General features: G+C 62.5%; 59 protein-coding genes (2 of these 59 only partly in view). 26 read left to right on the top strand and 33 right to left on the bottom strand.

The window, feature by feature from the left end; translation table 11 throughout:
* The 4 genes from NKJ11_RS07490 to carB form a co-directional block, all read left to right on the top strand.
* Window positions 1-315 carry the 3' portion of an ArsR/SmtB family transcription factor gene (locus NKJ11_RS07490; RefSeq protein ID WP_128305503.1) on the top strand. It extends 42 nt beyond the left edge of the window, so 315 of the gene's 357 nt are visible here — the last part of the coding sequence; its start codon lies off the left edge, out of view; its stop codon occupies window positions 313-315.
* 271 nt (window positions 316-586) lie between these two features.
* Complete coding sequence (locus NKJ11_RS07485) at window positions 587-1351, top strand: metallophosphoesterase family protein (RefSeq protein ID WP_352792998.1); 765 nt, start codon at window positions 587-589, stop codon at window positions 1349-1351.
* 178 nt (window positions 1352-1529) lie between these two features.
* A complete protein-coding gene (locus NKJ11_RS07480; RefSeq protein ID WP_352792997.1) occupies window positions 1530-2429 on the top strand; it encodes an SH3 domain-containing protein in 900 nt (299 codons plus the stop codon).
* Window positions 2430-2709: 280 nt separating this feature from the next.
* On the top strand, window positions 2710-6213 hold the full coding sequence (gene carB, locus NKJ11_RS07475) for a carbamoyl-phosphate synthase large subunit (protein WP_352792996.1): 3504 nt from the start codon (window positions 2710-2712) through the stop codon (window positions 6211-6213).
* A gap of 20 nt (window positions 6214-6233) precedes the next feature.
* On the opposite strand, the gene NKJ11_RS07470 is transcribed toward carB, so the two are convergent.
* The 4 genes from NKJ11_RS07470 to NKJ11_RS07455 form a co-directional block, all read right to left on the bottom strand.
* Window positions 6234-8075 carry an ATP-dependent nuclease gene (locus tag NKJ11_RS07470; RefSeq protein WP_352792994.1) on the bottom strand — a complete coding sequence of 614 codons (1842 nt, stop codon included), beginning with the start codon at window positions 8073-8075 and terminating at the stop codon, window positions 6234-6236.
* Window positions 8076-8253: 178 nt separating this feature from the next.
* Window positions 8254-8646, bottom strand: coding sequence for a Rid family hydrolase (locus NKJ11_RS07465; protein ID WP_352792993.1), 393 nt, complete (start codon window positions 8644-8646; stop codon window positions 8254-8256).
* A 350-nt stretch (window positions 8647-8996) separates the two neighbouring features.
* Window positions 8997-9458, bottom strand: coding sequence for a DUF6644 family protein (locus tag NKJ11_RS07460; protein ID WP_352792991.1), 462 nt, complete (start codon window positions 9456-9458; stop codon window positions 8997-8999).
* Window positions 9459-9842 (bottom strand): DUF6152 family protein, encoded by a 384-nt coding sequence (locus NKJ11_RS07455; RefSeq protein ID WP_023809710.1) that lies wholly within the window; start codon window positions 9840-9842, stop codon window positions 9459-9461.
* A gap of 211 nt (window positions 9843-10053) precedes the next feature.
* Here NKJ11_RS07455 and NKJ11_RS07450 point away from each other — a divergent pair, with 211 nt between their 5' ends.
* Window positions 10054-10374, top strand: a complete 321-nt coding sequence (locus NKJ11_RS07450) for a DUF1476 domain-containing protein (RefSeq protein ID WP_292679787.1) — start codon at window positions 10054-10056, stop codon at window positions 10372-10374.
* 168 nt (window positions 10375-10542) lie between these two features.
* On the opposite strand, the gene NKJ11_RS07445 is transcribed toward NKJ11_RS07450, so the two are convergent.
* Entirely contained in the window at window positions 10543-11097 is a 555-nt protein-coding gene (locus NKJ11_RS07445; RefSeq protein WP_352440425.1) for a DUF4142 domain-containing protein, read from the bottom strand.
* A gap of 209 nt (window positions 11098-11306) precedes the next feature.
* A complete protein-coding gene (locus tag NKJ11_RS07440) occupies window positions 11307-12050 on the bottom strand; it encodes a DUF899 family protein (protein WP_352792990.1) in 744 nt (247 codons plus the stop codon).
* A 145-nt stretch (window positions 12051-12195) separates the two neighbouring features.
* Here NKJ11_RS07440 and NKJ11_RS07435 point away from each other — a divergent pair, with 145 nt between their 5' ends.
* Complete coding sequence (locus NKJ11_RS07435) at window positions 12196-12531, top strand: hypothetical protein (RefSeq protein ID WP_352759609.1); 336 nt, start codon at window positions 12196-12198, stop codon at window positions 12529-12531.
* 13 nt (window positions 12532-12544) lie between these two features.
* Here the strand turns inward: NKJ11_RS07435 and NKJ11_RS07430 are convergent, their stop codons facing one another.
* The 5 genes from NKJ11_RS07430 to NKJ11_RS07410 form a co-directional block, all read right to left on the bottom strand.
* Window positions 12545-13369 (bottom strand): carbohydrate ABC transporter permease, encoded by an 825-nt coding sequence (locus tag NKJ11_RS07430; RefSeq protein WP_352792989.1) that lies wholly within the window; start codon window positions 13367-13369, stop codon window positions 12545-12547.
* A 1-nt stretch (window position 13370) separates the two neighbouring features.
* Window positions 13371-14333, bottom strand: coding sequence for a carbohydrate ABC transporter permease (locus NKJ11_RS07425; protein ID WP_352792988.1), 963 nt, complete (start codon window positions 14331-14333; stop codon window positions 13371-13373).
* A gap of 46 nt (window positions 14334-14379) precedes the next feature.
* Window positions 14380-15648 carry an ABC transporter substrate-binding protein gene (locus tag NKJ11_RS07420; protein WP_352792987.1) on the bottom strand — a complete coding sequence of 423 codons (1269 nt, stop codon included), beginning with the start codon at window positions 15646-15648 and terminating at the stop codon, window positions 14380-14382.
* Between the two features lie 160 nt (window positions 15649-15808).
* Complete coding sequence (locus NKJ11_RS07415) at window positions 15809-16297, bottom strand: GNAT family N-acetyltransferase (RefSeq protein WP_352792986.1); 489 nt, start codon at window positions 16295-16297, stop codon at window positions 15809-15811.
* Window positions 16298-16302: 5 nt separating this feature from the next.
* A complete protein-coding gene (locus tag NKJ11_RS07410; RefSeq protein ID WP_352792985.1) occupies window positions 16303-17205 on the bottom strand; it encodes a transglycosylase SLT domain-containing protein in 903 nt (300 codons plus the stop codon).
* Between the two features lie 181 nt (window positions 17206-17386).
* Between NKJ11_RS07410 and NKJ11_RS07405 the strand changes: the two genes are divergently transcribed.
* Entirely contained in the window at window positions 17387-17956 is a 570-nt protein-coding gene (locus tag NKJ11_RS07405; protein ID WP_352793020.1) for a methylated-DNA--[protein]-cysteine S-methyltransferase, read from the top strand.
* 10 nt (window positions 17957-17966) lie between these two features.
* Entirely contained in the window at window positions 17967-18239 is a 273-nt protein-coding gene (locus tag NKJ11_RS07400) for a hypothetical protein (RefSeq protein ID WP_352759600.1), read from the top strand.
* 35 nt (window positions 18240-18274) lie between these two features.
* Here the strand turns inward: NKJ11_RS07400 and NKJ11_RS07395 are convergent, their stop codons facing one another.
* Both NKJ11_RS07395 and NKJ11_RS07390 read right to left on the bottom strand, forming a co-directional pair.
* Entirely contained in the window at window positions 18275-18664 is a 390-nt protein-coding gene (locus tag NKJ11_RS07395; RefSeq protein WP_128303820.1) for a nuclear transport factor 2 family protein, read from the bottom strand.
* A 1-nt stretch (window position 18665) separates the two neighbouring features.
* On the bottom strand, window positions 18666-19568 hold the full coding sequence (locus tag NKJ11_RS07390) for an MBL fold metallo-hydrolase (protein ID WP_352792984.1): 903 nt from the start codon (window positions 19566-19568) through the stop codon (window positions 18666-18668).
* A 156-nt stretch (window positions 19569-19724) separates the two neighbouring features.
* Here NKJ11_RS07390 and NKJ11_RS07385 point away from each other — a divergent pair, with 156 nt between their 5' ends.
* Window positions 19725-20615, top strand: coding sequence for a LysR family transcriptional regulator (locus tag NKJ11_RS07385; protein WP_164892914.1), 891 nt, complete (start codon window positions 19725-19727; stop codon window positions 20613-20615).
* 26 nt (window positions 20616-20641) lie between these two features.
* Here the strand turns inward: NKJ11_RS07385 and NKJ11_RS07380 are convergent, their stop codons facing one another.
* Window positions 20642-20971 (bottom strand): hypothetical protein, encoded by a 330-nt coding sequence (locus NKJ11_RS07380; RefSeq protein WP_023809723.1) that lies wholly within the window; start codon window positions 20969-20971, stop codon window positions 20642-20644.
* Window positions 20972-21247: 276 nt separating this feature from the next.
* Here NKJ11_RS07380 and NKJ11_RS07375 point away from each other — a divergent pair, with 276 nt between their 5' ends.
* The gene (locus tag NKJ11_RS07375) at window positions 21248-21460 is read left to right on the top strand and encodes a cold-shock protein (protein WP_010910991.1); all 213 of its coding nucleotides are present in this window, start codon (window positions 21248-21250) and stop codon (window positions 21458-21460) included.
* Between the two features lie 236 nt (window positions 21461-21696).
* On the opposite strand, the gene NKJ11_RS07370 is transcribed toward NKJ11_RS07375, so the two are convergent.
* From NKJ11_RS07370 to NKJ11_RS07360, 3 genes are all read right to left on the bottom strand, one after another.
* Complete coding sequence (locus tag NKJ11_RS07370) at window positions 21697-22305, bottom strand: glutathione S-transferase family protein (RefSeq protein ID WP_128303818.1); 609 nt, start codon at window positions 22303-22305, stop codon at window positions 21697-21699.
* Window positions 22306-22443: 138 nt separating this feature from the next.
* Complete coding sequence (locus tag NKJ11_RS07365) at window positions 22444-23292, bottom strand: EAL domain-containing protein (protein WP_128303817.1); 849 nt, start codon at window positions 23290-23292, stop codon at window positions 22444-22446.
* On the bottom strand, window positions 23289-24179 hold the full coding sequence (locus tag NKJ11_RS07360) for an EAL domain-containing protein (protein ID WP_352440418.1): 891 nt from the start codon (window positions 24177-24179) through the stop codon (window positions 23289-23291). The genes NKJ11_RS07365 and NKJ11_RS07360 overlap by 4 nt, the downstream gene beginning before the upstream one ends.
* Before the next feature lie 206 nt (window positions 24180-24385).
* Between NKJ11_RS07360 and NKJ11_RS07355 the strand changes: the two genes are divergently transcribed.
* The gene (locus NKJ11_RS07355) at window positions 24386-25588 is read left to right on the top strand and encodes a pyridoxal phosphate-dependent aminotransferase (RefSeq protein WP_128303815.1); all 1203 of its coding nucleotides are present in this window, start codon (window positions 24386-24388) and stop codon (window positions 25586-25588) included.
* Window positions 25589-25678: 90 nt separating this feature from the next.
* On the opposite strand, the gene NKJ11_RS07350 is transcribed toward NKJ11_RS07355, so the two are convergent.
* Together NKJ11_RS07350 and NKJ11_RS07345 are read right to left on the bottom strand one after the other, a co-directional pair.
* Window positions 25679-27196: an MFS transporter gene (locus tag NKJ11_RS07350; RefSeq protein WP_128303814.1), complete on the bottom strand. Its 1518-nt coding sequence runs from the start codon at window positions 27194-27196 to the stop codon at window positions 25679-25681.
* 181 nt (window positions 27197-27377) lie between these two features.
* Entirely contained in the window at window positions 27378-27773 is a 396-nt protein-coding gene (locus NKJ11_RS07345; RefSeq protein ID WP_128303813.1) for a (R)-mandelonitrile lyase, read from the bottom strand.
* 309 nt (window positions 27774-28082) lie between these two features.
* On the opposite strand from NKJ11_RS07345, the gene NKJ11_RS07340 reads away from it, so the two are divergent.
* Window positions 28083-30134: an elongation factor G gene (locus NKJ11_RS07340; protein ID WP_023809731.1), complete on the top strand. Its 2052-nt coding sequence runs from the start codon at window positions 28083-28085 to the stop codon at window positions 30132-30134.
* Window positions 30135-30853: 719 nt separating this feature from the next.
* A complete protein-coding gene (locus NKJ11_RS07335; RefSeq protein ID WP_023809732.1) occupies window positions 30854-31351 on the top strand; it encodes a methyltransferase family protein in 498 nt (165 codons plus the stop codon).
* A gap of 177 nt (window positions 31352-31528) precedes the next feature.
* On the opposite strand, the gene NKJ11_RS07330 is transcribed toward NKJ11_RS07335, so the two are convergent.
* Both NKJ11_RS07330 and trxB read right to left on the bottom strand, forming a co-directional pair.
* Window positions 31529-32425, bottom strand: coding sequence for a LysR family transcriptional regulator (locus NKJ11_RS07330; protein WP_023809733.1), 897 nt, complete (start codon window positions 32423-32425; stop codon window positions 31529-31531).
* A gap of 79 nt (window positions 32426-32504) precedes the next feature.
* The gene (gene trxB, locus NKJ11_RS07325; protein WP_352792983.1) at window positions 32505-33479 is read right to left on the bottom strand and encodes a thioredoxin-disulfide reductase; all 975 of its coding nucleotides are present in this window, start codon (window positions 33477-33479) and stop codon (window positions 32505-32507) included.
* Window positions 33480-33726: 247 nt separating this feature from the next.
* On the opposite strand from trxB, the gene NKJ11_RS07320 reads away from it, so the two are divergent.
* Window positions 33727-34206 carry an Lrp/AsnC family transcriptional regulator gene (locus tag NKJ11_RS07320; RefSeq protein ID WP_023809735.1) on the top strand — a complete coding sequence of 160 codons (480 nt, stop codon included), beginning with the start codon at window positions 33727-33729 and terminating at the stop codon, window positions 34204-34206.
* Between the two features lie 251 nt (window positions 34207-34457).
* On the top strand, window positions 34458-35252 hold the full coding sequence (locus tag NKJ11_RS07315) for a glycosyltransferase family 2 protein (protein WP_128303810.1): 795 nt from the start codon (window positions 34458-34460) through the stop codon (window positions 35250-35252).
* Window positions 35253-35256: 4 nt separating this feature from the next.
* On the opposite strand, the gene NKJ11_RS07310 is transcribed toward NKJ11_RS07315, so the two are convergent.
* From NKJ11_RS07310 to NKJ11_RS07285, 6 genes are all read right to left on the bottom strand, one after another.
* The gene (locus NKJ11_RS07310; protein WP_352610424.1) at window positions 35257-35916 is read right to left on the bottom strand and encodes an HAD family hydrolase; all 660 of its coding nucleotides are present in this window, start codon (window positions 35914-35916) and stop codon (window positions 35257-35259) included.
* The gene (locus NKJ11_RS07305) at window positions 35909-36481 is read right to left on the bottom strand and encodes a D-sedoheptulose-7-phosphate isomerase (RefSeq protein WP_128303808.1); all 573 of its coding nucleotides are present in this window, start codon (window positions 36479-36481) and stop codon (window positions 35909-35911) included. Before NKJ11_RS07305 ends, NKJ11_RS07310 begins: the two co-directional genes overlap by 8 nt.
* Before the next feature lie 7 nt (window positions 36482-36488).
* Window positions 36489-37982: a D-glycero-beta-D-manno-heptose-7-phosphate kinase gene (rfaE1, locus tag NKJ11_RS07300; RefSeq protein WP_023809739.1), complete on the bottom strand. Its 1494-nt coding sequence runs from the start codon at window positions 37980-37982 to the stop codon at window positions 36489-36491.
* A gap of 142 nt (window positions 37983-38124) precedes the next feature.
* Complete coding sequence (locus NKJ11_RS07295; RefSeq protein ID WP_352440412.1) at window positions 38125-38757, bottom strand: LysE family translocator; 633 nt, start codon at window positions 38755-38757, stop codon at window positions 38125-38127.
* 36 nt (window positions 38758-38793) lie between these two features.
* Window positions 38794-39207 carry a hypothetical protein gene (locus tag NKJ11_RS07290; RefSeq protein ID WP_352440411.1) on the bottom strand — a complete coding sequence of 138 codons (414 nt, stop codon included), beginning with the start codon at window positions 39205-39207 and terminating at the stop codon, window positions 38794-38796.
* Window positions 39200-39436, bottom strand: coding sequence for a type II toxin-antitoxin system Phd/YefM family antitoxin (locus NKJ11_RS07285; RefSeq protein WP_023809741.1), 237 nt, complete (start codon window positions 39434-39436; stop codon window positions 39200-39202). Before NKJ11_RS07285 ends, NKJ11_RS07290 begins: the two co-directional genes overlap by 8 nt.
* A gap of 147 nt (window positions 39437-39583) precedes the next feature.
* Between NKJ11_RS07285 and rfaD the strand changes: the two genes are divergently transcribed.
* From rfaD to waaC, 3 genes are read left to right on the top strand one after another with little or no spacing between them, the layout of a single operon-like run.
* Window positions 39584-40552, top strand: a complete 969-nt coding sequence (gene rfaD, locus NKJ11_RS07280; RefSeq protein WP_352440410.1) for an ADP-glyceromanno-heptose 6-epimerase — start codon at window positions 39584-39586, stop codon at window positions 40550-40552.
* On the top strand, window positions 40525-41532 hold the full coding sequence (gene waaF / locus NKJ11_RS07275) for a lipopolysaccharide heptosyltransferase II (RefSeq protein WP_352440409.1): 1008 nt from the start codon (window positions 40525-40527) through the stop codon (window positions 41530-41532). The genes rfaD and waaF overlap by 28 nt, the downstream gene beginning before the upstream one ends.
* A complete protein-coding gene (waaC, locus tag NKJ11_RS07270; RefSeq protein WP_352440408.1) occupies window positions 41529-42506 on the top strand; it encodes a lipopolysaccharide heptosyltransferase I in 978 nt (325 codons plus the stop codon). The genes waaF and waaC overlap by 4 nt, the downstream gene beginning before the upstream one ends.
* Before the next feature lie 55 nt (window positions 42507-42561).
* Here waaC and greA read toward each other — a convergent pair whose 3' ends face one another.
* Complete coding sequence (greA, locus tag NKJ11_RS07265; protein WP_027039333.1) at window positions 42562-43035, bottom strand: transcription elongation factor GreA; 474 nt, start codon at window positions 43033-43035, stop codon at window positions 42562-42564.
* Between the two features lie 273 nt (window positions 43036-43308).
* Window positions 43309-43848, bottom strand: a complete 540-nt coding sequence (locus tag NKJ11_RS07260; protein WP_352792982.1) for a tetratricopeptide repeat protein — start codon at window positions 43846-43848, stop codon at window positions 43309-43311.
* Between the two features lie 143 nt (window positions 43849-43991).
* On the opposite strand from NKJ11_RS07260, the gene NKJ11_RS07255 reads away from it, so the two are divergent.
* The 3 genes from NKJ11_RS07255 (at window position 43992) to NKJ11_RS07245 (ending at window position 46603) form a co-directional block, all read left to right on the top strand.
* Window positions 43992-44417 carry a DUF3775 domain-containing protein gene (locus NKJ11_RS07255; protein WP_352610431.1) on the top strand — a complete coding sequence of 142 codons (426 nt, stop codon included), beginning with the start codon at window positions 43992-43994 and terminating at the stop codon, window positions 44415-44417.
* Between the two features lie 186 nt (window positions 44418-44603).
* Complete coding sequence (locus NKJ11_RS07250; RefSeq protein ID WP_352610539.1) at window positions 44604-45683, top strand: extensin-like domain-containing protein; 1080 nt, start codon at window positions 44604-44606, stop codon at window positions 45681-45683.
* 116 nt (window positions 45684-45799) lie between these two features.
* On the top strand, window positions 45800-46603 hold the full coding sequence (locus NKJ11_RS07245; RefSeq protein WP_352610433.1) for an extensin-like domain-containing protein: 804 nt from the start codon (window positions 45800-45802) through the stop codon (window positions 46601-46603).
* 12 nt (window positions 46604-46615) lie between these two features.
* On the opposite strand, the gene NKJ11_RS07240 is transcribed toward NKJ11_RS07245, so the two are convergent.
* The gene (locus NKJ11_RS07240) at window positions 46616-47329 is read right to left on the bottom strand and encodes a gamma-glutamylcyclotransferase (RefSeq protein WP_352610435.1); all 714 of its coding nucleotides are present in this window, start codon (window positions 47327-47329) and stop codon (window positions 46616-46618) included.
* 110 nt (window positions 47330-47439) lie between these two features.
* On the opposite strand from NKJ11_RS07240, the gene NKJ11_RS07235 reads away from it, so the two are divergent.
* The 3 genes from NKJ11_RS07235 (at window position 47440) to NKJ11_RS07225 (ending at window position 50001) form a co-directional block, all read left to right on the top strand.
* Complete coding sequence (locus tag NKJ11_RS07235; protein ID WP_352610436.1) at window positions 47440-48141, top strand: LssY C-terminal domain-containing protein; 702 nt, start codon at window positions 47440-47442, stop codon at window positions 48139-48141.
* Between the two features lie 12 nt (window positions 48142-48153).
* Entirely contained in the window at window positions 48154-48585 is a 432-nt protein-coding gene (locus NKJ11_RS07230) for a hypothetical protein (protein WP_352610438.1), read from the top strand.
* Between the two features lie 105 nt (window positions 48586-48690).
* A complete protein-coding gene (locus tag NKJ11_RS07225) occupies window positions 48691-50001 on the top strand; it encodes a hemolysin family protein (RefSeq protein WP_352555047.1) in 1311 nt (436 codons plus the stop codon).
* A gap of 27 nt (window positions 50002-50028) precedes the next feature.
* On the opposite strand, the gene NKJ11_RS07220 is transcribed toward NKJ11_RS07225, so the two are convergent.
* Window positions 50029-50421 carry a hypothetical protein gene (locus NKJ11_RS07220; RefSeq protein ID WP_352610440.1) on the bottom strand — a complete coding sequence of 131 codons (393 nt, stop codon included), beginning with the start codon at window positions 50419-50421 and terminating at the stop codon, window positions 50029-50031.
* A gap of 1 nt (window position 50422) precedes the next feature.
* Window positions 50423-51307, bottom strand: coding sequence for an NAD(P)-dependent oxidoreductase (locus NKJ11_RS07215; RefSeq protein WP_352610442.1), 885 nt, complete (start codon window positions 51305-51307; stop codon window positions 50423-50425).
* A gap of 129 nt (window positions 51308-51436) precedes the next feature.
* Between NKJ11_RS07215 and NKJ11_RS07210 the strand changes: the two genes are divergently transcribed.
* A complete protein-coding gene (locus NKJ11_RS07210; RefSeq protein WP_128303797.1) occupies window positions 51437-51790 on the top strand; it encodes a winged helix-turn-helix transcriptional regulator in 354 nt (117 codons plus the stop codon).
* A gap of 381 nt (window positions 51791-52171) precedes the next feature.
* Here the strand turns inward: NKJ11_RS07210 and NKJ11_RS07205 are convergent, their stop codons facing one another.
* On the bottom strand, window positions 52172-52426 hold the full coding sequence (locus NKJ11_RS07205; protein ID WP_023809755.1) for a DUF1127 domain-containing protein: 255 nt from the start codon (window positions 52424-52426) through the stop codon (window positions 52172-52174).
* Window positions 52427-52657: 231 nt separating this feature from the next.
* On the opposite strand from NKJ11_RS07205, the gene NKJ11_RS07200 reads away from it, so the two are divergent.
* Window positions 52658-53754: the 5' portion of a winged helix-turn-helix domain-containing tetratricopeptide repeat protein gene (locus tag NKJ11_RS07200; RefSeq protein ID WP_128303796.1), read on the top strand. 409 nt of this gene lie beyond the right edge of the window; only the first 1097 of its 1506 coding nucleotides appear in the window; the start codon lies at window positions 52658-52660; its stop codon lies beyond the right edge, outside the window.

Raw genomic sequence — 53754 nt, 5'->3', positions numbered from 1 at the left:
ATCGTGCTTGGCGTGCTCGGCGATCCGACCCGGCTCGCCATCGTGCGCTATCTCGCCAGCAAGCAAGGCGTGCCGCTGAACTGCAGCCAGTTCCTGGATTTCGGCTCGAAGACCAATCTGAGCTACCACCTCGCCAAACTGCGCGAGGCCGGCGTCACCCGTGCCGAGGTGGTCGGCACCAACCGCATGATCACACTGCGCCGCGCCGATCTCGACGCCCGCTTCCCCGGCCTGCTCGACAGCGTCATCGCCGCCGCCGGCGACGATCCGGCAGTGCCGGCGGTCGGCGGCCACGACATCGAAGTGCACGCGTAGGCTGTTTCCTCGCACGATGAAACGCAGAGCTCGCATATGAATTCTTACGAAGATGGCCCCCACTCCGTCGAGCTTCTATCGTCGACGGAGGAGAGGGAAGGCGCGACTTCGCCAACCTTGGCTCCCTTCCTCTCCCTCCGGAGGGGGGAGAGCGACGGGGGAGAGGAAAGGCGCGAGTCAGGTGGGGTACATCGTAGAGCAGAAGCCTCGGCTTCCCATATGCGATAGCCCTGCCGTAAAACGGGGCCGCCAACCCACGGAGCCTCCCCCTATGCGCATTGCCGTACTGGCCGATATCCACGGCAACGTCCTGGCACTCGACGCTGTGCTCGATGATCTGCGCCGGCGCGGCGGCGCCGACCTGACCGTCAACCTGGGTGACAGCGTTTCCGGCCCGCTCTGGCCGCGCGAGACGTTTGCGCGGTTGGAGGCGCTGAACCTGCCGACAGTGCGCGGCAACCACGACCGCCGTGTCGCCGCCGACCCCGCTGATGACACCATGTGGCCCTCCGACGCCTATGCGCAGGAGCGGCTGACCGAGACGCAGCGCCAGATGCTTTTCGCCCAGCCGCTGACGCTGGAGATCGCACCCGGAATCATCGCTTTCCACGCCCGTCCCGACCATGACGAGAAATATCTCGCCGATACCATCGTCAATGGCCAGCTGGTGCGTGCGCCGCTGACGGCGATCCGGCGGCGGCTGAAGGCGCTCGACCCGGCTTGCCGCATCGCGCTGTGCGGCCACAGCCACCGCGCGGAACTGATCCGCGTCCCCGATGGTCCCGTCATTTTCAACCCGGGCAGCATCGGCTGCCCCGCCTATGACGATTCCACACCGCCGGCGCATGTCTCCGAGCAGGGCTCGCCGCATGCGCGCTACGGCATCGTCACCTTGGGCAGCAACGGCCAGTCCGACCGCTTCGAGGCCATCGCCGTCGACTACGACCACGAGGCGGCCGCCAGGCAAGCCGAACAGGCGGCCCGGCCGGAATGGGCTCACGCGCTCAGAACAGGGTTCATGCCCCTGCCCGGCTGAACGCTCTTGCGTTCATGCCCGGCTGAGTAGGCTCACGGCCTGGCGGGCCGGGTTGGGACCGGCGGAACGGCGAGCCGAATTTTCGGGCTTACATGGCGCCGCGGCGTCCCTTATAAAACCGGCCGGGCTTGCGGCGGGCTCGATCCGCCGCGGCATGATGTCAGCGCACGGCCAAACGATGAGGCGCACAGTCACGCTCCGAACAACCCTGCATGCGCTGATTGCTGCTCCGCTGTTGATGACGGCGTGGCCGGTGATTGCCCCCGCTATGGCTGAAGAGATGGCCCAAGAGGCGCCGGACCTCGTCATCTCCGTCGTCACCGGCCTGGCGCCGGACGACCTTCTCAAGGTCCGCACCACCGCATCGCCGGTCGCCACGGTCGAGGCGCGGCTGAGCAGCGGCGACATGGTCACCAATCTCGGCTGCAACGACATCAACGGCTACAAATGGTGCAAGATCGAGAGCACGGGCAAGGAGAAGCTGAGCGGCTGGGCGCCGGCGCGCTATCTCATTCCCCTCAATCCGGCCCCTTATGTCGAAGGCGAGACAAGACCGGCCGATGCGCCGGTGGTTGCCTCCACCGGCAGCGCCAATGAGGCCGGGCAGGCCTCGGCGCCGGATCAATCGCAGGCCACCAATAGCGCGCCGGTCGCACCGCCCGACCTGACAGCGCGGCTTGGCGGCGCCGGTCCGGCTGCCGAAAGCACGCCGAAATCGGCCGCGGAAATCGGCCGCGCCGCGATGCAGGATGCGTATGTACTGGCGCTGGCGGCGCCTGACGTCCCGCTTGATTCCGTTCCGACGCCGGCTTCTGGCCCCGAGATTCCCTGCGCCCGCTATGTCGGCCAACCAATGGAGCGCTGCAAGGTCAGCGTGGTGCACACCGCCGACAAGGCGAACATCACTGTGACCTGGCCCGATGGCGGCACGCGCATCATCTCCTTCCGTGCCGGCCAGCCGGCCGGTTCCGACGCGGACGGCAATTTCCGCTTCACTCGGGAGGGCAGCCTCAACATGATACGCATCGGCGAGGCCGAGCGGTTTGAGATTACGGATCAGCTGGCGCTGGGGAATTAGAATTTAGGGGAGTAGGGGAATAAGGGAGTATGTTTGGAATTCCCTCGAACCCACACCCTATTCCCCTATTCCCCTATTCCCCTATTCCCCTATTCCCCTATTCCCCTATTCCCCTATTCCCCTATTCCCCTACTCCCCTACCTCGCATTTTCGGGGTTACATCAGTCAAAACTCTTCCCTATAAGGCCCTCCTAGCCTGATACCAGAATCGCGAGCACAACCGGCCGGGTCTTCCCGTCCCGGTTTTTTGTGCAAGCCGCCCGCCGAACGGACCTTTGACATGCCAAGACGCACTGACATCAAGTCGATCCTGATCATCGGGGCCGGCCCCATCGTCATCGGCCAGGCCTGCGAGTTCGACTATTCCGGCACCCAGGCGTGCAAGGCGCTGAAGGAGGAAGGCTTCCGCGTCATCCTGGTCAATTCCAACCCGGCCACCATCATGACCGATCCGGAACTGGCCGACGCCACCTATATCGAGCCGATCACGCCTGAAGTGGTCGCCAAGATCATCGCCAAGGAGCGGCCCGACGCGCTGCTACCGACCATGGGTGGCCAGACCGCGCTCAACACCGCTTTGTCGCTGCGCCGCATGGGTGTGCTCGAGCGCTACAATGTCGAGATGATCGGCGCCGACGCCACGGCCATCGACAAGGCCGAGGACCGCGCTCTGTTTCGCGAGGCGATGAAGAAGATCGGGCTGGAAACGCCGAAGTCGATGCTGGCCAACGCCACCGACGTCAAGAACACCGACCGCAAGACGCATGAAGCCGAGCGCGCCGCCGTCAAGGCCGAGGCCCCGGCCGATCTCGACGCCGCGCTCGACGCGCTGGAAACCCGCTGGAACCTCGGCGAAGGCGACCGCAAGCAGCGCTACATCAGCCATGGCATGGCGATCGCCGCGCAGGCGCTCGACCATGTCGGCCTGCCCGCCATCATCCGCCCGTCCTTCACCATGGGCGGCACCGGCGGCGGCATCGCCTACAACCGCGCCGAATTCTACGAGATCGTCCAGTCCGGCCTCGACGCCTCGCCGACCACCGAAGTGCTGATCGAGGAGAGTGTGCTCGGCTGGAAGGAGTATGAGATGGAGGTCGTCCGCGACAAGGCGGACAATTGCATCATCGTCTGCTCGATCGAGAACATCGACCCGATGGGGGTGCACACGGGCGACTCGATCACCGTCGCTCCGGCCCTGACCTTGACCGACAAGGAATACCAGATGATGCGCAACGCCTCGATCGCGGTGCTGCGCGAGATCGGCGTCGAGACCGGCGGCTCCAACGTGCAGTTCGCCGTCAACCCGGCCGACGGCCGCCTGGTGGTCATCGAGATGAACCCGCGCGTCTCGCGCTCGTCCGCCCTTGCCTCCAAGGCGACCGGTTTCCCGATCGCCAAGATCGCCGCAAAACTCGCTGTCGGCTACACGCTGGACGAGCTGGAGAACGACATCACTGGCGGCGCCACGCCGGCCTCGTTCGAGCCGTCGATCGATTACGTTGTCACCAAGATCCCGCGCTTTGCCTTCGAGAAATTCCCCGGCGCCGAGCCGGTGCTGACCACCGCCATGAAGTCGGTCGGCGAAGTCATGGCCATCGGCCGCACTTTTCAGGAATCGCTGCAGAAAGCCTTGCGCGGACTGGAAACCGGCCTGACAGGTCTCGACGAGATCGAGATCCCCGGCCTCGGCTATGGTGCCGCGACGGCCAACCATGCCGACGACCGCAACGCCATCCGCGCCGCGCTCGGCACGCCGACGCCCGACCGGCTGCGCATGGTGGCGCAGGCGATCCGCATGGGCACGTCGCTGGAAGACGTGCACGCCATGTGCAAGATCGACCCGTGGTTCCTTGAACAGATCGCAGGCATCGTCGCCATGGAAGCCCGCATCCGCGAGCACGGCATTCCCGAGGATGCCGTCAACCTGCGCATGCTGAAGGCCATGGGTTTCTCCGATGCCCGCCTCGCGTCGCTGACGAAGACCGACGCCGAAGTGATTCAGAAAGCTCGCGAAAAGCTCGACGTTCATCCTGTTTACAAGCGCATCGACACATGTGCGGCCGAGTTCGCCTCGCCGACCGCCTACATGTACTCGACCTATGAAGTGCCGTTTGCCGGCGCGCTGGCCAACGAGGCGCAGGTCTCGTCGCGCAAGAAGGTCGTCATCCTCGGCGGCGGCCCGAACCGCATCGGCCAGGGCATCGAGTTCGACTATTGCTGCTGCCACGCGGCCTTTGCGTTGCGCGACGCCGGCTACGAGGCGATCATGATCAACTGCAACCCGGAGACCGTGTCGACCGACTACGACACTTCCGACCGGCTCTATTTCGAGCCGCTGACGGCGGAAGACGTGCTGGAGATTCTGCGCGTCGAACAGTCGTCGGGCGAACTGGTCGGCGTCATCGTCCAGTTCGGCGGCCAGACGCCGCTGAAGCTCGCCGATGCGCTGGAGAAGGCCGGCATCCCCATCCTCGGCACCTCGCCCGATATGATCGATCTCGCCGAAGACCGCGACCGCTTCCAGAAGCTCTTACACAAGCTCGGCCTCAGCCAGCCGAAGAACGGCATCGCCTATTCGGTCGAGCAGGCCCGCCTTGTCGCCGGCGAGCTCGGCTTCCCGCTGGTGGTGCGCCCGTCCTATGTGCTGGGCGGCCGCGCCATGCAGATCATCCATGACGAGGGCATGCTGCAGACCTATCTGCTCGACACGGTGCCCGGCCTGGTGCCGGAGGACATCAAGCAGAAATACCCCAACGACAAGACCGGCCAGATCAACACGCTGCTGGGCAAGAACCCGCTGCTGTTCGACACCTATCTCAGTGGCGCCATCGAGGTCGATGTCGACTGCCTCTGCGACGGCAAGTCGACCTTCGTCTCCGGCATATTGGAGCACATTGAGGAGGCCGGCATCCATTCGGGCGACAGCGCCTGCTCGTTGCCGGTGCACTCGCTGCCTTCCGAACTGGTCGACGAGTTGGAGCGCCAGACGGCGGCGCTTGCCCGCGCGCTCAATGTCGGCGGGCTGATGAACGTGCAGTATGCGATCAAGGACGGCACGGTCTATGTGCTGGAGGTCAACCCGCGTGCATCGCGCACCGTGCCCTTCGTCGCCAAGACCATCGGCCGTCCGATCGCCAAGATCGCCGCCCGCATCATGGCCGGCGAAAAACTGGAAGACGCCTTCGCCCATTACGGCGCCATGCCCGACCCCAGGAACCCCGGCCACATCGCGGTGAAGGAAGCGGTGTTCCCCTTCGCCCGCTTCCCCGGCGTCGACATCCTGCTCGGCCCGGAAATGCGCTCGACCGGCGAGGTCATGGGCCTCGACCGCGATTTTGCGCTGGCCTTCGCCAAGAGCCAGTTAGGGGCCGGCGTCGACCTGCCCCGCTCCGGCACACTGTTCGTCTCCGTGCGCGACGAGGACAAGAAAGGCATCTTGCCAGCGGTCAAGCGCCTCGCCGGCCTCGGCTTCAAGGTGCTGGCCACCTCAGGCACCGCCCGCTTCCTCGCCGAAAACGGCGTCGTCGCCGAGAAGATCAACAAGGTCCTGGAAGGCCGCCCCCACATCGAAGACGCCATCCGCAACCGCCAGGTCCAGATCGTCTTCAACACGACTGACGGCCAGAAGGCGGTGTCGGACTCAAAATCGCTGCGCCGCGCGACGCTGATGCAGAAGGTGCCGTATTACACGACGCTGTCGGGCGCGGCGGCAGTGGCCGAGGCGATCGCGGCGCTGAAGGCGGGGAGCCTCGAGGTGAGGCCGCTGCAGGAGTATTTTGCGTGAGGTCCTGTAGGGCTATCCGCTCAACCAGCCACATCCCTGATACTTCTGCGCATCCGCATCTGCGGCTGTGCCGCTGACGATGAACTTTCGGTAGCTGAAATAACGGCCTCGACGGCTTTGAACACCGCATCGAACGCAGAAAAAGCTTCATCCGGCAGCTGAGGTACAACGGCCTTCGCAAAGGCCATTTTGGAACTCTCATCAATTGCCTGCACTTCTGTTCCTCCCGCCAGCGGCACCCGGAACACTTCATTTCCCAACTTTCTGTTGGCTGTTAAAGGAGTAAGTACTAATCGACGACCATCGACCACAACTGATAAGTATTGATCGGGAAACAAGAATTCAATCGGGAGATTTTCATTCGTCGCGCATAAAGCTCTAAAATCTGGAACAGGCATAAGAATTCCGAATGAGCGTCCGTTCTTCGAAGATTTTACATCCGAAAAAAGATCGTTTGCGACAAAATTATTATCTAATCTCCACTCTTTCACCCCGCTCTCATCGCGATCAAATAAGCCGATGACAACATGCGGATTGTCAGCGGCGACTGCCTTCAGACACAACGACAGCTTAGATGAACCAGCAGCACCTCCGCCACTACCATCGCTTGTATCACAGCTCTTAATACGAAATATTTGTTTCGATTTTCTTAGGCGCTTCCAAGCCTCACAAAGAATTAACTCGTCGGTTTTGCCTTCTGTTAAAAGTATCGGAGACTTTATCTCAAATAATTCATCTCTAATACTTCCTATTTCCTCCTTGAACTTATTTATTTCTAGCTGCTGTATGGAATAAGATTCGAGAGCTTTAGCCACAGCCGGCAGATAAAAACCTTCTCCAATTGCAGTCACAGCATCAAATCGTTCGAGATTCTTGCCCTGAACGATAGTTGCATCGCCACCCTCTCCGTCTCTGGTGACGTAGAATCTAGTTATCTTGTCAGAGGTTAGGTTATAGAAAGATGGGCTATGTGTGGTGGTAAATATCTGGACTCCATCGCCGGCTGAAATCTTCAAGAGCCGAACAGCTTCTGCCTCAGCAGCTACGAAATCCAACGAATTTTCGGGCTCCTCGAACCCCCATATATGAAACTGGAATCGATCTCTCTTTGATATAAAGTTGAGCAGTTCGGGAATATGTCGAGCCTTGATGCCATCGCCCCTTTGCGTCGTGAGCGATTTTGAAATGCCCCCCGCATTACTGATTGTCTCGAAATCTAAGGTTTGGAAAAGCTCATCCATTTTACTGGGGGAAGATATTTTGGTTTCATGAGCTATCTCTTTTGGAAGATCCGAAAAAAGACTGCTCGTTAGGCCCTGAACTCTACTTGCAAAATCACCAACTGTCGATAAAAACTCGTCCGACTCAGACAATGTCTCATATATATTAAAAAGAAGACTTCGGAATATCGTGGGATCTTTTATCGCTGGGATATAAATAAATCTAAATAAGTTTATAAACCTCGTAACGATATGTCTTTGATTCTCCCGAATATGCGACGAAACCTCTTCGTGGTAATCATCCCCACGAGATACTGTCCACTGCCTCTTCACATAAAATCGCTCGCCGAGAGACCTTTGATAATTCTTCGGAGTTGCAAACGTAATTTTAACATATATAAACTTCCTAACATCGTCCGAATTCTGAGATTCAGTTAAGCGCTTATCCGAGAAATCAATGCCAAAATCGTAGTCATTAATATGATCTGTTTTGTTGTTAAAAAAGAGGTTCAAAGCGCGAACTATATTCGACTTGCCAACGTCGTTCTTCCCAAATATTATATTCAAATGATTGCATCTATACAACGTAACTTTATAAAAGCTACGAAAATACGCGATTTCAATTTCTTGAATAAGGTTCACAGCCATCCCCCAGGTAGACGGAGGAAGCTACTACACATTTTAGCCGTCAAACAGTGCGTAGGGGCGAGGTATTGGGCGGCACCACATCATTTGCCCAGGTTTATTCAAGAATACTCGTATGGCTGCGATCCCAGGCATCGACTTTGGCTTCTAGAGCTATCAGCTTAAGGGTTGCCCCTCACGCCACCGCCACGCACTCGATCTCGATATCAAACTCCATCGGCCATGACGCCACCGGCACAAAGCTCCGCGCCGGCGGGTTCACGCTGAAATACCGCGCATAAACCCCGTTGATGGCGTTGTAGAAGCCGGAATTGACGGCGTAGATGCGCACCATCACCACATTGTCCAGCGAGGTGCCCGCCGCTTCCAGGCAATGTTTCAGCGCCTTCAGCGACGCCTCGGTCTGCGTTTCGATGTCGCCGCGCACCATCTCGCCGGTCACCATGTCCACCGGCGGCGTCGCCGAGATGAACACGAAGCCGTTGGCCCTCACCGCTGTCGAGCAGGGAAGGCCGAGCGCCCGCACCTTGTCCGACATGACAGGCACTTCGATGATTTCTTTTTTCATGGTGGTTCTCCCTGAGTATGCAGCAGGCTGCCGCGTTAGCGCTAATGAAGAGCCCCCTAACCTTCCCCCCAAGGGCAGGGCTACCGCATGTGGATTCTTGCGAAGAAGGACCCCCACCCTAACCCTCCCCACAAGGGGGAGGGAACGCTGCCGCGTGCCTTTAAATTCTTCTTTGGCGCCGAAAGACAGACGATTTGCCTAGGTCAGCGCCAACGGAAGTCTCCCTCCCTCTTGTGGGGAGGGGTTAGGGGTGGGGGTCCTCTTCGCAAAAAAACTGTAGGTGACAACCCAGGTGCTTCAGGGAGCTTATCCCTGCACTGGCGGAACACCAGTGCAGGCGCTCGCTCTAATCAGAGAAAACCGATGAACCGTCCGGCGAAAAGCACGGAAATCCACAGCAGAATCGAGAGCACGGCCAGGACGATCCCACCTGCCGGCTCGCCGCGGCCTGTTGCGCGGGAGAAGCGCATGAAGGCGAGGAAGTTGACGCCGGCGAGAAGGATGAGTGCCATCTTGGCGAGGAAAACCGGCATCGCCGCATAGGTGCTCGCCTTCACTGAAAACAGCAGCGAGCCTGTGACGAACGCGCCCGCGAACGCCGCCAACGCAATGTGGCGCAGCAGCCCGACGAACGCCGCATGCGGCAGCGAGCGGAAAGCGCCGCAGATCCTGAGGTCCATGAGAACGACGCTGGTCAGCAGCGCGCCGATCGACATGATGTGGAGCGCATTGACCACGGGGTAGGCGACGAAGGACGCCTTCAGCCACCGCGCCAAAGCGAGTTGCTCGATGCCGGCGAGAAGCTCCGTCATCTAGGCCGGCGGCACGCGGTCGGGATAGACATCATAGGTCTTCCCGTTGACGATGAGGCGCACCGCCTTCATGCGCTTTTCGGTCGCCTCGAGCGAGCGGTTGCCGATCGCGGTCACCTCGTCGCCGACCTTGGCCACCTCCTCCGTGAAGCCGGCGGCGATCGTGCGGGACGGCGGCGCCATCTCCACCCGCCAGGCCTCGCCCTCGGCGTCGACATCCAGCGTGGCGTGCGGATTGCCGATATAGATGGCCGTGATCTTGCCCCTGAGTTCGAAAAACCCGTCCTGCGTCCACGACCAGCCATGATGGGCATAGGCCGCGGTGCCGGCTGCAAGGATCACGGCCGCCGTCAGCAAGACGCCGCGAATTCCGTTGAACTGCATCGCTCGTCTCCTCGGTTCATCCAGAGGCATTCGAGAGTAGGACACAGCACGGCGACGTCAAATCACATCGGGCGAAGACCACTGCCGCCAGGCGCCCGCTCAATCACCGGCGACCTTGCCTTGCTAATGACATCCATGCGCGCCACTCTCGCCTCTCCTGCCGTTCTTCCCCCAGGCTGAAGACCGGACTCACATCTAAACGAGGCAAACCATGAGCAGCATGAGAGACCGTCAGGAAGGCTTCGAAAAGAAGTTCGCGATGGACGAGGAAACGAAGTTTAGGGCCATGGCGCGCCGCAACAAGCTGCTCGGCCTGTGGGCCGCCGAAAAGCTTGGCAAATCCGGTGCGGACGCCGACGCCTATGCGAAGGAAGTGGTGCACGCCGACTTCGAAGAGGCCGGCGACAACGATGTGTTCCGCAAGGTCCGCGCGGATTTCGACGCGGCAGGCATCGCCCAGTCGGATGCCCAGATACGCACCGCCATGGAAGAACTGCTGGTGACCGCGGTCGAGCAGATCAGGTCGACCTGAGCAGCGCTCAGCCTTGATCGGTATAGGGCGTGCCGTCCTTGAGGCACAGGGCCACATTGTGGTGTTGGTTTGCCAAGCGGGCTGGCTTCCATGGTAGCGCTCTACGGCGCCCCCCACAGTACTGCCGGACACAGGGGGGCGCCATAGAGCGTCGACCTTGAACCGCCCTCACCCCTGATGCGCGGCCGCCAGTTCCTTCACGTGTTTCTCGTGCATCTGCAGCGTTGGCAGCGTTTTCTTGGCGAATTCCTTCATCGCAGGGTCGTCGCCGGATTGCGCATAGCCGCTGAACAGCGCGACGGCTTCCTTGTGCGCGTTGGTCTGCATCTCGATGTATTTGGCCTGGAACTGATCGCCGCTGGCGCTCTTCAACTCATCGAGCATCTTCTGCTCCTTGGGCTGCAGGGCCGGACCGGACGGCGCTGTGGCCGAGGTTGTCTGGCCTTGGGCAAGCGCCGCCTTGAATTCCTCGCCGGCCTTGGTGTGATCGGCGATCATCTGTTTGGCAAACGCCTTGACGTCGGCGTCGGTCGCCTTCTGCTCGGCGAGCTTGCTGGACTCGATCTCGAACTCATTGGCGCTTGGCACCGTCTTGATGAAGGTCGAAGTGTCGACCTTCGTCGTCGTGGCGAGCGGCGTGGTCGTGGCGGTCGTGTTCGACTGGGCAAAGGCCGGCGCGCCGGCAAGCAATGCTGCTGCGGTCAGAATGGTAAGCGTTTTCATGGCATGTCTCCGGTTGGAATTGTCCCTCGGACAATCCAACGTCGCTTGGGCACTCCGGTTGCAGCTCATGAGGAAGAAGCCTGCGCATGTCGCCTCAATCGCCTCACCGATCCGTGCCGGGCTCGAACCCTCGCCGATGCCCTCGTTCGAGCCAGCCATGGGACTCATGTTCCGAAAACTGAAACGCGGCGGCTGACCAGAGCTGCCTTTCAGTGGCAACACGCCCCGCCATATTGCAACTGCTCGTTCCAGTTCGGGCGGCCTTCAGGCGTGAAATCCATCAGGTTCCACAGCGTTTCGCAGGTACCAAGGCCGCGTGGGTCCTGGCCCGGCTCCGTCGGTGCGAAATCCAGTTCCGAGCTCCAGAAATGGCGTATGCCGTCGCCGTCGCGGTGGAACACCGACAGCAGCGGGATCTGTGAGCCGTCGGCCGCCTCCGCATTGTAGTCGCGCTTGAAGCTGTTGGAAGCCGAAGACACCAGCCGCATGTTGCGCCAGCCCCGGTCGCGGCCGAGCGCGACCAGGTTTTCGAGCGCGGTCTTGCCCACCACCGCGAAATTGAAGCCGGCGGCCTGGAGATGCCCGACGGCGCCGTCGAACTGATCGAGCAATGCCGTGCAGGACGGACATGGCTGGTCCGGTCGGGCAAGCTTCGCCGTGCCGCCGCTGGTCGCCACATCGCGCTTCTCCTGCGGGTGACGCGGGAACATCATGTTGTAGAGGATCAGCGTATCCTTGCCCGGCGCGAACAGCTCCGAAAGCTTAATCTTGGCCGGCCTTCGATCGGTATCCAGCCCGTCGAACTCATAGTCCTGACGGATCAGCCCGCCCGGCGGCAGCGCGCGCCGGGCCTCGGCGACCTCTTCCATGACGCGGCGCAGCTCGATTTCCTTGCGCAGCAGTTTTTCGCGCGCGGTGCGGTATTTCGCGGATTCGTTGGGAAAGGTGATCATGATCGGCTCCTTCAAGTCGCGGCGCCGGCGTCCCGGCGCGGTCGCTCTGCGACCCAAGGACGTTTGGCGGCGATCGGTCCCGACATTTATTGCGCATGGTGAGATGTCGTAATACCTGTTCGGGCAGCGTGATCCGGGGAACAACATGCACGACGACGAGATCGATCTGCGCTGCCCGCAAGTGGTGGCCGACAATGCCGCCAAGGGCCTCAGGCTGCGCGGCGAATTCGGCCGCGGCGGCACCGGGATCGGCGTGGCCCGCGCCACCGAGCTGAAGAACCGGGAAAAGCTCGCGCCCTCCACCATCCGCCGCATGGTCAGCTATTTCGCCCGCCACGAGATCGACAAGCGCGGCAGGAACTACGGCAATGAGCAAAACCCTTCGGCCGGCTACATTGCCTGGCTGCTGTGGGGCGGCGACGAAGGCCGCGCCTGGGCGCTGGAGCTCAAGCAGAGGATCGGCAACGCACCGGACATCTGAGCGTTTCGCCCCCTCACCCCTTGACCCCGCCGGCGGTGAGGCCGGAGACGATCTTGCGCTGGAAGATCAGCACCAGCACCACCAGCGGCACCGTGACGATCACCGAGGCCGCCATGATGTTGCCCCAAGGGATCTCGAACTGCGAGTTGCCGGAGAGCAGCGCGATCGCTACCGGCACGGTCCGCTGTGCGTTGTTGGAGGTGAAGGTCAGGGCAAACAGGAACTCGTTCCACGCGCCGATGAAAGCCAGCAGGCCGGTGGTCGCCAGCGCCGGCCACATCAGCGGCAGGAAGACCCGCGTGATGATGATCCACGGCGTCGCGCCGTCTAGGATCGCCGCCTCCTCGACCTCGACCGGCAGGTCGCGGATGAAGGTGGTGAGCACCCAGACGGTGAACGGCAAGGTGAAGATCATGTAGGAGAAGATCAGCGCGAATAGCGAATTGTAGAGGCCGAACAGGCGGACCAGTTCGAACAGCCCGGCCAGCAGCGCCACCTGCGGGAACATCGACACCGACAGGATGATGAACAGCAGGGCCGAGCGACCGCGAAAGCGAATGCGCGCCAGCGCATAGGCTGATGTGACGCCGAGCAACAGCGAAAGCGCAACCACCGCGCCGGAGACGAACAGCGAGTTCAGCAAGTTGCGCACGAAGCTGCCCTCGGTCAGCACATTCCGGTAATTGGCAAGACTGATCGTCCTCGGCCACAGATCGGCTCGGAACAGGTCGGTCCCCGATTTCAGGCTGGTGACGATGGCGTAGTAGAACGGGAACACGGCGACGAAGACGATGACCGCGACCAGCAGGTAAAAGGCCGTGCGCTTCACGATCCACATGTCAGCGGCCTCCGTCCAGGCTTATCCGGCCGATCCGGATGGTGACGATGGTGAGCAGAGCGAGGATCAGGAAAAGCAAGGTCGAGGCGGCGGAGCCATAGGCGAACTTGTCGAACTCGAACAGGTTCTCGCGGGCGAACACCGACATCGACTTGGTGTGCACATTGTTGGGCGTCAGCACATAGATCAGGTCGAAGATGCGCAGCGCATCGAGCGCGCGGAAGATAACCGCCACCATCAGGGCCGGGCGGATGAGCGGCAAGGTCACCCGCCAGAAGATCTGCCAGGGGTTCGCGCCGTCGAGCCTCGCGACCTCGATGATCTCCCTCGGCAGCATCTGCAGCGCGGCCAGGATGAGCAGCGTCATGAACGGTGTCGCCTTCCAGATATCGACGATGAGGACGGCCGCCATCGCCGTGTCGGCGTCGGCCGTCCAGGCGATCTTGGTGCTGATCAGGCCGAGATTGAGCAGCACGACATTGATGATGCCGAACTGGTCGTTGAGCATCCATTGCCACATCTTCGCCGAGACGATCGTCGGGATCGCCCAGGGGATCAGGATCGCTGCCCTGACGATGCCGCGGCCGGCGAATTCCGCGTTGAGAACCAGGGCAACGATCGTGCCGAGGATGGTCTCGCAGGTCACCGAAATCACTGTGAAACGAACCGTGTTCCAGACGGCACGCCACCAGACCGGATCGACGAGCAACCCGTCATAGAGGGTCCGGCCGCTCGGCATGTGCAGCACCGAGAAATAATTGCCGAAGCCGATCCATTGGCGCGCGTCGAGGTCGGCCAGCGAGGCGTCGGTGAAGCTGAAATAGACCGTGCGGGCAAGCGGCCAGCCGGCCGCCGCGGCGAGCACCAGCAGCATTGGCGCCAGGAAAAGCCACGCCGAGCGAACGCGCTGCGCCGTCAACTGCGAGTGCGCGGCCCTGGCTGTTTCCGGTTCCGTCCGTGTCATCTCGCTCCGCTCGTTGCGGTCCCGCCGGGTGGCTGTCCCAGTATCGTCACCAGCCTCGGCCCTTCAACTTGGTCAGCGTCGCTTCGAGGTCGGCCAGATTGTCGGCGGCAGTGCCGTCGCCCGACAGCGTGTTGTGAACGGCGTTCCAGAACTGGCTCGACGCCTCGTTGTATTTGATCCTGGTCGCGGCCGAGGGGCGCGGCACCGCATCGAGAAAGATCTGCTTCCAGCGCGGAACGATCGGCTGTTGCCTGGCGATGTCGGCATCGTCATACAGCGCCTGGATGGTCGGCAGGTTGGACGTCTTCAGCGTGCGGTATTTCTGCATCGCGGGCGAGGCGATGAACTTGACCAGGTCGATCGCGGCATCCGGATGCTTCGAATATTTGGAGACGGCGAGGTTCCAGCCGCCCAGGGTTGCGACCGGTCGGGCGCCCTCGCCCGTGCCGGCCGGCAGCGGCGCCACGTCGAACTTGCCCTTGATCGGCGAGCCCTCGCCGTTGCCGAGCGCGTAGGCATAGGGCCAGTTGCGCATGAACACCGCGTTGCCGGTCTGCCAGACGCCGCGCGATTCCTCTTCCTGGTAGGCGAGCACGCCGGGCGGCGCGATGGTCCCGACCCAGCCCTTGACTATGTCGAGCACCGCCGCCGCTTGGCTGTTGTTGACGGAGATGGAGCCGTCAGGCTCGATGATCTGGCCGCCGCCATTCGACATCACCCATTCGAGCGCGTCGCAGGTCAGCCCCTCATAGGCATTGCCCTGAAAGACGAAGCCCCAGATATCCCGATTGCCGGCCGCACGCTCCTTGTCCATGACCAGCTTGGCGGTGTCGGCCAGTTCCTTCCAGGTGGCCGGCACCTTGGCGCCATATTTGTCGAGGAGATCCTTGCGGTAGTAGAGCGCCGGCGCATCGGTAAAGATCGGCAAGGCGACGAGCTTGCCGTCGACGGTCTGCGACTGGATGATCGACGGGAAATGCTCAGCCACGATATCCTTGGTCGCTGCGGTCAAATCCACGAGCTGGCTGGCGAGTTGCGGCGCCCAGATCACATCCGTCTGGTAGACGTCGATGTCGCTGTTTCCGGCGGCAAGCCAAAGCCGGTACTGGCCGAACTGGTCGGTCCCGGACGCCGGCATGACGACGATGCCGACCTTGTTGCCGCTGTCTTTCTCGTAACGGTCGAGGATCTCGCGCAGCACCTTGATGCCATCGCCGGTGTCGCCCGACACGATCGACAAATCGACGGCCCATGCTGGCGTGCCAGCGAGCATGGCAGCGACTCCGACCGCAAAGAATGCGTGAGAAAACTTCATGGTGGTGGATGTCCCTCCGCAGCCGGTGACGGAAAATCCTCCCACGCGCCGACAGCTTGTCAGGCCCACCCTGCAATGAATGCGGAGCGACGCTTTGGGTTCCCAAAGCGAGCCATTCCCTGTGACCGGCGATCGGGCCGATCCGCCCGGCTGGAACGGTTCAGCCTTCCCAGGCGACGGGGCTCATCCCAAGCCGTTCATAGAGCCGGACGGCGGCGGGGTTCTCGACCGTGTTGGTCTTGAGGTCGACATGATCGGCGCCGCGTTCGCGAAAAATGGCGAAGGCGTGCCACATCAGCGCTTCGGCAACGCCCTTGCCGCGCGCCTCGGGATGAACGGCGAGATCCTTGACGAAGGCGCGGGTCCAGCACAGCGCCGCCGCCGCCAGCCGGCCCTTGGCGTCGATGACGAGGAAGCACAGCGCCGGGTCGGATTCGGGATCGTCCGCGATACGCGGCCACCACTCGTCGAACGGGCCATCGGCGCCATCATCGAACACTTCGGTCAACAGCGCATGCAGGGCGGGCGCGTCCCCGGGCTCGAAGCTGCGCATGACAAAACCCTCCGGCCAATGTGGCGGAACCAGCGTCTCGTCGAGGATTTTGCGCAGCCGGATGTCGTTCAAAGCCGGCGGGCGCGGTTCAGGCATCGCGCTCAGGCGTCGGGCTGCAGGCGGCGGCGCTGGCGGTCGCGGCCAAGGCCGGTCGCCTCGAGCAGGCCCTTGCGCTTGGCGTCGTAATAATAGCCGGTCTGGTAGAGCCAGTCGGCCTTCTTGGCGTTGCCGCCGGCCACCAGCCAGGCGCCGCGCAGATATTTCACCGCGTATTTCAAATTGGTCTCGGCGTCGAACAGGCCCTTGGCCGCCCCGTCATAGCCCATGCCGCGCGCCGTCGCGTGCTTGATCTGCATCAGTCCCCAATGGCCGTTGTTGTAGGCTTTCGGGTTGAAGGTGCTCTCGCGGTTGACGACATGGCGCACCAGGTCCACCGGCACCTGATATATCGCGGCGTACTTCTCGATCAGCCGCTCAACATCGCCACGCACGCCCGTCGCGTGTTCTTCCGTCGGCCCGACGGGGCCCTGCACCAGGGCAGCCGGGTTCTGCGGCACGACATAAGCGACCTGCTGGACGCCTGGCATCCGGTCGCCCTTGGCGGTCGCCGGCATGACGAGCCCTGCGGTCGTATAGGTCTGGGCGGCCTTGACCGGCTCGCCCGCAATGGTCGGCGCAGGCGCCTGCCAGGCATTGGCGGTCATCACGGCGGGCACGGCTGGTGCCGCCGGCGTCGAACCGGCAAAGGCGGCGGTCGCTGCCGCCGGCTGTGCTGTGGGATCGAGCGGCAGCTCGGCCGTCTGAACGGGGGCAATACCGGAGGATTCCGGCAGCACCGAAACGGTCTCCGGCAGCGGCACGGTGAAGCCGGCGTCAGTGCCGGCGACGGTCGCGGTTTCGGTAAGAGCAGGCGCGGATTTCATCTGCGAGGTCGACGTGCAGCCGCTGATGCCGGCGGCGGCCAGGATCACGCCGATCGCGATAAGGTTGAATTTTGCTGGCAAGCCGCGCTCGGGTCCGATTTGTCGGGTTGTTAAGAAATCCCTTACACCAGCGATTCATGAGCGGCAATCGGGGCCATCCGGTGGTTTTCGGGTGGCGAGACGCAGGCGGTGATGCCATATTGTTCTGGATATGTACTGGGACGAATCCCGGTTTTCGCCACTTTGCGGAAAGGAACGCATGATGGACACGACAGCTTCGATCACGGCCGGCCACGCAGTGTTAGAAACAGTGATCGGCTTTATGGGCATTGCCTGGAGCGAAAAGGGCCTGATCCGGCTCTGCCTGCCCGAACACAGCCGCGAAGCGGTGGAGCGGCGCCTGCTGCGCCATGGCAGCGTTTCCGCCTCCACGGCCCAGCCGCCATGGGTGGTCGAGCTGATCGCGGCGATCAAGGCCTATGCGGCGGGCGAGGACGTCGATTTCTCCGCCGTGCCGGTCGATCTCGATGGCGTCGACGATTTCCGCCTCGCCATATACGACGCGGCGCGAAAACTCTCCTTCGGCGAAACCACCACCTATGGCGAGCTGGCCAAGACCGCCGGCCATGCCGGGCTCGCCCGCGAGACAGGTGCTGCGCTTGGCGCCAATCCGGTGCCGCTGGTCATCCCCTGCCATCGCATCCTTGCCGCCGGGGGCAAGATCGGCGGCTTCTCTGCGCCCGGCGGATCGATCACCAAGGAGAAGATGCTGGCCATGGAAGGCGTGCGCGTCGGCCCGCTGCCACCGGCGCAGGTGTCGTTCGGGTTTTGAACGGCGGCCGGTGCTGGCAGTAAGCCGGGATCAGTACATCGATCGCCTGTTGACCGGGTTGGCGGGCACCGGCTGCATCACGTCCCAATGCTCGGCGGAAAATATCCACGATGACCGTCTCTGGCGTGTCAGCCGTTTTCGGCTGAACGACCTGGGGCATGACAAGATCGCCTTGGGCGATCACCCGCTTGAAGTCGACCGCCTGTTTCGGCCAATGGGCAACTCCCATCTTTTCCAGAAGCTGCCTGACCGAGTCGCGACCGTCCGTCATCGTCGGGTTTAAGTTGCAGCATGGATGTCTCCCTGGTTGCGTCGGTGTCAGGTCAGTGCGCGCGCGACGAGGACCGTATCGACATACTGCCGCATGCGGATGATCTTGCCGTCCCGCAGTTCGTAGAGATGAGCGAAGGGGGCCGTCATGGATTTTCCCGTCGCCTTGTATGTACCGGAATACACGCCGAAGGCCGCCACCCGGTCGCCATCGGCAATGAAACTGTGCACGGCGGCGTGGTATCCGGTCCACTCCGAGCCGAGCCGCTTGAAAACACCCTGCATCAGGGCCTCGACGCCGATATAGGTGCCGGCATAGGGAAACCCTTCCGCCTCGGTCCATTCGATGTCGGCGGAAAGAACGGCCAGCAGATTGCGGCCGTTCTCCTCGGAAGTTCCCTCGTAGGTTCTACGGATCAAATCGAGGTTCGTCGCCATCTCAGCCCCACTTCATCTCGCCCTTGGCGACCTTGGATCCGACATCGAGGGCGACGCCCATACCGAGGCCGGGGAAGCGGGCCTCCATGGCCGCCTTCAACGCGGCGCTGTCTGCCGCCTTGCCCAGTTCTTCCTCGAAGGTGATGAGATAGGACTTGGTGAACTCCACCGCCGAAGGACCAATCGCGGCATCGGGGGCCATGTGGCCAGGCACCACGACAGCGGGCTTGCGGGCGGCAATCGCGTCCAGCGTCTTGATCCAGGCGGCGCGGCTCTCCCTGGTCTGCGTGTCGGCGGTCCAGACATGAACGCCCGAGAAGATCATCACTCCGCCGAAAACGGCATTGAGCGACGGCACGAACAGATAGCGGCGGTTGGCCAATCCTTCTTCCGCATTGACGATCTCGACAGTCTCGCCATCGACGGTCAACGTTGCGCCGTCGAATGCCTCGGGGAAGACGATGTCGGACAGCGCCTGCGGGCCATTTTCTTTCAATTGCGGACCCCAGACGGCGAGCTTCTTCTCCACATTGCCCTTAATGGCTTCCAGCGTGGCGGAGGCGGCGATCACTTTTGCCTCCGGGAAGGCGTCCCGCACCGGCTTCAGGCCGAAGTAGTAATCGGGATCGGACTGAGTGACGTAGATGGTGGTCAGCTTCTTGCCGGTGGCCTTGATGGCATCGGCGAGCGCTTTGCCGTCCGGATAGGTGAAGCCGCCATCGATCAACAGGGCTTCGCTCGGCCCCGACAGCAGCACCGGCGCACGGAAGAAGCCGTTTGGACCCGCCGGGAAGTTTTTCCAGCCAAGCTTGGCACCGGCGGCTCGGCCGCTGTCGATGGGAGCGAAAACGGCGGTTGCGCCGAGGGCCAATGAGGTCTTCATGATCTGTCTCCTCGTGAGCATGGAATATCTCCGTTGAATGAAAGGGATCGGATGCGGCTGCGCACCCGCCGGCCGCAGGGCGGACGGTGGAACGGCACGGTAGGCCCTCTGGATTAATCAATAAATTGGCTATAATAATACAAACTGTATGTTGAAAGCTTACAATGAGCCTTCGTGGTGGAATCGATAAACCTCAATCGCCTCGCCTATTTTGCCACCGTGGTCGACGCCGGTTCCTTCACCCGCGCGGCCGAGCGGCTTGGCATCACGAAAACAGTCGTCAGCCAACAAGTCGCTCGCCTCGAGGCTGAGCTGCGGACCACGCTTCTCGTTCGCACGACGCGAAGGGTCGAGCCGACGGAAGCAGGCCGTCTTCTGCATGCACGCTGCGTTCTGATCCTGCGGGATGTCGAAGAAGCGATCGCCGAGGTTGGCGAGGCCAACGCCGAGGTGGCCGGTGTGCTGCGTGTTTCCGCGTCCAATGATTATGGCGCGATCGTGCTGGCCCCGATCGCCGCCCGCTTTCGCCAGAAATTTCCTGCCTGCGGCGTCGAACTGCTCATTTCCGATGCCATAATTGACTTGATCGACAACAAGATAGACCTGTCCATCCGGGTCGGCTGGCTGGAGGACTCCAGCCAGCAGGCGCGCCGCATCGGCACCTTCCGGCAAATCCTGGTCGCGTCGCGGGATTTCGCCGCCGGGATCAGAGTAGACAAGCCAGAAGACCTTTCTTCCTTACCGCTCGTTGCCAATGCCGTGCTTCGCAAGCCGTTCACCTGGAACTTCACCCGAGGCGGTTTCGAGCCGCGCACCATCACCCTGCGCGAGGCATTCTCCATCAACTCGACGCCGGCTGTGCTGGAAGCGACGCTCGCCGGGGGCGGACTGGCAGTTCTGCCGGACTATCTGGTCGTCGACCACCTATCGCAAGGCCGCCTCGTCCACGTGCTCCCCGACTGGGTGCTGCCCTCCGGCGGCATTCACGTGGTCTATCCGGCAGCGCGCTTTCGCCCGCAAAAGGTGACGCAATTTGTGTCCATGCTCACAGAACACATCCGGGATTGAGAGCAATGGCTGCCGGTCGATAAGCGCTAGTTGTTGTGGAAGAACCGCCGGCGGAAATGCCGGTCATTGTCCGGCCGCTTACAGTTGTAGACCGGGCAGGACTTTGTGTCGGCGCTCGGCACGTAGGCCCGTGTCCTCACCTCGCCCATGCTGCAGAATCGCTGGCTCTGTACATAGCGGTCGTAGAGCGGCAGCCCAGGCACCCGCTTCGACTGATAGCGCAGGATGACGGCCCCTTGCCGGGCGATCGTCCCCTGAACCTTGCCGCAGCTCATACGCGTCGGGTCGTAGCGCGAGATCGCCTGCGCCTGAGCGGCGACAAGCGTGAGGCAGGCGGCAAGCAGAATGATTTTCATGGTCGTCTCCCCTGATCCGCCGCTCGAGAACAGCGTGATCTGCCGCAACGTTTTCAGCAGATTGGGGCAGCCGTTGGGCAGCGCTCGATCACGGCTTTCTCACGCAGTCTTGTATTTTATGCGAAACCAGCCTATATGCCTTCCATTGATATTTCGGCCGATCGATCCGGGCCTCGCGATCTTCGCGTTTGCTGACGTCTATCTCCAAAATCTCGATGCACACCGGCTGGACTTCGGTCCGGTCAATCTAAAGCAAATGTTGAAGGACTATCTAAAATGGCAACAGGAACGGTCAAGTGGTTCAACGCCACCAAGGGCTTCGGCTTCATTCAGCCTGACGCGGGCGGCGCGGACGTTTTCGTCCATATCTCCGCTGTCGAGCGTGCTGGACTGTCGACCCTGGTCGAAGGCCAGAAGATCAACTTCGAGATCGAGCAGGACCGCCGCACTGGCAAGTCGTCCGCGGGATCTCTGAGCAAGGCAGCCTGATTTTGCGAAGTGCGCGCGCCGGGCGAGAGCTCGGGGCGCGCGGCAAGTCACGGATGTACTGACAGTCGCGCGAGAAGCGCGCTGGAGCGGAAAGACCCGACAAGCTGGATCAGCAGATAGCTGCCAGCCCGGACCCGACGCTCCCGATCAGGCTACCAAGCATGGAAGGCGGGATTTATCCCGCCTTTTTGCTGTCTGGAGATCGGCGCCGCAGGCGATACGACCACCGGCGTTACTTACTCCACCCAATCGATCGGCACATGCCCCGGATCGGCCTCTACCCGGCCAAGCCAGGCCGCCACCGCCGGATAGGCGTCGAGCTGGAAACCACCCTGCTCCGCCGTATGCGTATAGGCATACAGCGCGATGTCGGCGACGCTGAGCGTGCTGCCGGAAAAGAAAGCATTGTTTTCCAGATGCCTGTTCATCACGCCGAGCGCCTTGTTGCCGCGCTCCAGCGTCACCGCCAGCCGCTCCGGGGTCGCATCCCCGGCACGTTCGGGGAAGGTCAGCAGCGCCTTGCGCACGGCAATGTAGGGCTCGTGGCTGTATTGTTCGAAGAACAGCCATTGATAGGCGAGCCCACGCTCATACCTGTCCGCCGGCAGGAAGCGTGTGCCTTCGGCGAGATAGAGCAGGATGGCGTTGGATTCGGCCAGCCGCCGGCCATCGTCGAACTCGAGCAGCGGCACCATGGCGTTCGGGTTCTTGGCGACAAAATCGGCTTTGCGTGTGTCGCCTGTGTGCGAACTCACTCCGACATTGGTAAAGGCAAGGCCAAGCTTGGCCATCAGCAGGCGCGGCTTGTAGCAATTGCCGCTGTCGATCATGCCGTAGAGTATCATGGCTGTTCTCCGGAGCACTGTCTCCGCGCGATTATCGCAGCGGCGGCGGCCTCAACCAATGATTTGTTTTGGTACGACGATCAGCGCCGCTGATGCAAAGCGTCCAAGGACGCTCACGGCACCAATTGTCGGCATGCCCTAGCCAAAGAGGGGCACGACCTTGCTGTCCCGGCCCAGCAGCGCATCGATGACCAGCGGCTTTTCCTCGAATACCGTGCCGGCAAGCGCGGGACGGGCGAGGAGAAAACCCTGCAGCAGGTCGACGCCGCCTTCGAGCGCGACGCGCAGATGGGTGGGCTGCTCGATGCCTTCGACCAGCACCTTGGCGCCGCGGTCATGCAGGCTGGAAACCAGCGGGCGGAAGAACCGTTCGGCGGCAGCGTGGCGGCAGAACTCCGCGAACCAGGTGCCGTCGATCTTGACGATGTCGGGCTTGAGCAGGCTCACCCGCTCCTCGGTCGAGTGCCCGGTGCCGAAATCGTCGATGGCGATGCGCATGCCGTCGCGCCGCATTTCGCGCACCAGCCGCGTGAGAAGCGCATCGTCGGCCGCCTGTTCGGTGATTTCGCAGACCAGCATGGCCGACGCCAGGCCGAACTCGCCGAGATGCCTGGTCATCAGGCGAATTTCGGCCAGTGCCCGCCCGGCATGGTCGTTGATCAACGGGTTGTAGTTGAAGAACAGGTCGAGGCCGTCGACGCCGATGTTGCGGAAATTCCTGAGATGCAGCGCCCGGCACATGGTTTCCACAAACAGCCGGTCCGAGACGGCAACGCTTTCAAAGAATACCTTCGGCGCGCCGGGGCGGCCGGCACGGTGCGGCTCGATCAGGGCTTCGGCCGCGACCGCGTGAAGGAACCGGCCGCGCGGCGCGAAAATCGGCTGGTAGGCGCTGCGCAGCCGGAACTCGCCATATATGCCGTATTCGATGCCGACTTCGTCGACCTGGATCGCATCGCCGACATTGCGCCGCCGATCATCTCTCATGTCGCCACACGGCGCCCGAAGGCCTTGACCGGCCGCGCCGAAGGCGTTGCCACGGCAGGAACCGTGTCGACGGCAGCAGCGACAGGCGCCTGCCTGGCCTTGTCGAAGACGCCAAAGCTGGTCGGCGCCAATTCGGGCCGCGCCAGCACGAAACCCTGCACCATCGACGCACCCGATTTCTCGGCGAGCTCCAGTTGCCAGCCCTCCTCGATGCCTTCGAACACCGTATGGATGCCTTGCTCCTCGAAGTTCTTCACCATGGCGGTCAGCAACGCAAAGCCGGCACCGGACTCCATCAGCTGCGTGATCCAGTAGGCATCGAACTTGACGATATCCGGCTTCAACTCCTTGACCCGATTGATGTCGGAATCGTCGGCGCCATAATCGTCGACGGCGATGCGAAAACCGTTGGCCCTCAGTGCCGCGACGAAGCCGTGCAAGGCTTCCTGCGACGCCGACCGCTGCTCGGTCACCTCGCAGACGACGCGACGCGGGTCGATGCCGGCCTCGTGCAGCACGAGCCGCATGTCGCGCAAGGCAGCGTCGGCAACAGTGCGTTCGGTGAACACCGACGGGTCGAAATTGACGAAGATCGACGCTTCCCGCGGCAGGCAGGCACCGGCGTTGAGAAGATGCAGCGTCCTGGTCAGCGCCTCGATATGCAGCCGGTCGGCGGCCGGACAGGTCGAGAAGAAATTCATCGGCGATTGTGGCTCGCCGTCGCGGAACGGTCGGATCAGCCCTTCGAACGCGACCACCGACAGCTTGCCTTCCTTGAAGGCGAAGATCGGCTGGAAGGCGCTTTGCAGCGTGTAGATGCCCCAGACACCGGTGGAGGTGCCGTCGTCCTGACGGATGATGTGGGCAAGCCCGACGCTGCGCGACACGGTTCCTCGCTCCGCAATTGGTCTGCGATCCTGCCACTCAAGCCTCTACCGCTCGTTAATGAATTTATTGTTGCCGACCGGGTCCCGATCACGGCTCCTTGAGACCTGGATCAGCCGACAATGCTTGCGTTGCGCGAAATCATGCGACATGAGAAGCGCCGCGGTCGCTCCTGGCCGCGCCGATCTTCCATGGAGACGTCAAGCTCATGGCCTTTCTTGCCGACACCCTTTCCCGCGTGAAGCCTTCCGCCACCATCGCGGTGACGCAGAAAGCGCGCGAGCTGAAAAATGCCGGCCGTGACATTATCGGGCTTGGCGCCGGCGAACCGGATTTCGACACGCCAGACAACATCAAGAATGCGGCGATTGAGGCAATCCACCGTGGCGAAACCAAGTATCCGCCGGTTTCGGGCATCGTGCCGCTGCGCGAGGCGATCGCAAAAAAGTTCAAGCGCGAGAACAATCTCGACTACAAGCCCGAGCAGACCATAGTCGGCACCGGCGGCAAGCAGATCCTGTTCAACGCCTTCATGGCGACGCTGAACCCCGGCGACGAGGTCATCATTCCTCGCCCCTACTGGGTCAGCTACCCCGAGATGGTGGCGATCTGCGGCGGCACCTCCGTGTTTGCCGACACCTCGATCGACGATGGCTTCAAGCTGACCGCTTCCGTGCTGGAAAAGGCGATCACGCCGAAGACCAAATGGCTGCTGATGAACTCGCCGTCGAACCCGTCCGGCGCTGCCTATACCGAGGCCGAACTGCGCGCACTGGCCGACGTGCTGTTGAGGCATCCGCATGTCTGGACGCTGACCGACGACATGTACGAGCACCTGACCTATGGCGATTTCGTCTTCAAAACCATCGCCGAGGTCGAGCCTAAGCTCTACGAGCGCACGCTGACCATGAACGGCGTGTCGAAAGCCTATGCAATGACCGGCTGGCGCATCGGTTATGCGGCGGGTCCGGTTCAACTGATCAAGGCGATGGACATGATCCAGGGTCAGCAGACATCGGGCGCCTGCACCATTGCGCAATGGGCATCCGTCGAGGCGCTGAATGGCCCGCAGGATTTCATCGCCAAAAACAAGGCGATCTTTCAAGGCAGGCGCGACCTTGTCGTGTCGATGCTCAACCAGGCACGCGGCATCACCTGTCCGTCGCCGGAAGGCGCCTTCTATGTCTATCCCTCCTGCGCCCAGCTGATCGGCAAGAAGACCAAAGCTGGCAGGCTGATCGACACCGACGAGACCTTCTGCTCGGAACTGCTCGAAGCCGAGGGCGTCGCGGTGGTGTTCGGCTCGGCCTTCGGCCTTGGGCCCAACTTCCGCATCTCCTACGCGACCTCGGAGAGGCTTCTGGAAGAAGCCTGCACACGCATCCAGCGTTTTACGGCTTCGCTGACCTGACCGACGCACTATGAACGCGAAAAACCCCGAAGGTTGTATCCAACTTTCGGGGGTCAGTTCATCACCGCCGTTTTTAATGGGTCGTCAGCCTCACGCCTCGTGCTTGGTCTCTTTGGCAGAGCGCGCCTCGGCCGGCGCCAACACGGCAACCAGCAGTGCGGCGGTGAGGAACGCGCCGATCGCTGCCGTCAGCATCGCGGCGTGGAAGCCGCCGGCATAGGCGGCAGCATAGAGTTCATGCACGCCGCTTTCGCCCATCGCCGCATCGGTTGCGAAATCATGCCGCGAAATTGCAGCACGAGCCACCGCTTCCGCGTCGGCGACACCGGCGTCGCCGAGATACCCGGTCAAAAGGTTGGTCGCCCGCATGCTCATCAAGGCGCCGAGCAAGGCGATGCCGATGGCAAGACCGCTCTGGCGGGTGGCATTGATGACCGCCGACACCATGCCCGAGCGTTCGCGCGGCGCATAGGACATGGCGGCAGCGCTGCCGGTCGGGATTGCAAGCGCATTGCCGAGGCCGCCAATGGCGAACAGAAGGCACAGCATCGCATAGGGCGTCGAAGGACCGGCCCAGCACATGCCGAGCATGGACAGGCCGATAGCAACATAGCCGATGGTCATCAGCGCGGAGTGACCATAGCGCGCGCTCAGCCTGCCGATCCATGGCGACACCACGATCTGAACGATGAAGGCCGGCGCCATGCGCAGGCCGGTCTGCGTCGGCGACCAGCCCTGCACCTGCTGCAGGAACATCGAGAAGAAGAAGACGCTGGAATAGGAGGTGAAGCCGAGCGCGAACGAAGCGACATTGGCGACGGCGAAGCGAACGTCACGGAACAGGCCAAGCGGCAGCATCGGCCGTGCCGTGCGCGCCTCGAAGCCGAGGAAAGCAGCCAGGCCGACGACGCCGGCGATGAGCGCCGCGACCGTCCTTGGCTCGCCCCAGCCATTCTCGCCGGCCGAGATCAGGCCAAAGGTCAGCGCCCCCAGCCACAGGATGCTGAGAGCCAGGCCGACGAGATCGAGATGGGCATGTTCGGGATGCGCCGTCTCGTTGATCGAAGCAGCACCGAGCGCGATCGTGATCAAGCCAAGCGGCAGGTTGATCAGGAAGATGCTTTGCCAGCCGACGGTCTCGACCAGGATGCCACCGAGGACGGGACCAACGAGCAGGGAGATGGCGGCGAACGACGCCCAGCCGCCAATGACGCCGGCGCGCTGGCGCGCATCGGGAAAGGCCTGCGTCAGGATCGACAGCGCGCCCGGAATGAGCAGCGAGCCGGCGATGCCCTGTACGACCCGGCCGGCCAGCAGCACCGGCAGATTGGGCGCGACGGCGCAGATCAGCGAGCCGGCCACGAAGATGCCGACGCCGGCCAGCCACGAGCGCTTGCGGCCGTAGCGGTCGCCGATCAGGCCCGACGACAGCATGAAGGCGGACAGGCACAGCGTGTAGGCGTCGACCACCCATTGCAGGCCGCCGAAATCGGTCCGCAGCGCCTGCTGGATGGTCGGCAGCGCGACATTGACGATGCTGACGTCGAGCAGAGCCACGAACGAACCAAGATAGACAGCGGCGACCAGGGGCAAACGGTGCTTTGACATGGCTACGTCCGGACGTGAGTTTCGCAATCATCACTGACCGACGGTCAGTTGAACGGGCGGCATGGCGCTGTCGATCCGGCGATTGAGCATGGCCTGCGCCACGATACGGGACTCGCCGCGAGTCGCCCTCTTCTAAAAATGTACGGCTGGAAGAGAAGCCGGCTTCCTGCGGACTGAGCATTCAGCCGCCATATTGTTCCGATGTCACCCCCTCCAGCCAATCGACATGGACATCGTCGAGCGCCTCCTGCATCGCGATATGCGTCATCGCCGATTTCGGCGCCGCGCCATGCCAGTGTTTTTCGCCAGGCGCGAACGAGATGACGTCGCCGGCCCTGATCTCCTGGACCGGGCCGCCCCACGTCTGGGCAAGCCCGGCGCCCACCGTCACGTAAAGCGTCTGGCCAAGCGGATGCGTATGCCAGTGGGTGCGCGCGCCCGGTTCGAAGCTGACCAGCGTGGCCCGCAGCCGCGCCGGCGCCTCTTTCTCGATGATCGGCGTCTGCAGCACCCGGCCGGTAAAGTATTTTTCCGGTGCGATGACGGTCGGCACGCTGCCGCAGGCAATGATCTTCATGGGTCGATGGTCCTTCAAACAGCGGGCGACGGATCGCCTGTTTTCAGTTTCGGCCGATATCGGTCGACGTGCAACAGCTTCCGGCTGCCAGCCCAGCATATGATCCGCACGGTCCACGGCCGAGCAAAGGGTTTCTATTTTTCTTGCCCTGCCGGCAAACAAGTGGGACGATGGCTTTGGGCAGGTGGCACTTGAAAAGAACCCGCCCGCGACGGTCGAACAGGCCGGCCGCCGCTCAGGACCGATTGACCAAGCCTGAACCATACATGCCAGTCGGTCCTACGGGAAACGCCTGAGTGGAGGTCAGTCATGGGTACTCGCGCCGGAGGACGACGCACGGGACCGAAATGCATTGCCATAGTCGGTCCCTTCGCAAGCGGTAAGACGACACTTCTCGAAGCCATATTGGCCCGTACGGGCTCAATTCCCCGACAAAATCCCGTTTCATCAGGTAACACCGTTTCAGATCATTCGCCCGAGGCGCGTGCCCACGCCATGAGCGTCGAGGCGACGGTCGCCACGACCGAGTTCATGGGCGAGCAGATCACCTTCGTCGACTGTCCCGGTTCCATCGAATTCTCCTTCGAGGCCGAGCCGGTGCTGGCCGCCTGCGACCTCGCGGTGGTCGTAGCCGAGGCCGACGAAAAGAAGATCCCTGCCCTGCAACTGATCATGCGCAAGCTCGACGATCTCGGCGTGCCGCGCATTCTGTTCCTCAACAAGGTCGACAAGGCAATCATCGGTGTGCGCGACACGCTGAAGATGCTGCAGCCGGCCAGTGCCGTGCCGTTGCTGCTGCGCCAGATTCCGCTGCGCAAGGACGGCGTCGTCATTGGTTCGATCGACCTGGCGCTGGAGCGCGCCTACATCTATCGCGAATATGCCGAAAGCGAGGTGGCGCAGATTCCCGGCGACGACAAGGCACGCGAATTGGAGGCACGCTTCTCCATGCTGGAGACGCTGGCCGACCATGACGACCAGTTGATGGAACAGCTGCTCGAAGAGATCGAGCCGCCCAAGGACGCCGTCTTCGACGACCTTGCCGCCGATCTGCGCGACGGCGCGGTGACGCCGGTGCTGATCGGCACCGCCGAGAAAGGCAACGGCGTGCTGCGCCTCTTGAAGGCGATCCGCCACGACGCGCCCGACATCGAGGCGACCCGCAAGCGGCTCGGCGCACCCGACGGCGCGGCCACCTTGGTCCAGGTAATCAAGACCATCCACACGCCGCATGGCGGCAAACTGTCGGTATCACGTATCCTCTCCGGCCAGGTCGTCGACGGCTCCGAACTTTGGCTGCCCGGCGGCGACACGGCCAAGGTCTCCGGCATTTACCGAATGCTCGGCAAGGACCAGGTTAAGCTCACCATCGCCAAGGCCGGCGACACGGTGGCGCTGGGCAAGCTGGACGAGGTCAAGACCGGCCAGACGCTGAGTTCGGCCAGGGGCGGCATCAAGCCGCTGCTTGAGTTCGTGCCGCCGCAGCCGGTCTTCGCCTTCGCGTTGCGCCCCAAGGAGCGCAAGGACGAAGTGAAGATGTCGGCCGCCATCCAGCGGTTGGCCGAGGAAGACCCTTCGCTTAGCCTGCGCCACAATCAGGACTCGGCCGAGACCGTGCTGTCGGGCCATGGCGAGATGCATTTGCGCGTCGTGCGCGAACGGCTGGAGGGCAAGAACCAGATACCGGTCGAAGGCCATGCGCCGGCGGTGCCCTATCGCGAGACGATCCGCAAACCGGCGCAGCAGCGCGGCCGTCACAAGAAACAGTCCGGCGGCCATGGCCAGTTCGGCGATGTGGTGATCGAGATCAAGCCGCTGCCGCGCGGCTCCGGCTTCCAGTTCACCGATACCATCACCGGCGGCGTCGTGCCGAAGACCTACATCCAGTCGGTCGAAACCGGCGTGCGCGACTATCTGAAGTCCGGGCCGCTCGGCTTTCCCGTGGTCGATGTCGCCGTCAACCTGTCGGACGGCTCGTATCACGCGGTCGATTCCTCCGACATGGCCTTCCAGATGGCGGCCAGGCTGGCGATGAAAGAAGGCATGGCCGCCTGCTCGCCGGTGCTGCTGGAACCGGTGATGAAGGTCGAGATCGTCACGCCGTCCGACGCCACCTCGAAGATCATCGCGCTCATCCCGCAGCGGCGCGGCCAGATCCTCGGCTACGACGCGCGGCCCGACTGGCCGGGATGGGATGTCGTCGAGGCAACCATGCCGCAAGCCGAGATCGGCGACCTGATCATCGAGTTGCGCTCCGCGACCGCGGGCGTTGCCAGCTACCGTGCCGTCTTCGACCACATGGCCGAACTCACCGGCCGTCTGGCCGACGAGGCGATGAACACCAACGGCAAGGCTGCCTGATGGCGTGGCGTTCCTCTCGAACCTGATTTGGGGGAACAAGAGAAAACGACGTCCGGCGGGGCCGGACGTCGTTTTGTTCGCGGACCGTTTCCTTGGGAGGTAAAACGTCAGGTCCGCCGCATTTGGTACCGCCGAGTTCGGCGGAAAAACGGTTCGGACGCGGTAGCCGCCTGAGCCCGGGCCGTACGAGTGATGCCCCCATCTCCCGTCCGAACCACACCGCGTCCTATGATCTACATAGCAGGTCGCGGGCGTCCGGGATATGTTACCAGAGGTTACATGTCACCGTTACGTGGCAATTGTGATGGAATTTTTGGCCGGCCCAGCAGGGCACAGGCAACAAAAAAGCCGGATCAATGAAGATCCGGCTGAGTTTGATTGGAGTGCCTGTTAAGGCTAACCTCCAGAGGGGAACACTCGAGGGCGCTAATGGGAGGAGAACGCGCCCAGGAGATGATCTATATATGTGCTCATCATGCCCAAGAAACAAGCATCTATTTTGCAACACACACATGCAAAAAGACGCAGGCTGTGGTCTAACCCATTCCAGAAGCCAATAGGACCAGCAAAATCGTCGAAATGGAGCGCTGAATCGGGCAATTGCAACTACAGAATCGCTAATCTCGGCTGGCTTTCGGCTCGAAATGCCAAAACTGGGCAATGATGTGGAAGCGGGCAGTAGGCGTGCATTTGTAAGGCAATCGGGGAGGAAGCAGCCAATGCGGACGTTTTCGGCGATCGCGGGCAGTGCGGCCTTCTTCATCGCGGCGCCCTGCGTGGTTGCCGGGCTGGTGCCTTGGCTGTTGACCGATCGCTGGGGCTTGCCGTGGTCTGGTCTGCCGGGCTTTGTCCCTGTCGGCGGGCTTCTGATCGTCGCCGCGGTCGCGGCACTCCTGCATGCCTTCGGCCGTTTTGCGCTTGAGGGCCTGGGCACACCCGCACCGGTCGCCCCGACCGAGAGGCTGGTGATCGGTGGCATCTACCGCCATGTCCGCAACCCGATGTATGTCGCCGTGCTGTCGATCATCCTCGGCCAGGCGCTGCTGTTCTCGAGCTGGGCGCTTGTCGCCTATGCAGTCATCGGCGCGATCGTCATGGGCTCTTTCGTGCGGTTCTACGAGGAGCCGACCTTGGCTCACCGCTACGGCGCCGAATACGACACCTACCGCCGCAACGTCCCGGGCTGGCTGCCTCGACTGTCGCCCTGGCGTGGTTGAGCCACCATCGCAGGGCGCGTTGAGATTCAGGTCAGGCCGAGTCGAGAATGGTGGCTGCCGAGAACCGGAGCGGAGGGTACTTAAGTACGTGAGCACAGTTCTACCGCGATGCGGTAGACGGGGAAGCGCAGGAAGCGGCCATTCGCGGGCCGGCCTCACTTGAATATCGGCATGCCCTCAGAAGGACCAGCTTCGGGCCTTGGCGATGATGAAGTCCCGGAACACGTGCAGCTTGGCCTGGTTCTTCATCGCGTCGGGATAGGCGAAATAGGTGTCGAAAGACGGCACCTCGGTCTCCGGCAGCAGCTGCACCAGATCGGAGTCCTTGCTGATCACATAGTCGGGCAGCATGGCGATGCCGGCACCGCCCTGCACCGCACGCTTGATCGACAATATGTCGTTGATCTGCAGCGTCGGCACCCTTTGTCCGCCTTCGAAATCACCGACCGTTTCCAGCCAGTTCAGCTCCGACAGATGCGACGGCACCGGCACGCCGAAGGTGACGATGCGATGGGCCTTCAGCTCGGCGACGGAAGACGGCTTGCCATGCTTGGCGACATAGGATGGGGCCGCGTAGAGGTGGAAATGCACGGTGAACAGGCGGCGCTGGATCAGGTCCGGCTGCTGCGGCTGGCGCAGCCGGATGGCGCAATCTGCCTGGCGCATGGTGAGATCGAGTTCCTCGTTGGCGAGGATCAGCTGCAGGCTGATTTCGGGATAAAGTTCGATGAATTCCTGTACCCGCTCGGTCAGCCAGCCGGCGCCCAGCCCCACCGTCGTCGTCACCCGCAGCACGCCCGACGGGCGATCCTTGGTCTCGGTCAGCCGGGACTTGATGGTCTCCAGCTTCATCAGCACGTCATGCGCCGTGCGAAACAGCATCTCACCCTGCTCGGTCAGCACCAGCCCGCGGGCGTGGCGGTTGAACAGCGGCACGCCGACATCATGCTCGAGCGCGCTGACCTGCCGCGAGATCGCCGATTGCGACAGATGCAATGTCTCGGCCGCATGGGTAAACGACCCCGCCTCCGCCGCAGCGTGAAACACGCGTAGCTTGTCCCAGTCCAACGCCATGATTCCCCTCGTTCTGTTTTGGCGTCTGAATGAAAAATCAGGCTTTTACACGGCGTTTCTAAGCCGCTCTCTGAACTCTCTACTCGGCCGCTTCGCGATGCACTTCGATGCCGGCCAGATACTTCTCCGCCTCGAGTGCGGCCATGCAGCCAAGCCCCGCCGCCGTCACCGCCTGGCGGTAGATATCGTCGGTCACATCGCCGGCCGCGAACACGCCCGGCACATCGGTGCGGGTCGAATCCGGCGCCGTCCACAAATAGCCGTTCGGCTTCTGCTTGAGCTTGCCGGCGAACAGTTCAACCGCCGGCGCATGGCCGATGGCCACGAACACGCCGTCGACCTTGAGGTGCGACACCTCGCCGGTCACCGCATGCTTGAGCTTCAGCCCCTCGACCGAGGGCGGCAGCGGCGTCTTGCCGGGCCGGCCGGTGATCTCGTCGACGATCGTGTCCCAGATGACGCGGACATTGTCCTTCTTCAGAAGCCGCTCGCGCAGGATACGTTCGGCGCGAAAATCGCTTCGCCTGTGGATGACCGTCACGCCCTTGGCGAGATTGGACAGATAGAGCGCCTCTTCCACCGCGGAATTGCCGCCACCGATCACCGCGACATCCTTGCCCCTGTAGAAGAAACCGTCGCAGGTGGCGCAGGCCGAGACTCCAAAACCCATGAAGTCCTGCTCGGTCGGGATGCCCAGCCATTTCGCTTGCGCGCCGGTGGCGATGATCAGCGCGTCGGCGGTATAGGTGGTGCCGGAATCGCCCTTGGCACGGAACGGTCGCACGTTGAGGTCGACCTCGGTGATGATGTCGTTGATGATGTCGGTGCCGACATGCTCGGCCTGTTTTAGCATCTGCTCCATCAGCCACGGACCCTGGATCGGGTCGGCGAAGCCGGGATAGTTCTCGACATCGGTGGTGATCATCAATTGCCCGCCCTGCTGCAGGCCGGCGACCAGCATCGGCTTCAGCATGGCGCGGGCGGCATAGACCGCTGCCGTATAGCCGGCCGGACCGGAACCGATGATGAGAACGGGCGCGTGCTTGGTGGTCATCTAAAGCCTCTGCGGAGGGCTGCCGGCAATTGCGGCATGGAAAACTCGATCATTGTCGCGCGTAATGTAAGTGTTGCCCACGACGCCAGCAAGGCAAGTTGGAGTTCGTCCCCGGAAAGCTTTGTCACACCTGTCGCCCGCTGATCCCGTGAAATATTCCGGGCGAAGGAGGAATGGACAGCGAAGTCGTTTAATTACAAAATCACGCAAGATTCTTGCGTATTGCCCCTGATGATCGAGAACCCCCATGCCGCTCAAGGCCGACCTCGACGCCATCGACTGGAAGATCCTGCGCGAATTGCAGGGCGACGGCCGCATGACCAATGTCGAACTGTCGAACCGCGTCGGCATTTCGGCGCCGCCATGCCTGCGCCGCGTCAAGCGCCTGGAGGAAGCCGGCATCATCCGTGGCTACCGTGCCTTGCTCAATGCGCCAGCGCTCGGCCTCGATGTCGTTGCCTTCTGCCTGGTCGGCCTGCATCATCAGGCCGATGCCGAGCTGCGCATCTTTGCCGAGCGCACCCGCGGCTGGCCGATCGTACGCGACGCCTGGATGGTGTCGGGCGAATCCGATTTCCTGCTGCATTGCGTGGCGAGCGACCTTGGCGCCTTCCAGACCTTCGTCATCGAGGAACTGACCTCGACCCCGAATGTCGACACGGTGCGAACAGCGCTCACCATCCGCCGGGTCAAGGACGAAGGGCTGGTCTCGTTCGCACAGCCTTGAGCCGGTTGAACCGCAGCGGGCTTTCGCCGATGCGGCTTGAACGCCTCGCCATATCAGCGCCGCTTTGGCGTTCGATAGCTCTCCTGTGAAGCCGGAATTTCTGCCGTAGCCGTCTTGTTGGTTTCCTAGAGCAATTCCAGAAAAAGTATGTAACGGTTTTCCCGGGAAAAGCGCATAGCGCTTTCGGGATTGCGTAAACAGGTGGCGCAGGGCAGCCCAATTCCGAGAACAGTGTGCCGTGGGGTGGGACGATGACTCGATTTTCTAGCCCGGTTTCGGCGCTGGTCATCTGCATGAACGAGGCCGAAATGATCGGCGAGTGCCTGGAAAGCGTCGATTTCTGCGCCGAGATCATCGTCGTCGATTCGGGCTCGACGGACAGCACTCTGGACGTCGTCAATGGGTACATCGCCAAAGGCTACCCGATAAGGCTGTTTCACAACGATTGGCCGGGCTTTCCTCGTCAGCGGCAATTCGCGCTCGATCAGGCCACGCAACCATGGTGCCTTTCGATTGAAGCCGACGAGGCCATCGACGACGTGCTCAGGCAGTCAATCATGAATGTGACCCAGCTTGGGAATGACGCCTTCGACGGATGGTACATCAGACGCCGCGACAAGCTGAAGGGCTATGGCTATGCGCACCGCTGGGTGCTTCACAACAGGCTGCTGCGTCTTTTCCGCCGCGACAAGGCCACGATGGACCTTAATCTGCGGGTCCATGAGTCGTTCGAGGTGCCAGGCGAAACCGGCACGATAGAAAATGGCGTGCTGCTGCATCGCCGCGAAATGACCATTGCCGAGGATCTGGCAAGAGCCAACACCTACTCCAGCCTCAAGGTTGCCACGCTTGTCGAACGAGCCAAGAAGCCCGGCCTGATAAGACTGGTGCTGTCGCCTCTCGGCAACTTCCTGAAGTTCTACCTGGCCAAACGCTACTTCCTGTGCGGCCGGCACGGGTTCGTCTATTCGATGCTGGTGATGCTGTATTCGTTCGCGACAGAGGCCAAGCTTTATGAAGCCTGGCGAGACAAAGATCGGATGTAAGCCGTCACGGCGCGCCCGAGGCGGTGCCAAGCGCAGCTATTGCGGCGAGCAGGCCGTCGAAATCCGCGCGGGCGCACCAAGGCTGAATTGTGAAGCCCGATCGGACAGCTGCTTGCCCGTCTACCAGCCAGCCCTGCGCGAGGCCGGCGCGTTGTCCCGCCTCCATGTCGGCCTCCTTGTCGCCGACGATCAGCGAACGCCGCAGATCGAGCCCGAGGCGCCCGGCCGCCTCCAGCAGCATGCCCGGATTGGGCTTGCGCATCGGATGATCGGCGACCGCAAGCACACCGGTGCCAGCTTCGTGATAGGCGCAGGCGACGACCATATCGACGAACGCATTTTCGGCGCGCAGCAGCTCGAGCACGCGGCCGTTGACGGCAGCGAAATCGCCCCAGCCGAAATAGCCACGCGCGATGCCCGACTGGTTGGTGACGATGATGACCGGAATGCCGGCCCGGTTGGCGGCGGCTATCACCGCGGCTATGTCCGCGCGCAGCACCATTTCGGCAGGATCATCCGGATAGCCCGTATCGACATTGATGGTGCCGTCGCGATCGAGGAACAGCGCCGGCGAGCCGGCGGCGAACACCCTTGAGCCGACCTGCTCGACCCATAGGCCAGGCTCCGCCAGCGGATAGCGGCCAGAGGTCGGGGGATCAGCCATTGCTGAGGCGCGCTTCGACCACCTCGCACAAATGATGGTAAAGGCACAGATGCCCCTGCTGGATGATCGGCGTCGAGGTCGACGGCACGTTGAGCAGGATATCGGACAGAGGCTTCAGCTTGCCGCCGGTGTCGCCGGTCATGCCGATCACCGTCATGTCCATCCTCCGCGCCTGTTCGGCGGCGGCAAGGATGCTCGGCGAATTGCCGCTGGTCGAGATCGCCAGGAGCACCCCGCCGGCGGAGCCATGCGCCTCGACCTGGCGCGAAAAAACCGTGTCGAATCCATAGTCGTTGCCCCAGGCGGTCAGCACCGCTGCATTGGCCGGCAGCGCGATGACATTGTAGGCCTTGCGCTCCTTGAGAAAGCGGCCGACCAGTTCGCCGGCAATGTGGATGGCGTCGCTGGCCGAGCCGCCATTGCCGGCGATGAGCAAGGCTTTCCCCGACGAAAGCGCCGTCACCACCGCGCTCGCTGCCCGCCCCATCTCACCGGTCAGGTCCCGTTCGACCATGGCTGATATGGCAGCCGCGGAGCGGACAAGATAATCGTTCAACTCGGACATGAAACCCTCAGTTTGTGGTGCCGCCGGCGCGCAATTTGCCAATGGTGTTGGTGGTGCTTTTTCCGGCGACCAGATCGACCAGCACGACGCGTCCGCCGGCCTTCTGCACCACATCGGCGCCGACCACGGTGTCGACCGTGTAATCGGCCCCCTTGACCAGTATGTCGGGCAGCAGCGCTTCGATCAGCGCCAGCGGCGTATCTTCCTCGAACACCACGACCGCATCGACCGAGGCAAGTGCTGCCAGCACGCAGGCGCGGTCGTGCTGGTCGTTGACCGGGCGCCCGGCGCCCTTCAGTCGCCGCACCGAGGCATCGCTGTTAAGGCCGAGCACCAGCCGGTCGCACTGGCTGCGCGCCGCGTGCAGCAAGCTGACATGGCCGGCATGCAGGATGTCGAAGCAGCCATTGGTGAAGCCGACGCTCAGGCCCTCTTCCTTCCACGCCGCCACCATGCGGGCGGCCGATGTGGCATCGAGGATGGCGTCCTTGTGGGCGGTCGGCCCATGTGAACGGAACAGCGCGCCGGTGAGTTCCTCGACCGTCAGCCGCGCGGTGCCACGCTTGCCCACCACGACGCCACCAGCGGCATTGGCGATCGAAGCGGCCATGACCGTATCGGCGCCCACGGCCAGCGCCAGCGCGAAGCTCGCGATCACCGTGTCGCCGGCGCCCGAAACGTCGAACACTTCGCGCGCCTGGGTGGCGATGTGGCGCGCCTCGTCGGGACCGACCACGCTCATGCCCTTTTCGCTGCGCGTCGCAACGACGAAATCGAAACCATGTGCCGAAATCAGCTCGCGTGCGGCAGCCACGATCTCGTCATCGGCGAACACCGCATGGCCGACGGCCTCGCCGAGTTCCTTGCGGTTGGGGGTGATGGCGGTCGCCCCGGCATAGCGCGCATAATCGCGGCCCTTCGGGTCGACCAGCACCGGCTTTCCAGCCTCGCGGCAGATGGCGATCAAGTCGCCGGCGACGCCGTCGAGCAGGATGCCCTTGCCGTAGTCGGACAGGATGACGATGTCGGCGCGCGTCAGTGCGGCGCGGAAATGCCGGATCAGGCCGGCTCGCTCCGCAGCACCCAACGGCTTGATTTCCTCCTCGTCGAAGCGCAGCACCTGCTGGTTGAGCGCGCTGAAGCGGCTTTTGGACGAGGTCATGCGACCACGCTCCTGCGCGAGGCCCGCCGTATCGGCGCCAAGCTCGCCGAGCATCCGCACCAGGCTATCGCCTGCCACATCGGTGCCGATGACCGAGACGGGAACAGCGGCAGCACCAAGCGAAACGATGTTGGCCACGACATTGCCGGCACCGCCCATGGTCGAGGTCTCGCCGCGCCCGTGCAGCACCGGGATCGGCGCCTCCGGCGAGATCCGCTCGATGACACCGTTGACGAAACGATCGAGGATGAAGTCGCCGACCACCAGCACGGTGGCCTGGCCGAACCGCGCAATGGCGCGGTGCAACGGTTCGGGAGAAGGCGGATTGTGCTTGATCATGTCACTGGCAACACAGGGAAAAGGCCGATTTCAATCTCATAAGTGCTCATCAATCGACTGGTCGGATCGCTCATGGCGAAAGCCGATATACCGCAAATTCACGCAGCGCAACGGCAGGCATGATCCCGGCAGGCTCGGGCGGTCAGCTCTTCTGCAGGGCGACATGGACGCCCAGCCCGACCAGCACAGCTCCTCCCGCCCGTTGCATCAGCCGCTGTGCGCGGCTCGAACGCCGCAAACGGCCGATCACGGCGCCCGCCAGGAACACACAGACGATATCGGCCGAGGAGAACATCAGATTAACGATCGTGCCGAGCACGACGAACTGCAGCCAGACCGGAAACGCCGCCGAGGCGTCGATGAATTGCGGCAGGAACGCCATGAAGAAGATCGCTGTCTTCGGATTGAGCACCTCGACGGTGATGCTCTCGAAAAAGGCGCGCCGTGCCGATTTGCGCTCGATGGCAGGCAGCGACGCATCGCCGTCCGCGCGCTTGCGAAACAGCGAGACGCCAAGCCAGATCAGATAGAGCGCGCCGACCAGCTTGACCGCCTGGTAGAGGGTCGGCACGGCATGAAACAGCACCGACAGCCCGGCAGCCGCGGCGAAAACATGCACGTAGCCGCCCAGATGGATGCCAAGTGCCGCCGTCAGGCCGGACCAGCGGCCGCGCGCCATCGTCTGCGCGGCGGCATAGAGCATGGCCGGCCCTGGAATGTAGGCGAAGATCGCCGTGGTGGCGAAAAACGCGATGAGCAGTTCGGTCGATGGCATTTTTGGTCCCTCACGATCGTGCTCTGTTCTGTCGATTCAGTCCGCGCGCGGGATGGCTTTGGACTGACCCGTGCGGACAACCGCAGTAAAAGCGAACATAATTTTCTTGTGAAATGACGGGCTGAACGCGCCGATTCGCGCACCCGGCTCGAAATAGGCTGACGCTTCCAGGATATCATGATTGTACTCGTCGACCATGACCCAAAGGGGCATAGGGTAGAGGCCCGCACGGTGGCGTTCAATTTCCGGGATGCTGACGGCAACGCGATCACGGCCCGGCTGCGTGGAAGTGATTGCAAGGATGAAGAGGTTCGTACCGCCGGCTTTCCCAGGAAGGACAGCCACAAAGGCTACAGGCCGTGACTTCCGGCCTTCGGTCTCGCCGTCTCCGTGTTGGCGATGCCAAAGATATGGATATCGCCAGACGTCCGCAGCGGCGGGTTTAATCACGGTCCAATTCCGCGGCGTACTCCTCAAGCATCTCGACATGTTCGGTCGGGGCATCCTCCGCAGCGTAGACGCGGCGGCTGTCGTTGCCGAAGCGCGCTTCGTAGGCCTCGATGCTCATCAGGACGTATCTCGGCTTGTTGTGGCGAGTGATGGAGACCGGCTGCTGGCTGGCAGCTGCAAGCACATCTCCAAGATTCTGTTTCAGATCGGTCGATGGATAGTTTTTCATGGGATGTCCCGTTTTGTCCATAATAGACAAAACAGACAAAACAGACAAGCCCATAAAAATGGCAGGACAGGCACATGCCTGGCTTTATCGACAGCCCGCCTAGCCTCCCCTATAAGGGCCGGAATCGCAAGCAACCAGAGGCCCTTCATGATCATCGTCACGGGCGGCGCCGGTATGATCGGCTCCAACATCGTCGCCGCGCTGAATGCCGAAGGGCATGACGACATCCTCGTCGTCGACGACCTTACCGACGGTCACAAGATCGCCAATCTTGCCGATCTCAAGATCGCCGACTATCTCGACAAGGACGATTTCTTGGACCGCATGGAGGCAGGCTCGCTCGGCCGCATCGAGGCCATCTTCCACCAGGGCGCCTGCTCGACCACCACCGAGTGGAACGGCAAGTTCATGATGGAGGTGAACTACGCCTTCTCGAAACGGCTGCTGCACGCAAGCCAGGCGCTGCGCGTGCCCTTCCTCTACGCCTCCTCGGCTTCCGTCTATGGCGGCGGCTCGGAGTTTCGCGAGGATCCGGCGCTCGAGCGGCCGCTCAACGTCTACGCCTATTCCAAGAAGCTGTTCGACGACTTCGTCAGGCGAACCGTGTTCGCCGGGCGCACCGCCTTCGATACCGACCATTCACAGGTCGTGGGCTTGCGCTACTTCAACGTCTATGGCCCGCGCGAGGCGCACAAGGGCGCCATGGCCTCCGTCGCCTTCCATCTGTTCAACCAGGTCGAACGCGGCGAGAACCCGAAACTGTTCGGCGCCCATGACGGGTTCGGGCCCGGCGAACAAAGCCGCGACTTCATCCATGTCGGCGACGTCGCCGACGTCAATCTGTGGCTGTGGAAACAGGGCTCAAGCGGCATCTTCAATTGCGGCACCGGCCGTGCCCAGCCCTTCCGCGCCATAGCGGAAACAGTGATCGACACGCTGGGCAAGGGCGAGATCGAGTTCATCACCTTCCCCGACCATCTCAAGGGCAGCTACCAGAGCTTTACGCAAGCTGATATGTCCCGTTTGCGCGCGGCCGGTTACAATGGCCAATTCCGGACAGTGGAAACCGGTGTCAGAGACTATGTCGAATGGCTGAAAGCCCAACGATCCTCGTGATCGGCCCACGCTGGGTGGGCGACATGGTGATGGCGCAGTGCCTGTTTTCGGCGCTGAAGGAGTTGCATCCCAACGCCGCCATCGATGTGCTGGCGCCGGCCTGGGCAGCGCCGCTGGTCAAGCGCATGCCCGAAATCCGCCAGCAGATCGACTTTCCGCTCAAACCCGGCGCGCTCGAATTCACCCATCGCCGCCGCTTCGGCCGCCTGCTGCGCGGCCGCTACGACATCGCCTATATCCTGCCGGGCAGCTGGAAGTCGGCGCTGATCCCGTTCTTTGCCCGCATTCCGCGCCGGGTCGGCAACCTGCGCGAGATGCGCTATGGCCTGTTGACCGACATCGTGCCATTGCCCGACAGCATCAAACGACGCACCGCGCAGGCCTATTTCGGCCTTGCCCAGGGCGGTGGTTTCCGGGCGCCACGGCTTAGCGTGGACACGAAAAACCAGGTCGATCTGCTCGGCCGGTTCGGCCTAGCGCCGCAAAAATTCGTGGCCCTGATGCCCGGCGCCGAATTCGGCCCGGCCAAGCGCTGGCCCAGCGAAAGCTATGCCGGGCTTGCCCGCAATTTCATGGGCAAAGGCTTGAAGGTCGCTCTGTTCGGCTCGAAGAACGACCGCGACGTGACGGCGGAGATCGCGGCCCTGGCCCCCGGCGTCGTCGACCTCGCCGGACAGACGCGGCTGGAGGACGCCATCGACCTGATATCCGCCGCAAGGCTGGCCGTGTCCAACGACAGCGGGTTGATGCATGTCGCGGCCGCCGTCGGCACGCCGATCGTCGCCGTCTACGGCTCGACCTCGCCCGAGAACACGCCACCGCTGGCTGAGCACCGGGAACTGGTCTGGCTTAGCCTGTCGTGCTCGCCATGCCACCAGAAGGTCTGCCCGCTCGGCCACCTCAACTGCCTGAAGACGCTTGAAGTCGGCCAGGTCGCAGCAGCGGCGGAGCGGCTGCTGGACATCCCGGCAGCGGCATGAAGGTGCTGATCGTCAAGACGTCATCGATGGGCGATGTCATTCACACCTTTCCGGCCGTCGAGGATGCCCGTCGCAACCGCCCGGACCTGACCTTCGACTGGTGCGTCGAAGAGGCATTTGCCGGTATCGTCGCGCTTCACCCGGCGATCGACCGGATTCATACGGTGGCGATCCGGCGCTGGCGCAAGGCGCTGCTCGACGGCGCCACCTGGCGCGAGGCGGCCGCCCTGCGCCGGACCTTGCGCGATTGCCGGTACGACCTCGTCATCGATGCGCAAGGCCTCCTGAAATCGGCTCTGGTGGCAAGACAGGTGGGCTCCCACATTGCCGGCTTCGACCGTTCGAGCGCGCGCGAACCTTCTGCGACGCTGTTCTACGATGCCACTTATCCCGTGCCGCGCGACCTGCACGCCATCGAACGGACACGGCGGCTGTTCGGGCTGGCGCTCGGCTATCAGCCCGATCTTTCGACCCTGGACTCCGGCATCGTGCCGCCCGCCGGCACTCTGGCGGGCCCTTCTGGAAAAACCGCCTTCCTGCTGCACGGCACCAGCCGCGAAGACAAGAAATGGCCGGCCGAAGACTGGATTGAAACCGCCCGCCTGCTGGCTGAACGTGGGATGACGCCGGTCACGACCTGGTCGAACGAGCGTGAGAAGGCCGTGGCCGAAGCCATTGCCAAGGCAGTGCCATCGACAGTTGTGGTGCCAAAGTCACCGCTGGCCGACATCGCTGCGTTCATCGGCCGCTCGGAACTGGTCATCGGCGCCGACACCGGGCTCACTCACCTCGCCAGTGCCTTTGGCCTGCCGACGGTCGCGGTGTTCCTGGCAACCGAGCCCGGGTTGACGGGTCCTCGCGGGCAATATGCGTCGACGCTTTTGGCACCGCCCAGGGGGCGTGTGATGCCGGCGGAGGTGGTGGCGGAGGCAGAAAGGCTGCTGGCGCTTAAAGTCGGCGCCAGCACCGGTTGATTTAGTCAATAATTGAATTGAAAGGCTAGCGCTGCCGCGCCCACCTCAAATTGCTCTAGATGAACTGCACCTGGACGATCTCATACCCCCTGGCACCGCCAGGCGCATTGACCTCGATGGCGTCGCCGACTTCCTTGCCGATGAGCGCACGCGCGATCGGCGAGGAGATCGAAATGCGGCCGGACTTCACGTCCGCCTCCTGGTCGCCGACGATCCGGTAAGTCTTCTTTTCCTCGGTGTCCTCGTCGACCAGCACCACAGTGGCGCCGAACTTGATCTTGTCACCGCTGAGCTTGCTGACGTCGATCACTTCGGCCCGCGCGATATAATCTTCAAGCTCGTTGACGCGGCCCTCGTTCAGGCTCTGCGACTCCTTGGCGGCATGATACTCGGCATTTTCGGAAAGGTCGCCATGCGAGCGCGCCTCGGAGATCGCCTCGATGATGCGCGGCCGCTCTTCCTGCTGGCGCCAGCGCAGTTCTTCCTTCAATGACGCGAACCCCTCGCCTGTCATCGGGACCTTGTTCATGATGCCTGACCTTTCCTGCTGCCACCCCCGCGTTTCGGGGAAAGCCTTGTCGATGGGTACAAAAAGAAAACGGGTCCGGCAGCCTCGGGCTAACGGAACCGTTTCACCGCAATTTCCCTGAATATAGCAATGTCAGCGGGTTTTTCACGCCTAAAAATCGGTTTTGCTAAAATCATCCCCGTTTTCATCAGCCGCAGGCGGTGAATGAGACTGGGGGCAACAAAAAAGCGGCCGCGATCGCTCGCGGCCGCTTGGAAGAGCCCTGGGATCTTTTCAGCTTCTCATGAAATGGTCGATCTGCTCGGCCAGCATGCCATATTCACGCGAACCCTTGCCGGTCCGCTTCTCGATTTCCATCAATTGCTGCCGGGCGCCGGCCAGATCGCCGATCTGCAGATGCGCTTCGCCGAGATATTCGCGCACCAGCGTGTAGTTCGGATCGATGCGCAGCGCTTCCTCGTAATAGCCGAGGCCGACGGCGACGCGGCCAGAATGGCGGTGCGAATAGCCGAGATAGTTGAGGACGCGTGGATCCTGCTTGTTGGCGGCGAGGCTGAGCACGGCGATCGCCTCGTCATAGCGCCCGGCCAGCGCCAGCGCGTGGCCAGCATCATAGATGCTGTCGTCGTCGAGCATGCCTTCCTGAGGTGCGACGCACTTTTTCTTCTTCTTGTCCCAGACCTCGCCCTTCTTGCATTGGGTGACGGTTTCGTCACCGCCGCCGCCATCGCTGCCGGCGGCGTATACGGGAACGGCGAGGAACTGCAGCGCGAGTAGCGCGGTCGCAGCCTGGATCAGCACTCTCTTATGCATCGAAACCTCCTGGGGGGTGAGAATGCAACACTAACGCCGGTCGGCTTGCGTTTCATCCCGGAAAATTGCGTGCGGGAGAACATCAGGTGACGGATGCCGCAAATCCGCTATCATCCGGCAAAACGACCTGAGGGAGACGGCCCTTGCAGCGGCGGCTTGAAAAGGACTGGGAACTTTCGATCGGCCCCGACACTGTGCGCCTGTTCATCCTCAAGGCCAAGGCGCTGAGTGCGGCCGTCAATGAAGACTATGCCGATGGCGCCGAGCACGAGATCGAACTCGATGGCGAGTCCCATGTCAACCATCACCATGACGGCCTTGCCGAGGAAAGCTCCGAGAATCTGACCGAAGAAGAGCTGCGTGAGCTGATCAACGACCTCAATGTCGATGAAGCAGCCGAACTGATCGCGCTGGCCTGGGTCGGTCGCGGCGACTACGACGCAACCGAATGGGCGGACGCGCTGGCGGCCGCGCGCGAACGCGCCAACAAGCGCACCGCAAAATACCTGCTCGGCATGCCGCTGCTCGCCGACTGGCTGGAGGAAGGGCTGGAAGCGATCGGTGCGTAACGGAGCGGATACCGTTCGTGATGAGACCAAGGCAACTTCCTCGCGTCGGCGCCGTTGACGGCGATGGGGTCGCTTGTCTTTTCCCGAACATTCAGGATCGCATTGGTCATGGCCGTCACGGCTCTGCTGGTGACACCGGCTGACGCCAAACATCGCCACCGCCATCACCAGCCGCTGACGCCGCGAATGGAGCAGCCGCTGACACAGCGGGCCGACCAACCCCTGAAACACCGGCGCGGAAAAAGCCTGAAACCACGGCGCCACCGGCAGGTCACACCGAACCGGACACAGCAGAAAACGCAGGCTCCGCTGCCCTCGCCCGCCGATGTTCCGATGCCCGAGGCCGGTATTCCAGCACCCAAGCCCGGCATTCCAGTGCCCGAGCCACGCCCGGCGGACGCTCCAAAGGCTGACGCTGCAAAGACCGAGGAGCAAAAGCCGGAAGCTCCGAAGAGCGCCGGAGCGCCCGACCGGTTCAAGCAAGAAAAATCCCACCAGGAAAAGCAGACACGTCCCGAGCCGTCCGCTCAGGAGCCGTCAGCCGGGGAAAGCGAGCCGGAGCCGCCGGCCATTGCACCGACGCCGACGCCAAAACCCGACATCGCGGAGCCCGAGGCTGGGCCGCCGGTCGTCGCACCTCAGCCGCCGCAAAAGCCGGCCGATACAAGCGACAAAAAAATGCTGCCCGACCCGCGCTCGGCCGACCAGCCCGAGGGGAAGATGCCCACCGAAGAGGTCGCCTGCCGCGAGCGGCTGAAGACGCTCGGCGTCGAATTCGAGGAGCACAAAGCGGAAAGCAACCCCGAAATCGGCTGCTCGATCCCCTATCCCCTGGTGCTGAAGACGCTTGGAAAGTCGATCGCGATTGCCGCCGGAACCGAACTCAATTGCAAGATGGCCGAGGCGGCAGCGCGTTTTGCCACCGATGTGATCCAGCCGGCGGCGAAGGCCGAATTCGGCGCCGACCTGAAATCAATCGGCCAGGCATCGGCCTTTGTCTGCCGGCCACGCAACGGCACCCGAAAACTGTCGGAGCATGCGTTCGGCAACGCGCTCGACATCGCCAGCTTCACGCTGTCGGACGGCAAGAAGATCGAGGTCGGCCCGGCGCCGCCCGAGAAGGACGCCAAATTCCTCAACGCCGTGCGCAAGGCGGCCTGTGGTCCCTTCAAGACAGTGCTCGGTCCGGGCGCCGATGCCGATCACTCCCTGCATTTCCATCTCGATCTCGAACCGCGCCGGCATGGCGGCACGTTCTGCCAGTGACCATGGCTGATCCAGGCCGCGTGCCGCAATTCGGCCGCAGGCATGAACGCGGGCGCTGAGTTTTCCTTTACCCTTGATCGTTAAAATGCCGGATATCCATCAACGGGATTCCGCCAATGGCCGGCAAATTTCGGGCCGTGTTTTCCACCGCGCGCCTGTCAAAATATGCAGCAATGCTGACCGCCAGCCTGGCGCTGGCGGCGCTCTCCGCCTGCAACACCGGCAGTGTGCTGTCGCTGCAGCCGGCCGTCGACGTCGGCGCGCAGACGGCTGCGGTGCCGCAATATGCCGGCATGCAGAAGCTTGTCCCTTCCAATCCATATATGACGCAGGCCGCTTATCCGCGCATGGACGAGCCGATGTCGCCCGTCGAGCAGATGCCGGCCAGCGAAACCGACTGCCGGCAGCAATTGAAGCGCCTCGGTGTCGCCTACACCGACCTGGCGCCGATCCATGAAGGCCAGTGTGGCATCGATTATCCGGTCAAGGTTTCGGCCATCGGCAACATCCAGATGAAGCCCGCAGCGACCCTGACCTGCGACATGGCCGCTACCTTCGCCGGCTGGACCAAGAACGAGCTCGTCCCCTCCGCCCGCTGGCGTTATTTCTCAGGCGTCAAGACCATCCACCAAGGCTCCAGCTATTCCTGCCGCAGGATTGCCGGCGAAGGTGTGCTGTCAGAGCACGGCAAGGGCAATGCGCTCGACGTCATGAGCATCGAGCTCAACAATGGCGACGACATCGACGTGCGCAAGCCCGGCCTGTTCGCTTTCCGCACCCGCGGCTTCCTCAACAATGTGCGCGCCGACGGCTGCCAGTATTTCACCACCGTGCTCGGCCCCGGCTACAATTACGACCACCGCAACCATTTCCATTTCGACATCAAGAACCGCAAGAACGGTTATCGCGCCTGCCGTTAGGAAGAGATCAGCCTAATCGGCGCCACCGGTTGAAGCGGCGATTTGCCGTGCGACCAAGTCCTGGATGCGCCAGAGATTGCGGTCGCGGATGCCGCTCTCTTCAAGCTTGCTCACGGTCCTGAACAAATACTGCGCCGAAGAGCCCCAATGACCGGCAGCCCGCGCCAGCGTGTCGGCAACCTGCTCCAATGGCAACCGGCCGGCATAGGCGCTGCCGTTCGGCGCGGCGACGAAGGCCAAGGCACGAAGCGGCCCGTCCCTGGTCTTGATCTTGATCCAGCATGGCACGTTGGTGGGCGGGTTGGCGTCGATCTCGCGGCGCATGAGCTGGCCGAGTTGCCCGAAATGGTCTTCCGCGGGCAATCGGTAGACGATCCCGTTGCAACTGCCACCACGGTCGAGGGCCAGCATCAAGGCCGGCAATTCGCGTGTTCCGCGCCAGCGCGTCAGCTTCAGGCAGAACGAGCGGTGCCATCCCGTCGCCGTTGCGGGACGCTGCTCGACATGGGCGAATTCGGGATTCCAGATCAACGACCCATAGGCGAAGACCCAAAGCGTGTCGGGCCGATACTGCGAAAGCAGTTGCTCCACCAGGCCATCGAACTCCGCATCGGTGTGCTTGCTGGTTCCGGGCTCTGGCCCGGGATCAGGCTCGACACGCTCAACTTGCGCGACAAGCTCGGCGGTCAACGCCATGGGCTTGCGGCCTGCCAGCTTCCGCTCCATTGCTGCCCCCGCGAAGAAACGATGGCCCACGATAGACCGGCAGCGCGCCGCTGGCCATTGATTTCCAGGGTCCGTCAGGCAACAGATATCGCACGGATCGGGCGGCGTTCATGAGCCAGCGAAGTTTTCGGCGACGCGTTGCAATCTGGGTGGCGACCTTGCTGGCTGCCTATCTGGTGCTCGCCTATTTCGCCGCACCGGAATTCTGGACGTTCCGCGATCGCGGTTTTCGCACGCAGCGCTTCGAGATGCTGACGCACACGCCGCAAGGCATTCCGGGCGACCCGATCAATGTCGGCCTTGTCGGCACGCAGAAGGAGGTGGTCCATGCCTTCGCCGTCGCCGGCTGGGACACCGCCGACGCCGTGACCCTGAAGACCGCGATCGAAATCGGTGAAAGCGTGCTGTTCGACCACCCCTACCCCGATGCGCCGGTCAGCAGGCTGCTGTTCGATGGCCGCGCCCAGGATCTCGCCTTCGAAAAGCCGGAGGGCCTCAGCGCCGACCGCCGGCATCATGTCCGCTTCTGGCAGACCGATGCAAGCGGCGACGATGGCCGGCCGCTGTGGCTGGGCTCGGCCAGCTTCGATCGCGGCGTCGGCCTCAGCCACGACACCGGCGCTGTCACCCACCATATCGGCCCCGACATCGACGCCGAGCGCGATTTCCTGATGCGCGACCTAGCCACCGCCGGCACGCTGATCTCGACCAGCGACATATCGGGCGTCGGCGCCACCAGTACGGGACGCAATGGCGGCGGCGATCCCTATTTCACGGACGGCGAGGCGATTGTCGGTGTCCTCAAACAGTAGGTCGCGCGGGCCTTGCAGGCTGAAACAGCCAAGCGGTTCAAAAAAGGGCGGTTTCAAAAGCAGGTTTTGATGTTCGACGCGGAAAGTGTGGTGACTAGCTACTGCAGGGCCTGGTTCGACCCGGAAGCTGAGGAGCGTCGCCGGCTGTTGTTCGCCTCATTCGAACCGCAAGGCACATACATTGATCCGACGGTGCATATCTCCGGAGCCGAGGCGCTGCTCCGACACATTGATCAGGTGCTGAAAGCCCGTCCGGGCTTCTGGCTCGAACGGACGACCTTGGTCGATGTTCATCATGACTTCCTGCGTTTTGGCTGGGTGCAGAGAGGCGAAAACGGATTTCGAGGCACCGACAGCATGGATATGTGCCGCGTTTCCAAGGAGGGAAAACTGTCGCAGGTCGTCGGCTTTTTCGGACCCTTCAGAGCAATGCCAAATCCCTGACGGTTCCTCACCGCTGCGGATGCCGCGTGACCGAAATGCCGGTCATTTCTCAAAAAACACGTCAGACTATTTTCGAAGACCGCGCCGCAATGCTATTGACCGCTCATGTTATACGTAGAAATCGCTATCGTGGTCGTCCTCATCTGTGTGAACGGCCTTCTGTCGATGTCCGAACTTGCCATCGTCTCGTCGCGACCGGCCCGCCTGAAAGCGATGATCGACCGCGGCATCAATGGCGCCGGCCGCGCGCTCGAGCTTGGCTCGAATCCCGGCAAGTTCCTCTCCTCGGTGCAGATCGGCATCACCCTGGTCGGCGTCCTCTCCGGCGCCTTTTCCGGCGCCACGCTCGGCGAACGGCTGGCGCAGTTCCTGGCCTCGACCGGCATCCGCGAGACCGTCGCCGATCCGCTCGGCGTCGGCATCGTCGTCGCCATCATCACCTATTTCTCGCTGATCGTCGGCGAGCTGGTGCCCAAGCAGATTGCCTTGCGCGACCCAGAGCGGGTCGCCGCCAGGGTCGCTCCGGCAATGACCATCCTCGCCACCATCTCGGCGCCGCTGGTCTTCCTGCTCGACTTCTCCGGCCGCACCATATTGTGGCTGCTCGGCCAGCGCGGCGAAAGCGAGGAGAAAGTCACCGATGAGGAGATCAAGATGCTGGTCGCCGAGGCCGAGCATCACGGCACGATCGAATCGGACGAGCGGCGCATGATCGCCGGCGTCATGCGGCTTGGCGACCGCGCCGTGCGCGCGGTGATGACGCCGCGCACCGAGGTCGACTGGATCAATCTGCAATCCGACGAGGCGGCCATCCGCAAGCTGCTCATGGAAACCCAGCATTCGCGCCTGCCGGCAGGCGACGGCGGCGTTGACGTCATGGTCGGCGTCGTCCAGACGCGTGACGTGCTGGCCGCACTGCTTGCCGGCCGCGTGCTCGACCCGCGCAGGCATGTGCGCGCAGCCCCTATCGTGTACGACCAGGCCGACGCACTGGATGTGCTGCAGAAGCTGAAGGAATCCGACGTGCCGATGGCGCTGGTGCATGACGAATACGGCCATTTCGAAGGCATCGTCACCCCGGCCGACATCCTCGAAGCCATCACCGGCGTGTTCCGCGCGGACACCGACGCCGGTGATGAGGAAAACGCCGTCAAGCGCGAGGACGGCTCGTGGCTGCTCGCCGGCTACATGCAGGCCGACGAGATGGCCGACATTCTCGGCATCGACTTGCCGGAAAACCGCGATTACGAAACCGTCGCCGGTTATGTGCTGTCGCACATGCACCATCTGCCGGCGACTGGCGAATGCGTCGACGCGCAGGGCTGGCGCTTCGAGGTGGTCGATCTCGACGGCCGCCGCATCGACAAGCTGATCGCCACCCGCCTGCCCGGCGCCCACCGCGAGGCGGTGCGCTGACATGTTCGAATGTCAGCTTTTGGCCGGTTAGCTGACGCCGCCCTCTGCCAGAGGTCGAACTGGTTTCAACAAACCGAAGAAGCCAATGATGCGCGTTATCCGTTTCTGCTCCTCATCTAGAAAGGCGATGTCCAGGCCCTCGGGTAAAGACGAACCGTCAGGCATCACAAACTTCCACGCGAAGCGCGCGACGCCGTGATGAACATCCACGTTGCTGGTCCGCAGAATGCAGGCACCAGGATGCTTGCTCTGAATTCCTGCAATGTGGGCTAGCAGTTCTTCGGCACCAACAGCGTGAACAGTTGGATCTGTATACGTCGCGCCTTCGCTCAAGATCGATAGCAGCGACACTCGCCGCTTCTCGACGTTTTCGGTGGACCACGAGGAACAATACTTATCAATGAGATGCGTCAAAGGCATGCTACTTCCCTATCGCCAGAAAATGCGAGAGCGCGGCGAAATCATCGTGCAAGTGGCCCGCCGCTATGGCCCGTTTGAATATCGCATCATAACCATCGACTATTGAACGGTCGATTTCGCGGAACTGCATCAACTCCAATAGATGCTGCATTGCGCCGTGGTGCGCCGAGATCGACGAGAGCGTTTCGTTATCGCTGGCAAATCGGCCAGCGCTCGTCCGCTTGATGAGGTCGGTCACCAGGCCGTCAATGACCGGCGCCGTCGCGGACCACTGCCGCGCCAGTTCACCGAGTTCGATCTCTTCGGCCTGCGACACGGCGATCGCATGGAGCGTCCCGAACAGAGCGCCCCACATGATAGCCAGTAGTGCGCTATCGAGCGCGTTCGCACGCCCTGGTTCTTCGCCAACATGCTGAACATTGCCACCCAAAGCGCGAAACACATCGCGGTTCGTGTCGAAAGCCTCCCTTGGCCCGGCAAGCAGGATGGTCCCAGCGTCCGTGCCGATATAATCCGGCGTCGCCATGATCGCGCCATCAAGGTAGTTTGCGCCGTGCTTCGTACACCATTCAGCGGCTTCCCGTGCGCCACTCGGCGTCCCCGAAGTCAACTCCACGATCAGCTTGCCGCGAATGGCTGGGGCGATGGCGTCACTGTGGAGAAGCGCTTTTGTCGCCTCATAGTCGCTGACATTCACAATGATGATCTCGCCTGCGTTCACGGCTTCCTCCACGGAGGACGCGACGATTGCGCCCAGCCTGGCGAGTGGATCGGTCTTCTGTCTGGTTCTGTTCCAGACAGTCGTCGGATATCCCGACTGAAGCAGGCTGCCGGCGAGCGCCGAGCCCATACGGCCCGTTCCAATGACCGTGATTGAAAGCTTCATTCCACACTCCATATCAATTGGCGGCGTCAGACCGCGTTTTGCTGTGATCGTCTTGAGAGGTATGTCAAAACGAGCGGCGCGCGATACGCACCCAGGCGTAAGTGGTCACCAGAAGGTAAGGAACGCGCGATGAACAATTCCGCGGACAATGGCTTTGCAGCGGCCGTCAGGATGGTCGAAGGAAAGTGGAAAGTAGATATCCTTTGCGAGCTCGGAACGGCGTCGCGCAGATTTGGTCGATTGAAACAGGCGCTTTCTGGCATCAGTGAAAAGATGCTGGCGCAACAATTGCGAGAACTGGAGGCCGACGGCCTTGTCGACCGTAAAGTCTTTTCCGTGGTTCCAGCGAAGGTAGTCTATTCGCTGACAGAACGCGGCGCGGCGCTCAACGCAGCAGCAGGTTCACTATGTCTGTGGGCCGAGCAATTCGGCCTGCCCGGCTGCCCTCAGATTGCCAATGGCGTACATATGGATGCCCTCTGATGCATGTCGCCCAAAGCGACCTCGGTTTGGGAGAACGACATGCATAAAAACGAGGACCTAAAACGCCTGAACCCGTTCGTACGGGACACGCTTCAGGGGTGCGACGCGCTCGATGTCCTGTCGAGATTCAAGGCGTTCCGATGGTGCTGGTCCATGACGAGTACTACCGTTTCGCACCGCCACAACGGCCGGCATTCTCCCATCACCGGGCTCCGTCGCCGGCTATGTGCTGGCGCACATGCATTATGCCGGCGACTGGTGAATGCGTCGACGCGCAGGGCTGGCGCTTCGAGGTGGCGATCTCGACGGCCGCCGCATCCCGCCTGGCAGGCGCCCATCGCGAGGCGGTGCGCTGACGCCCGAGCAATTGCGGCATTCGCTCTATCGTTCCCAGAAGGACTTGGCGATCTCTCCCTCGACCTGCTCTATCGTCAGGCCGATATCGTCGATCAGATGCGGATTGTCCTTCGACATCTGCCTGAGTTGCCAGCGAAAGCGTATCCGTTCGCGCCAGGTCCGATCGTGCCAGCTCGCTATGATGCTTCGCAGGGTCTTCAGGAGCCGGCGCGATGCCGGCCGCACGGGCGTTCCCGGTCGCGCTGCACAACGCTGGGCTGATGCAAGTGTATTGGTCATGGCAACCTCCATATGGTTTGAGGGCCTAAGGGCTCTCGATGAGGTTGAATTCTGCGCGATACGGACGGCGCCGTAATTAAGCCCTCCCAAATAGTTCTCAAAACTTCCAAACGAGCTAGAGCAGTTCACCGGTTCACGGAACCGGTAACCTACTCTAACCCTTTGTTTTGACGCAATTCCGAACAGAAAACCGCTTCACACTTTTCCTGGAATTGCTCTATAGATGCGCCTATGGGATCGCGTTTTGCCTTTGGTCCGTTCGTGCTTGATCCGGGTGCGGGAACGCTGCTTCGGAACGACGTCCCCGTTGCCGTTGGCTATCGCGGGCTGAGCCTGCTTGCAGCACTCGTCGGGCGGCCCGGTGAAATCTTGGGAAAGGCCGAGTTGATGGACGCTGCATGGCCGGGCACGGCCGTGGAGGAAGGCAACCTCACCGTCCAGATCGCGCAGTTGCGCAAGCTGCTTGGTCCTGTCGGCGAGAACGGCGAATGGATATCCACCGTTCCGCGCGTCGGCTACCGTTTCACGGGGGCCGTCGAACAGCTCGGCGAGGCCAAGCGAAAACCCTTGCCGCTGCCCGACAAACCATCGATAGCCGTGCTGCCCTTCGTCAATTTCAGCAACGATCCCGAGCAGGATTCCTTCGTGGACGGGTTGACCGAAGACCTGATCACCGACCTGTCCAGGATCTCCGGCCTGTTCGTCATCGCCCGCAACTCGACCTTTGCCTACAAGGGAAAAGCGATGGACGTGCGCGAGATCGCCGGGGACCTTGGCGTGCGCTACCTGCTGGAAGGCAGCGCAAGACGCGCCGCGGGGCGCGTGCGCATCAACGCACAGCTGGTTGACGCGGTGAGCGGCGATCATCTGTGGGCGGAACGCTTCGATCGCGGCCTGGACGACATCTTTGCCGTTCAGGACGAGGTGACGGCCAAGATCGTGGAGGCATTGCTTGGCCGTCTGCGCACGCTGCCGCCGCGCAACCGGCCCAGCAATCTCGAGGCTTACGATCTCTGCGTGCGGGCGCGCAAGCTGATCGACGACTCGCCGCAGATGGCGCAGGAAGCGCATCTGATGCTGACGCGCGCGGTGTCGCTCGATCCCGGATACGCCGAGCCCTATCGCTGGCTTGCCATGAACCACTGGATGGGACAGGTGCATTGGGGCGGACCAACCGAAGCTGCCCGCAGCGTTGCCTTGGAGCTGGCGCGCAAGGCTGTGGCGATCGATCCCAACGATGCTGGCTGTCGCTGGATCCTGGCCTACCTGCTTGCCTATGAGCGCAGCTTCGCCGAGGCGGATGCCGAATTCGCCAAGGCGATCGAGCT

The sequence above is a fragment of the Mesorhizobium sp. M0243 genome (assembly GCF_040321775.1).
Taxonomy (GTDB): Bacteria; Pseudomonadota; Alphaproteobacteria; order Rhizobiales; family Rhizobiaceae; genus Mesorhizobium.
The sequence above is the reverse complement of the archived record's forward strand: the minus strand, read 5'-3'. Positions and strand labels throughout refer to the sequence as shown.

What these genes read in the sequence shown, in the direction of transcription:
- NKJ11_RS07425 (WP_352792988.1), bottom strand. Translation starts at nt 14,333, where the DNA reads ATGACACGGACGGAACCGGAAACAGCCAGGGCCGCGCACTCGCAGTTG.
- NKJ11_RS07405 (WP_352793020.1), top strand. Translation starts at nt 17,387, where the DNA reads ATGGACACGACAGCTTCGATCACGGCCGGCCACGCAGTGTTAGAAACA.
- NKJ11_RS07250 (WP_352610539.1), top strand. Translation starts at nt 44,604, where the DNA reads ATGGAGCAGCCGCTGACACAGCGGGCCGACCAACCCCTGAAACACCGG.
- NKJ11_RS07335 (WP_023809732.1), top strand. Translation starts at nt 30,854, where the DNA reads ATGCGGACGTTTTCGGCGATCGCGGGCAGTGCGGCCTTCTTCATCGCG.
- NKJ11_RS07460 (WP_352792991.1), bottom strand. Translation starts at nt 9,458, where the DNA reads ATGACGGAGCTTCTCGCCGGCATCGAGCAACTCGCTTTGGCGCGGTGG.
- NKJ11_RS07345 (WP_128303813.1), bottom strand. Translation starts at nt 27,773, where the DNA reads ATGAAGATCATTGCCTGCGGCAGCGTGCCGACCGTCATCGCACCGGAA.
- NKJ11_RS07340 (WP_023809731.1), top strand. Translation starts at nt 28,083, where the DNA reads ATGGGTACTCGCGCCGGAGGACGACGCACGGGACCGAAATGCATTGCC.
- NKJ11_RS07455 (WP_023809710.1), bottom strand. Translation starts at nt 9,842, where the DNA reads ATGCAGTTCAACGGAATTCGCGGCGTCTTGCTGACGGCGGCCGTGATC.
- NKJ11_RS07450 (WP_292679787.1), top strand. Translation starts at nt 10,054, where the DNA reads ATGAGCAGCATGAGAGACCGTCAGGAAGGCTTCGAAAAGAAGTTCGCG.
- NKJ11_RS07430 (WP_352792989.1), bottom strand. Translation starts at nt 13,369, where the DNA reads ATGTGGATCGTGAAGCGCACGGCCTTTTACCTGCTGGTCGCGGTCATC.
- NKJ11_RS07465 (WP_352792993.1), bottom strand. Translation starts at nt 8,646, where the DNA reads ATGAAAAAAGAAATCATCGAAGTGCCTGTCATGTCGGACAAGGTGCGG.
- NKJ11_RS07295 (WP_352440412.1), bottom strand. Translation starts at nt 38,757, where the DNA reads ATGCCATCGACCGAACTGCTCATCGCGTTTTTCGCCACCACGGCGATC.
- NKJ11_RS07350 (WP_128303814.1), bottom strand. Translation starts at nt 27,196, where the DNA reads ATGTCAAAGCACCGTTTGCCCCTGGTCGCCGCTGTCTATCTTGGTTCG.
- waaF (WP_352440409.1), top strand. Translation starts at nt 40,525, where the DNA reads ATGGCTGAAAGCCCAACGATCCTCGTGATCGGCCCACGCTGGGTGGGC.
- rfaE1 (WP_023809739.1), bottom strand. Translation starts at nt 37,982, where the DNA reads ATGATCAAGCACAATCCGCCTTCTCCCGAACCGTTGCACCGCGCCATT.
- NKJ11_RS07315 (WP_128303810.1), top strand. Translation starts at nt 34,458, where the DNA reads ATGACTCGATTTTCTAGCCCGGTTTCGGCGCTGGTCATCTGCATGAAC.
- NKJ11_RS07480 (WP_352792997.1), top strand. Translation starts at nt 1,530, where the DNA reads ATGAGGCGCACAGTCACGCTCCGAACAACCCTGCATGCGCTGATTGCT.
- NKJ11_RS07205 (WP_023809755.1), bottom strand. Translation starts at nt 52,426, where the DNA reads ATGACCAATACACTTGCATCAGCCCAGCGTTGTGCAGCGCGACCGGGA.
- NKJ11_RS07285 (WP_023809741.1), bottom strand. Translation starts at nt 39,436, where the DNA reads ATGAAAAACTATCCATCGACCGATCTGAAACAGAATCTTGGAGATGTG.
- NKJ11_RS07310 (WP_352610424.1), bottom strand. Translation starts at nt 35,916, where the DNA reads ATGGCTGATCCCCCGACCTCTGGCCGCTATCCGCTGGCGGAGCCTGGC.
- NKJ11_RS07330 (WP_023809733.1), bottom strand. Translation starts at nt 32,425, where the DNA reads ATGGCGTTGGACTGGGACAAGCTACGCGTGTTTCACGCTGCGGCGGAG.
- NKJ11_RS07210 (WP_128303797.1), top strand. Translation starts at nt 51,437, where the DNA reads ATGAACAATTCCGCGGACAATGGCTTTGCAGCGGCCGTCAGGATGGTC.
- carB (WP_352792996.1), top strand. Translation starts at nt 2,710, where the DNA reads ATGCCAAGACGCACTGACATCAAGTCGATCCTGATCATCGGGGCCGGC.
- NKJ11_RS07320 (WP_023809735.1), top strand. Translation starts at nt 33,727, where the DNA reads ATGCCGCTCAAGGCCGACCTCGACGCCATCGACTGGAAGATCCTGCGC.
- NKJ11_RS07485 (WP_352792998.1), top strand. Translation starts at nt 587, where the DNA reads ATGCGCATTGCCGTACTGGCCGATATCCACGGCAACGTCCTGGCACTC.
- NKJ11_RS07305 (WP_128303808.1), bottom strand. Translation starts at nt 36,481, where the DNA reads ATGTCCGAGTTGAACGATTATCTTGTCCGCTCCGCGGCTGCCATATCA.
- NKJ11_RS07390 (WP_352792984.1), bottom strand. Translation starts at nt 19,568, where the DNA reads ATGCTCACGAGGAGACAGATCATGAAGACCTCATTGGCCCTCGGCGCA.
- waaC (WP_352440408.1), top strand. Translation starts at nt 41,529, where the DNA reads ATGAAGGTGCTGATCGTCAAGACGTCATCGATGGGCGATGTCATTCAC.
- NKJ11_RS07260 (WP_352792982.1), bottom strand. Translation starts at nt 43,848, where the DNA reads ATGCATAAGAGAGTGCTGATCCAGGCTGCGACCGCGCTACTCGCGCTG.
- NKJ11_RS07220 (WP_352610440.1), bottom strand. Translation starts at nt 50,421, where the DNA reads ATGCCTTTGACGCATCTCATTGATAAGTATTGTTCCTCGTGGTCCACC.
- NKJ11_RS07440 (WP_352792990.1), bottom strand. Translation starts at nt 12,050, where the DNA reads ATGATCACCTTTCCCAACGAATCCGCGAAATACCGCACCGCGCGCGAA.
- NKJ11_RS07235 (WP_352610436.1), top strand. Translation starts at nt 47,440, where the DNA reads ATGAGCCAGCGAAGTTTTCGGCGACGCGTTGCAATCTGGGTGGCGACC.
- NKJ11_RS07225 (WP_352555047.1), top strand. Translation starts at nt 48,691, where the DNA reads ATGTTATACGTAGAAATCGCTATCGTGGTCGTCCTCATCTGTGTGAAC.
- NKJ11_RS07435 (WP_352759609.1), top strand. Translation starts at nt 12,196, where the DNA reads ATGCACGACGACGAGATCGATCTGCGCTGCCCGCAAGTGGTGGCCGAC.
- NKJ11_RS07375 (WP_010910991.1), top strand. Translation starts at nt 21,248, where the DNA reads ATGGCAACAGGAACGGTCAAGTGGTTCAACGCCACCAAGGGCTTCGGC.
- NKJ11_RS07370 (WP_128303818.1), bottom strand. Translation starts at nt 22,305, where the DNA reads ATGATACTCTACGGCATGATCGACAGCGGCAATTGCTACAAGCCGCGC.
- NKJ11_RS07355 (WP_128303815.1), top strand. Translation starts at nt 24,386, where the DNA reads ATGGCCTTTCTTGCCGACACCCTTTCCCGCGTGAAGCCTTCCGCCACC.
- NKJ11_RS07245 (WP_352610433.1), top strand. Translation starts at nt 45,800, where the DNA reads ATGGCCGGCAAATTTCGGGCCGTGTTTTCCACCGCGCGCCTGTCAAAA.
- greA (WP_027039333.1), bottom strand. Translation starts at nt 43,035, where the DNA reads ATGAACAAGGTCCCGATGACAGGCGAGGGGTTCGCGTCATTGAAGGAA.
- NKJ11_RS07395 (WP_128303820.1), bottom strand. Translation starts at nt 18,664, where the DNA reads ATGGCGACGAACCTCGATTTGATCCGTAGAACCTACGAGGGAACTTCC.
- NKJ11_RS07365 (WP_128303817.1), bottom strand. Translation starts at nt 23,292, where the DNA reads ATGAGAGATGATCGGCGGCGCAATGTCGGCGATGCGATCCAGGTCGAC.
- trxB (WP_352792983.1), bottom strand. Translation starts at nt 33,479, where the DNA reads ATGACCACCAAGCACGCGCCCGTTCTCATCATCGGTTCCGGTCCGGCC.
- NKJ11_RS07380 (WP_023809723.1), bottom strand. Translation starts at nt 20,971, where the DNA reads ATGAAAATCATTCTGCTTGCCGCCTGCCTCACGCTTGTCGCCGCTCAG.
- rfaD (WP_352440410.1), top strand. Translation starts at nt 39,584, where the DNA reads ATGATCATCGTCACGGGCGGCGCCGGTATGATCGGCTCCAACATCGTC.
- NKJ11_RS07420 (WP_352792987.1), bottom strand. Translation starts at nt 15,648, where the DNA reads ATGAAGTTTTCTCACGCATTCTTTGCGGTCGGAGTCGCTGCCATGCTC.
- NKJ11_RS07445 (WP_352440425.1), bottom strand. Translation starts at nt 11,097, where the DNA reads ATGAAAACGCTTACCATTCTGACCGCAGCAGCATTGCTTGCCGGCGCG.
- NKJ11_RS07215 (WP_352610442.1), bottom strand. Translation starts at nt 51,307, where the DNA reads ATGAAGCTTTCAATCACGGTCATTGGAACGGGCCGTATGGGCTCGGCG.
- NKJ11_RS07415 (WP_352792986.1), bottom strand. Translation starts at nt 16,297, where the DNA reads ATGCCTGAACCGCGCCCGCCGGCTTTGAACGACATCCGGCTGCGCAAA.
- NKJ11_RS07240 (WP_352610435.1), bottom strand. Translation starts at nt 47,329, where the DNA reads ATGGAGCGGAAGCTGGCAGGCCGCAAGCCCATGGCGTTGACCGCCGAG.